47 protein-coding genes (2 of these 47 running past the window's edge) are annotated in these 57671 nt (G+C 73.1%); 35 read left to right on the top strand and 12 right to left on the bottom strand.

Translation table 11 applies throughout. The features are described 5' to 3' along the window. The 6 genes from QT196_RS06020 to QT196_RS05995 form a co-directional block, all read left to right on the top strand. Positions 1-901, top strand: partial view of an NAD(P)/FAD-dependent oxidoreductase gene (locus QT196_RS06020; protein ID WP_290354498.1) — the 3' portion only. 248 nt of this gene lie to the left of the window's left edge; the window shows 901 of its 1149 coding nt (coding positions 249-1149); the start codon falls outside the window, past its left edge; the stop codon is at positions 899-901. Positions 902-1068: 167 nt separating this feature from the next. Then, positions 1069-1833: a VOC family protein gene (locus tag QT196_RS06015; RefSeq protein WP_290354497.1), complete on the top strand. Its 765-nt coding sequence runs from the start codon at positions 1069-1071 to the stop codon at positions 1831-1833. Between the two features lie 177 nt (positions 1834-2010). Further along, a complete protein-coding gene (locus QT196_RS06010; RefSeq protein WP_168477958.1) occupies positions 2011-2430 on the top strand; it encodes an SH3 domain-containing protein in 420 nt (139 codons plus the stop codon). Positions 2431-2640: 210 nt separating this feature from the next. Next, positions 2641-3855: an acyl-CoA dehydrogenase family protein gene (locus QT196_RS06005; RefSeq protein ID WP_168477957.1), complete on the top strand. Its 1215-nt coding sequence runs from the start codon at positions 2641-2643 to the stop codon at positions 3853-3855. 19 nt (positions 3856-3874) lie between these two features. After that, positions 3875-4792, top strand: a complete 918-nt coding sequence (locus QT196_RS06000) for an oxygenase MpaB family protein (protein ID WP_168477956.1) — start codon at positions 3875-3877, stop codon at positions 4790-4792. Positions 4793-4826: 34 nt separating this feature from the next. Continuing rightward, a complete protein-coding gene (locus QT196_RS05995) occupies positions 4827-6992 on the top strand; it encodes a serine/threonine-protein kinase (protein WP_290356613.1) in 2166 nt (721 codons plus the stop codon). Here the strand turns inward: QT196_RS05995 and QT196_RS05990 are convergent. Then, the gene (locus QT196_RS05990; RefSeq protein WP_266736464.1) at positions 6979-8286 is read right to left on the bottom strand and encodes a glycoside hydrolase family 27 protein; all 1308 of its coding nucleotides are present in this window, start codon (positions 8284-8286) and stop codon (positions 6979-6981) included. The genes QT196_RS05995 and QT196_RS05990 overlap by 14 nt on opposite strands. 180 nt (positions 8287-8466) lie before the next feature. Between QT196_RS05990 and QT196_RS05985 the strand changes: the two genes are divergently transcribed. From QT196_RS05985 to QT196_RS05965, 5 genes are all read left to right on the top strand, one after another. Next, positions 8467-10032, top strand: coding sequence for an NAD(P)/FAD-dependent oxidoreductase (locus QT196_RS05985; protein ID WP_290354496.1), 1566 nt, complete (start codon positions 8467-8469; stop codon positions 10030-10032). A 98-nt stretch (positions 10033-10130) separates the two neighbouring features. After that, on the top strand, positions 10131-11234 hold the full coding sequence (locus tag QT196_RS05980) for a nitronate monooxygenase (RefSeq protein WP_168477953.1): 1104 nt from the start codon (positions 10131-10133) through the stop codon (positions 11232-11234). A gap of 19 nt (positions 11235-11253) precedes the next feature. Continuing rightward, positions 11254-12813: an acyl-CoA synthetase gene (locus QT196_RS05975; RefSeq protein ID WP_290354495.1), complete on the top strand. Its 1560-nt coding sequence runs from the start codon at positions 11254-11256 to the stop codon at positions 12811-12813. A 104-nt stretch (positions 12814-12917) separates the two neighbouring features. Next, entirely contained in the window at positions 12918-14471 is a 1554-nt protein-coding gene (locus tag QT196_RS05970; protein WP_290354494.1) for an acyl-CoA synthetase, read from the top strand. Positions 14472-14583: 112 nt separating this feature from the next. Next, positions 14584-15384, top strand: coding sequence for a VOC family protein (locus QT196_RS05965; protein ID WP_168477950.1), 801 nt, complete (start codon positions 14584-14586; stop codon positions 15382-15384). 91 nt (positions 15385-15475) lie between these two features. Here the strand turns inward: QT196_RS05965 and paaK are convergent, their stop codons facing one another. Then, the gene (gene paaK, locus QT196_RS05960; protein WP_168483590.1) at positions 15476-16792 is read right to left on the bottom strand and encodes a phenylacetate--CoA ligase PaaK; all 1317 of its coding nucleotides are present in this window, start codon (positions 16790-16792) and stop codon (positions 15476-15478) included. Positions 16793-16914: 122 nt separating this feature from the next. On the opposite strand from paaK, the gene QT196_RS05955 reads away from it, so the two are divergent. Both QT196_RS05955 and QT196_RS05950 read left to right on the top strand, forming a co-directional pair. Beyond that, a complete protein-coding gene (locus QT196_RS05955; RefSeq protein ID WP_290354493.1) occupies positions 16915-17613 on the top strand; it encodes an alpha/beta hydrolase in 699 nt (232 codons plus the stop codon). A 185-nt stretch (positions 17614-17798) separates the two neighbouring features. Then, the gene (locus QT196_RS05950) at positions 17799-18425 is read left to right on the top strand and encodes a chorismate mutase (RefSeq protein ID WP_168477948.1); all 627 of its coding nucleotides are present in this window, start codon (positions 17799-17801) and stop codon (positions 18423-18425) included. Between the two features lie 96 nt (positions 18426-18521). On the opposite strand, the gene QT196_RS05945 is transcribed toward QT196_RS05950, so the two are convergent. Beyond that, the gene (locus QT196_RS05945) at positions 18522-20150 is read right to left on the bottom strand and encodes an acyl-CoA synthetase (RefSeq protein WP_290354492.1); all 1629 of its coding nucleotides are present in this window, start codon (positions 20148-20150) and stop codon (positions 18522-18524) included. A 162-nt stretch (positions 20151-20312) separates the two neighbouring features. Between QT196_RS05945 and QT196_RS05940 the strand changes: the two genes are divergently transcribed. From QT196_RS05940 to QT196_RS05920, 5 genes are all read left to right on the top strand, one after another. Then, positions 20313-21113 (top strand): crotonase/enoyl-CoA hydratase family protein, encoded by an 801-nt coding sequence (locus QT196_RS05940; RefSeq protein ID WP_168477946.1) that lies wholly within the window; start codon positions 20313-20315, stop codon positions 21111-21113. A 15-nt stretch (positions 21114-21128) separates the two neighbouring features. Then, the gene (locus tag QT196_RS05935) at positions 21129-22103 is read left to right on the top strand and encodes an OB-fold nucleic acid binding domain-containing protein (protein ID WP_266736471.1); all 975 of its coding nucleotides are present in this window, start codon (positions 21129-21131) and stop codon (positions 22101-22103) included. Beyond that, a complete protein-coding gene (locus tag QT196_RS05930) occupies positions 22103-23185 on the top strand; it encodes a thiolase domain-containing protein (protein ID WP_290354491.1) in 1083 nt (360 codons plus the stop codon). Before QT196_RS05935 ends, QT196_RS05930 begins: the two co-directional genes overlap by 1 nt. Further along, positions 23185-24351: a thiolase domain-containing protein gene (locus QT196_RS05925; protein ID WP_168477943.1), complete on the top strand. Its 1167-nt coding sequence runs from the start codon at positions 23185-23187 to the stop codon at positions 24349-24351. Before QT196_RS05930 ends, QT196_RS05925 begins: the two co-directional genes overlap by 1 nt. 138 nt (positions 24352-24489) lie before the next feature. Beyond that, complete coding sequence (locus tag QT196_RS05920) at positions 24490-24729, top strand: DUF397 domain-containing protein (RefSeq protein ID WP_168477942.1); 240 nt, start codon at positions 24490-24492, stop codon at positions 24727-24729. A 57-nt stretch (positions 24730-24786) separates the two neighbouring features. Here the strand turns inward: QT196_RS05920 and QT196_RS05915 are convergent, their stop codons facing one another. Together QT196_RS05915 and QT196_RS05910 are read right to left on the bottom strand one after the other, a co-directional pair. Next, positions 24787-25527 carry a leucine-rich repeat domain-containing protein gene (locus QT196_RS05915; RefSeq protein ID WP_211117296.1) on the bottom strand — a complete coding sequence of 247 codons (741 nt, stop codon included), beginning with the start codon at positions 25525-25527 and terminating at the stop codon, positions 24787-24789. A 31-nt stretch (positions 25528-25558) separates the two neighbouring features. After that, on the bottom strand, positions 25559-26287 hold the full coding sequence (locus QT196_RS05910) for a maleylpyruvate isomerase family mycothiol-dependent enzyme (RefSeq protein ID WP_266736476.1): 729 nt from the start codon (positions 26285-26287) through the stop codon (positions 25559-25561). A gap of 236 nt (positions 26288-26523) precedes the next feature. On the opposite strand from QT196_RS05910, the gene QT196_RS05905 reads away from it, so the two are divergent. From QT196_RS05905 to QT196_RS05895, 3 genes are all read left to right on the top strand, one after another. Beyond that, positions 26524-27132 (top strand): CGNR zinc finger domain-containing protein, encoded by a 609-nt coding sequence (locus QT196_RS05905; RefSeq protein WP_168477941.1) that lies wholly within the window; start codon positions 26524-26526, stop codon positions 27130-27132. A gap of 9 nt (positions 27133-27141) precedes the next feature. Further along, positions 27142-27537 carry an ACT domain-containing protein gene (locus QT196_RS05900; RefSeq protein ID WP_168477940.1) on the top strand — a complete coding sequence of 132 codons (396 nt, stop codon included), beginning with the start codon at positions 27142-27144 and terminating at the stop codon, positions 27535-27537. Positions 27538-27635: 98 nt separating this feature from the next. Next, complete coding sequence (locus QT196_RS05895) at positions 27636-28136, top strand: hypothetical protein (RefSeq protein ID WP_168477939.1); 501 nt, start codon at positions 27636-27638, stop codon at positions 28134-28136. 86 nt (positions 28137-28222) lie between these two features. Here the strand turns inward: QT196_RS05895 and QT196_RS05890 are convergent, their stop codons facing one another. Both QT196_RS05890 and QT196_RS05885 read right to left on the bottom strand, forming a co-directional pair. Beyond that, on the bottom strand, positions 28223-30229 hold the full coding sequence (locus tag QT196_RS05890) for an N-acetylmuramoyl-L-alanine amidase (RefSeq protein WP_266738970.1): 2007 nt from the start codon (positions 30227-30229) through the stop codon (positions 28223-28225). Between the two features lie 336 nt (positions 30230-30565). Beyond that, entirely contained in the window at positions 30566-31699 is a 1134-nt protein-coding gene (locus QT196_RS05885; protein WP_168477937.1) for an aminoglycoside phosphotransferase family protein, read from the bottom strand. A gap of 285 nt (positions 31700-31984) precedes the next feature. Between QT196_RS05885 and QT196_RS05880 the strand changes: the two genes are divergently transcribed. Then, on the top strand, positions 31985-33514 hold the full coding sequence (locus tag QT196_RS05880; protein WP_290354490.1) for a hypothetical protein: 1530 nt from the start codon (positions 31985-31987) through the stop codon (positions 33512-33514). Positions 33515-33678: 164 nt separating this feature from the next. Here the strand turns inward: QT196_RS05880 and QT196_RS05875 are convergent, their stop codons facing one another. Beyond that, positions 33679-35145, bottom strand: coding sequence for a SpoIIE family protein phosphatase (locus QT196_RS05875; RefSeq protein ID WP_290354489.1), 1467 nt, complete (start codon positions 35143-35145; stop codon positions 33679-33681). A gap of 311 nt (positions 35146-35456) precedes the next feature. Between QT196_RS05875 and QT196_RS05870 the strand changes: the two genes are divergently transcribed. From QT196_RS05870 to QT196_RS05850, 5 genes are all read left to right on the top strand, one after another. Next, the gene (locus QT196_RS05870) at positions 35457-36872 is read left to right on the top strand and encodes a HEAT repeat domain-containing protein (protein ID WP_168477934.1); all 1416 of its coding nucleotides are present in this window, start codon (positions 35457-35459) and stop codon (positions 36870-36872) included. Positions 36873-37215: 343 nt separating this feature from the next. Further along, positions 37216-38343, top strand: coding sequence for a glycosyltransferase family 1 protein (locus QT196_RS05865; protein ID WP_290354488.1), 1128 nt, complete (start codon positions 37216-37218; stop codon positions 38341-38343). Continuing rightward, on the top strand, positions 38340-39569 hold the full coding sequence (locus QT196_RS05860; protein WP_168477933.1) for a glycosyltransferase: 1230 nt from the start codon (positions 38340-38342) through the stop codon (positions 39567-39569). Before QT196_RS05865 ends, QT196_RS05860 begins: the two co-directional genes overlap by 4 nt. After that, the gene (locus tag QT196_RS05855; protein ID WP_290354487.1) at positions 39566-40525 is read left to right on the top strand and encodes an SGNH/GDSL hydrolase family protein; all 960 of its coding nucleotides are present in this window, start codon (positions 39566-39568) and stop codon (positions 40523-40525) included. The genes QT196_RS05860 and QT196_RS05855 overlap by 4 nt, the downstream gene beginning before the upstream one ends. Beyond that, positions 40522-44136, top strand: a complete 3615-nt coding sequence (locus tag QT196_RS05850) for a hydantoinase B/oxoprolinase family protein (protein ID WP_290354486.1) — start codon at positions 40522-40524, stop codon at positions 44134-44136. The genes QT196_RS05855 and QT196_RS05850 overlap by 4 nt, the downstream gene beginning before the upstream one ends. Before the next feature lie 47 nt (positions 44137-44183). Here QT196_RS05850 and QT196_RS05845 read toward each other — a convergent pair whose 3' ends face one another. Then, positions 44184-45056, bottom strand: a complete 873-nt coding sequence (locus QT196_RS05845; protein WP_168477930.1) for a helix-turn-helix transcriptional regulator — start codon at positions 45054-45056, stop codon at positions 44184-44186. 156 nt (positions 45057-45212) lie between these two features. Between QT196_RS05845 and QT196_RS05840 the strand changes: the two genes are divergently transcribed. Beyond that, positions 45213-46613, top strand: coding sequence for an MFS transporter (locus QT196_RS05840; protein ID WP_248001044.1), 1401 nt, complete (start codon positions 45213-45215; stop codon positions 46611-46613). Between the two features lie 89 nt (positions 46614-46702). Here the strand turns inward: QT196_RS05840 and QT196_RS05835 are convergent, their stop codons facing one another. Genes QT196_RS05835 through QT196_RS05825 form a run of 3 tightly spaced genes read right to left on the bottom strand, consistent with a single transcriptional unit; the run spans position 46703 to position 48986 of the window. Beyond that, positions 46703-47569 carry a biotin-dependent carboxyltransferase family protein gene (locus tag QT196_RS05835; RefSeq protein ID WP_290354485.1) on the bottom strand — a complete coding sequence of 289 codons (867 nt, stop codon included), beginning with the start codon at positions 47567-47569 and terminating at the stop codon, positions 46703-46705. Beyond that, positions 47566-48189 (bottom strand): 5-oxoprolinase subunit PxpB, encoded by a 624-nt coding sequence (gene pxpB, locus QT196_RS05830; protein WP_168477929.1) that lies wholly within the window; start codon positions 48187-48189, stop codon positions 47566-47568. Before pxpB ends, QT196_RS05835 begins: the two co-directional genes overlap by 4 nt. Next, positions 48186-48986, bottom strand: a complete 801-nt coding sequence (locus tag QT196_RS05825) for a 5-oxoprolinase subunit PxpA (RefSeq protein WP_168477928.1) — start codon at positions 48984-48986, stop codon at positions 48186-48188. The genes pxpB and QT196_RS05825 overlap by 4 nt, the downstream gene beginning before the upstream one ends. A gap of 275 nt (positions 48987-49261) precedes the next feature. Between QT196_RS05825 and QT196_RS05820 the strand changes: the two genes are divergently transcribed. The 7 genes from QT196_RS05820 to QT196_RS05790 all read left to right on the top strand — a co-directional run. Next, positions 49262-50005: a GntR family transcriptional regulator gene (locus QT196_RS05820; RefSeq protein ID WP_168477927.1), complete on the top strand. Its 744-nt coding sequence runs from the start codon at positions 49262-49264 to the stop codon at positions 50003-50005. Between the two features lie 158 nt (positions 50006-50163). Then, positions 50164-50874 carry a DUF969 domain-containing protein gene (locus QT196_RS05815; RefSeq protein WP_085923936.1) on the top strand — a complete coding sequence of 237 codons (711 nt, stop codon included), beginning with the start codon at positions 50164-50166 and terminating at the stop codon, positions 50872-50874. Beyond that, a complete protein-coding gene (locus QT196_RS05810; protein ID WP_168477926.1) occupies positions 50871-51839 on the top strand; it encodes a DUF979 domain-containing protein in 969 nt (322 codons plus the stop codon). The genes QT196_RS05815 and QT196_RS05810 overlap by 4 nt, the downstream gene beginning before the upstream one ends. Before the next feature lie 95 nt (positions 51840-51934). Further along, the gene (gene pcp, locus QT196_RS05805; protein WP_290354484.1) at positions 51935-52579 is read left to right on the top strand and encodes a pyroglutamyl-peptidase I; all 645 of its coding nucleotides are present in this window, start codon (positions 51935-51937) and stop codon (positions 52577-52579) included. Positions 52580-52758: 179 nt separating this feature from the next. Continuing rightward, positions 52759-54282 (top strand): hypothetical protein, encoded by a 1524-nt coding sequence (locus QT196_RS05800; protein ID WP_208852895.1) that lies wholly within the window; start codon positions 52759-52761, stop codon positions 54280-54282. 136 nt (positions 54283-54418) lie between these two features. Next, complete coding sequence (locus tag QT196_RS05795) at positions 54419-55426, top strand: hypothetical protein (RefSeq protein ID WP_168477923.1); 1008 nt, start codon at positions 54419-54421, stop codon at positions 55424-55426. Between the two features lie 77 nt (positions 55427-55503). Further along, positions 55504-57671, top strand: the beginning of a protein-coding gene (locus tag QT196_RS05790; protein ID WP_290354483.1) for a hypothetical protein. The gene runs 2512 nt beyond the window's last position; the window shows 2168 of its 4680 coding nt (coding positions 1-2168); its start codon is at positions 55504-55506; the stop codon falls past the right edge of the window.

The raw sequence follows: 57671 nt of genomic DNA, 5'->3' as shown, positions 1-57671 counted from the left end.
CGACCACACCGCGACCGTGCTCCTCCCGGACGCCCCCGCCCCCGGTGGCCCCGACCGCACCGAGGTCGACCGGGCCGCACTGCGCCGTCTGCTGCTGGCCTCCCTCACCGCCGGAACCGTGCACTGGGGCAGCTATCTGCGCACCCTGCACCCGCTCGGCGACGGCCGCCACCGGGCCGAGTTCGATGACGGCCACACCGAGACCTTCGACCTGGTCATCGGCGCCGACGGAGCCTGGTCCCGGGTGCGGCCGATGCTCTCCGAGGACACCCCGCACTACTCCGGTGTCACCTTCGTCGAGACCGGGATCGAGGTCGCCGACGGCCGCCACCCGGACCTCGCCCGTCTCGTCGGCGGCGGCGGCATGCTGGCGCTGTCCGCCGGCAAGGGACTGCTCGCCCGGCGGCACGGCCGGGGTCACCTCCTGGTGTACGCCGGATTCCGCGGTTCCCAGGACTGGGCGTCGGCGGCCGGGGTGCGGATGACGGACACCGAGGCCGTGCGCGCCGTACTGCTCGACGGGTTCGCCGGGTGGGACGACCGGCTGCTGGCGCTCCTGCGGGACAGCGACGGCGGGTTCGTCAACCGGCCGCTCTTCGCGCTCCCGGTGCCGCACACCTGGACCCACACCCCGGGCCTGACCCTGCTCGGCGACGCCGCGCATCTGATGACACCGTTCGCCGGCGGGGGCGCCGGCCTCGCCATGCTCGACGGCTGCGAACTCGCCCAGGCACTGGCCGAGGGCGGCGACCCGGACGCGGTGGTACGCGCCTACGAATCCGCCCTGCTGCCCCGCGCCGCACAGGCCGCCGACCACGCCGCCCGCGCGCTGTCCGAGGTCTTCGCCCCCGATGCCCCGGACAGCGCGCTGCGCTTTCTGCGTACCGACCGCGAACGGTGACGGCGGCCGGACTGCCGCCCCCCGGCCGCAAGCCGCGGCGGCCCTCCGGTTGCGGCCCCGCCGTGCCCATCGGACGATCGGCAGCGTACGGAGACCGGATCCGCGGCGAACGGACATGAGTGCGGAACCGCCCGGCCGTCGCCCGGCGCGGAGGGACGGAACACACCGTGAAGATGACTGAGCCCACGCCCGGCGCGCCCTGCTGGGTGGAGCTGGGGACCTCGGACGTGGCTGCCGCCAAGGTGTACTACCGCCAGGTCTTCGGCTGGTGCGCCGAGACCGATCCGCGCCAGGAGGCGGGCGGCTACACCACGCTGAATCTGGGGCAGGACCCCGTCGCCGCGCTGACCCCGCTCTACGCCCCCGGTCAGCCGACCGCCTGGACCGTCTCGTTCGCGGTCCGGGACGCCGATGCGGTGTCCGCGGCGGTCACCGAGGCGGGCGGCCGGCTGCTGACGGGGCCGATGGACGTCTTCGACGCGGGCCGCTTCGCCGTACTGGCCGACCCGGAGGGCGCCGTCTTCTCGGTGTGGCAGGCCCGTTCGTTCGCCGGCGCCGCGGTGTTCAACGCGCCGGGCTCCCTCGGCTGGGTCGAGCTGGCCACCCGGGATTCCGAGGCCGCCAAGGCGTTCTACACGACGGTCTTCGGCTGGACCGTGGGCACCCACGAGGACTATCCGCAGTGGGGCGTCGACGGCGCCGACTTCGGTGGCCTGAGCGCGCTGGACGAGTTCTACCCGGAGGACATCAGGGCGCACTGGCTCCCGTACTTCGCGGTGGCCGACGTCGACGGGACGGCCGCCCGGGCCGCCGAGTCCGGCGGGATGCTGCTGGTGCCTCCGACGGAGGTCCCGCACGGGCCGAAGGTCGCGGTGATCCGCGATCCGCAGGGGGCCTCGTTCGGCATCCACCGCGTCGGTACCGAGGGCTGACGCCCGGTCGCCCCCGGCGTGTGCGCCGGGCGGCGACGGCCCGTGAGCCGGGCGCACCCGCACTGTCACACGATCGGCGGCCTGTTCGTCGTTGCACCACATTCCCCAGGTGGTTTGCGCGTAATGTCCACTTCCCACCAGTGGGTGGCATCGCGCGTCAAGAACAGGAGACCCCCTATGTCCACGACCGACATCCTCGTGGCCCGAGGCAGAAAGCTCGCCGCCGGCACCGGCGCACTGGCCACCGCCGTCGCCCTCGGCGCGACGCTGCTCGCCGCCGCCCCGGCGCAGGCGACGCCCGGCCCCCCGAAGCCCTTCGGCGTGGTCACCGCCAAGGCGGGCCTGAGCGAGCGTCAGTACCCCAGCACGGACTCGTCGGTACGGGGCTACCTCCGCCACCGCGCGCACGTCGGCCTGGTGTGCAAGGTGCGCACCCAGAGTGTGGGCGGCAACTCCGTCTGGTACCTGACCCGCGAGGAGCGGGCGACCTGGGTCTCGGCGAAGTACGTGACCAACAGCGGCCGCGTCAAGTACTGCAAGGACGTCCACCGCACCCGGGTGCAGCCGAAGCACACGGCGAAGCACCTCGTGGGCTGATGGAGTCCTGGGGAGGCCCGGTCCGGTGCCACAGCGGTACCGGACCGGGCCTTCGTGTGTGTGCGGCGGCGCGGCCCGCCGCCCGCCCGCGCCGCGCCCTTCCGTATTTCTGGAACAAGTTCTACTGTGCCCTCGATCCGGCAGCCGACGGCCCGTCAGCTTCGCGGGCCCCTCGGACCGGACGACCGGACCGGACGAACTGGAGGGGCCGTGCACCTCGAATACACCCGCGAGCAGCAGCAGTTGCGCGCCGAACTGCGCACGTACTTCGCCGCGCTGGTGCCGGACAACACCTACGGCCGGGACCCCGGGGGCACCAGAGGTGATCTCGCCGACCCCGCCGCCCAGAAGCGGTTCTACCGCGAGACGGTGCGCCGGCTGGGCGCCGACGGCTGGCTCGGCGTCGGCTGGCCCAAGGAGTTCGGCGGCCGCGGCCTGTCCCCGATGGAACAGTTCATCTTCTTCGACGAGGCCGCCCAGGCGGGGGTGCCGCTGCCGCTGATGGCGCTGAACACCGTCGGCCCGACGATCATGCAGTTCGGCACCGACGAGCAGAAGGCCTACTTCCTGCCCAGGATCCTGTCCGGCGAGATCGACTTCGCCATCGGCTACAGCGAACCGGACGCCGGCACCGACCTGGCCGCCCTCAAGACCCGCGCCGTACGGGAGGGCGACGAGGAGACCGGCCACTACGTCGTCAACGGGCAGAAGATCTGGACGACCAACGGGGACACCGCGGAGTGGGTGTGGCTCGCGGTGCGCACCGATCCGGCCGCCCCGCCCCACAAGGGCATCACCATGCTCCTCGTCCCCACCAGCGACCCCGGCTACTCCTGCACCCTGATCAACACCCTCGCCTCACACGACACCACCGCCAGCTACTACGAGAACATCACCGTCCCCGCCTCCCGCCGCGTCGGCCAGGAGAACAAGGGCTGGCGGATCATCACCAACCAGCTCAACCACGAACGGGTCACCCTCGCCGCCCACGGCACCATGGCCATCCGCGCCCTGCACAACGTCCAGCGCTGGGCCGCCGACACCAAGCTCTCCGACGGCCGCCGGGTCATCGACCTCGGCTGGGTACGCGGCCGGCTGGCCCGTACCCACACCAGACTGGACGCCATGAAGCTGCTCAACTGGCAGATGGTCGACGCCCTCCAGCACGGCACGCTCACCCCGCAGGACGCCTCCGCCGTCAAGGTCTACGGCTCCGAGGCCAGACGGGACGCCTACGCCTGGCTGATGGAGGTCGTCGCCGCCGCGGGCCCCCTCAAGGAGCGCTCGGCCGGCGCCGTCCTGCACGGCGAACTCGAACGCGGCTACCGCTCCGCCGTCATCTTCACCTTCGGCGGCGGCAACAATGAGATCCAGCGCGAGATCATCTCGTGGATCGGCTTGGGAATGCCACGGGTACGGCGCTGAACCGGCAGCAGGAGGCGTGGTGCGCACAGACGACCCGGGGCTCTTCGGGCCCCGTTCCGTGACCTGGCAGCTGCATGCGGATCCGATGATGTGGATCGCGGGCATCCGGGCGCTGTACCTCCAGGCGCTGCATCCGCGGGCGGTGCGCGGGGTGTTCCAGAACTCCGCCGCGTTCCGGATGAGCGGGCAGGGGAGACGGGACGCCTGGGGGCGGCTGATGCGGACCGCGAACTTCGTCGGCACCCTCAGCTACGGCACCACCGACGCCGCCGAACAGGCCGGCGCCGCGGTCCGTGGCATCCACCGCCGGCTGTCGGCCACCGATCCGGACACCGGTGAGCGCTACGGCGTCGACGAACCGGACCTGCTGCTGTGGGTGCACTGCGCCGAGGTGGACTCCTACCTGGACGTACTGCGCCGCTCCGGCTACCCCGTCGGTGACGCCCAGGCCGACGCCTACCTCCGCGAGCAGCGCGAGAGCGCCCGGCTCGTCGGCCTCGACCCGGCCGGGGTGCCGGGCAGCCGGGCCGCGCTCGCCGCCTACTTCGCCCGCGTACGGCCCGAGTTGGCGCTGACCCCCGAGGCCCGCGAGGTGGACGGCTTCCTGCGCCGCCCACCGACCCCGGCCGCGCTCGTAGCGGCCCGCGCACTGCTCTGGCGGCAGGTGGCACAGCTCGCCTACGGCGCACTCCCGGCGTACGCGCACGAGCTCTACGGGCGTCCCGTGCGCCCGGCCGCCGTCAGCCGCCGGCTGCGCGCCACCGGCCGCCTCCTTCGCGCCATTCCGCCCACGGTCCGCTGGCAGCTCCCGCCCCGGCACATCCTGCGCGCCGTCGCGCGACTCGGCCCCGACAGCCGCCCAGCGCCCTACAAGCTCCGCCGATCCGCCGCCATACTGGACGGGCAGGAGGGCGCGCGGGGGGAGCTGCGCGGCTGACCGGGGGAAACGGGGACGGGGGCGTCGGTTCATGGTGGCGGAGAACAGACTGATTCAACGGCGGTACCGGCTGCTCGACATCATCGGGCGCGGCGGGATGGGGGAGGTGTGGCGCGCCCTCGACGAGTCGCTGGGCCGCCAGGTGGCGGTCAAATGCCTCAAGCCGCTGGGGCCGCGGCACGAACCCTCGTTCCTCCAGGTTCTGCGCGAACGTTTCCGCCGTGAGGCCCGGGTCGCGGCCGCGCTCCAGCACCGCGGGGTCACCGTCGTCCATGACTTCGGCGAGGACGACGGCACCCTCTTCATCGTGATGGAGCTGCTCAGCGGCCGGAACCTCAGCCAGCTGCTGGACGACAACCGCCGCCAGCCGCTGCCCGTACCGGACGTCATCGAGATCGCCGAACAGGTCACCACCGCGCTGGCCTACACCCATGAACAGGCCATCGTGCACCGCGATCTGAAGCCGGCGAACATCGTCCGGACCGCCGACGGCACGGTCAAGATCTGCGACTTCGGCATCGCCCGGCTCGGCCATGACATCGGCTTCACCGCCCGCCTCACCGGCACCGGTGTCGCCATGGGCAGCCCGCACTACATGTCGCCCGAACAGATCGGTGCGCACGGCGTCGACCACCGCAGCGATCTCTACTCGCTGGGCTGTGTGCTCTACGAGATCGCCACCGGCGTGCCGCCGTTCGACCTGGGGGACGCCTGGGCGGTGCTCGTCGGGCACCGCGACCAGGCGCCGAAGCCGCCCCGTACGCTCCGCCCCGACCTGCCCGAGGCCTACGAGCGGATCATGCTCGAACTCCTCGCCAAGGACCCCGACGACCGGCCCCGGGACGCCGACGAGCTGGGCAAACGCCTCACCGACGCCCGCCATCCGCACCCCGGCCGGGCCACCGTCGCCGCCGGTTTCGCGGATGTGACGGTGCCCGTCCCGCCGCTGCCCTTCTGGACCCAGGGGATGACGCTCGGCTCCCCGGTGGGTGCCACCCGGCGGCCGCAGCGGTATCCCGTCGACGGCACCGCCACGGTCCTCACCGGCACCTGGACCGGCGGCATCGCCCCTCAGGACAGCGGCGCGTCCCCGGCCGCCAACATCGCCAGCCCGGCACCGCCGGACGACCGCCGCGCCGCCCTCGCCGAGCTGGCCGGACGGCACACCGCCGCGCTGGACCTCGGCCGGCTGGGCCGCTGGGAGGAGGCCGGTGAGGCGCACCGCGCGCTCGCCGCGGCCCGTGAGCGGCTCCTCGGCGCCGACCACCCCGACACCCTCACCAGCCGCCTGGAATCCGGCCATGCGCTGGGCCGTCTCGGCCGGCACTTCGAGGCGCACCAGATCTACGCCGAGGTGCTGGCGGGCCGCGAACGCGCGCTGGGCCCGGACCATCCCGACGCGCTGAGCTGCCGCCACCACGTCGCCCGCAACCTCGGCCGGCTGGGACGGCTGGAGGACTGCCGGGCGATGGCCCAGGAGGTGGCCGCGGCCCGCGTCCGGGTGCTCGGCGCCCAGCACCCCGACACCCTCGCCACCTACTGCGAACTCGCCCACGTCCTCGGCAAGTTGAATATGTGGACCGAAGCGCTGCACACCTACCAGGAGATCGCGGCGGCGCGCGCCGCCACGCTCGGACCCGCCCACGAGGACACCCTCGCCGCCCGCTACGAGGTCGGCATCGGCCTGGGGCGGCTCGGCCGCGGCGCGGAGGCCCTGGCGCTCTACCGCGACCTGGTCGTGGACCGTACCCGCGCCCAGGGCGCCGACGACCCGGAGACACTGCGCGCCCGGCACGGTCTCGGTGTCAGCCTCGGACGGCAGAACCGCTGGCAGGAGGCGCTGGTGGAGGCCCGTGAGGTGGCCGCGGCCCGGTCCCGGGTGCTCGGCCCCGAGCACCCCGACACCCTGGTCAGCCGCCGGGAGACCGCGGTGGCGCTCGGCTGGCTCGGCCGCTGGAGCGAGGCGCTGGATGTCTACCGGCAGGTCGCCGACGCCCGCGAACGGGTGCTGGGCGCCGCCCATTTCGACGCGCTGGCCAGCCAGGGCGACCTGGCCCAGTGCCTGGAGCAACTGGGCCGCCGGGACGAGGCGGCCGCGTGCCGGCGCCGGGTCGCGGCGCTGCACCAGGAGCGCGCCGTCCGCCGCGCCCGGAAGCGGGACGGCACCTGGTCCGCCGGCCCCCGGGTCAGTTCGGGGTGACCCGGTAGAGCACGGTGCCGTGCGGCGGCACGTCCCGCGCCACGATGTTCTTCCCGCCGCGCGTACGGCGGCCGGTGACCAGGTCGTGCAGCCGGTAGGAGCCGGCCTCCGGCAGCCCGGCCGCGCGGGCCGTGACGGACAGGGTGCGTGGTGTGCCGCCGGAGTTGAACAGGGCGATCGCCCGGTCGCCGTTCTTCAGCGGCTTGGCCAGCACCGCGGAGTCGGCGTCCTGCGCGACGACCCGCCCCTGGACACCGAGCGCGTCCTGGTCGACGGCGATGACCCGCTCGTTCCCGAGCACCTTCCGCGCCGCCGCGGGCAGATCGGCCAGATCCGTACTGGAGATCAGCGGTGCGGCCATCATCGCCCACAGCGACAGCTGGCTCTGCATCTCCTGCCGGTTCAGGCCCGCCGCCCCGGCCAGCAGAAAGTCCGGATCGTTCCAGCGTCCGGGCCGCTGGAAGGCCGCCAGACGGGAGTTGTAGCGGAAGTTGTAGACGATGGAGGCCCACTTCGCGGCCGGAGTGCTCTTCTGGAGGGCGATGTCCCGGCCGCCCCGCCACAGATTGCCGACGTCGGACGACCATTGGATGACCCGGTGCCAGACGCTGTCCCCGTCGAACTGGAAATAGGCCGGTGCCGACACGGAGAACGTCATCGGGCGGCCGGTGTCGCGGAGCGCGCGGCTCAGCTGCCCGTACAGATCCCGGAAGGTCGCCTCCTTGCCGCGTCCCGGCGTGACCGGCACATTGCAGCCGTCCGCCTTGACGTAGTCCACCTTCCAGCGCGCGAACTGCTCCGCGTCCTGCTGGAAATGCCCGAGGCTGCCCGGGAACTTCTCGCAGGTCAGCGTGCCGACGTCGGTATAGATCCCGAACTTCAGCCCCATCTCGTGCAGCTGCTTCCCGAGGTGGGCCATGCCGTGCGGGAACTTCGCCGGGTCCGCCACCAGCCGGCCCCTGGTGTCGCGCTGTCTGCTCATCCAGCAGTCGTCGAGGGTGACGGTGCGGTAGCCCTTCCGGGCCAGCCCCGTACGGACCAGCGCCCGCGCGTTGTCAAGGACGACCTTCTCGTCGAGGTCGCACATGTAGTAGGACCAGTTGTTCCAGCCCATCGGGGGGCGCGGGGCCAGGTTCGGATAAGTACCCGAGGCGCGTGCGGCGCCGGGGGCGCGGGCCGGGTCGGGGGCGGCGGAGGCCGGGGCGGGGGCCGCGAGCAGCCCGGCGGAGCAGGCGGCGACGGCGGTCAGTCCGGCTAAGGAGCGGCCGATGCGGGGTACCGGCGGACGGGACACGGGTCACCTCACGGATGGGCGGTACGGCCCGCTGAGCGGACGGCGGGAGCGGTGCCGGGGCGGAGCACGGCCGGGACGCTAGGAGCAGCCCCCCGCCCGGTCAAGAAGCCGCACCGACCCGGGTGCAGGTTTCAGCCGCCTGCACCTGGCGACCGGGATCACCGCGTGCTACCAAGGGGCATGCCGGAACGGACTTCGTATGACGCGGTCATCGTCGGTGGCGGGCACAACGGACTGGTGGCCGCCGCCTATCTCGCACGCGCCGGGCGCAGCGTGCTGGTGCTGGAGCGGCTGGACCACACCGGTGGTGCGGCCGTGTCGACCCGGGCGTTCGCCGGGACCGACGCCCGGCTGTCCCGCTACTCCTACCTCGTCAGCCTGCTGCCGCCGAAGATCGTGCAGGACCTCGGGCTGCGGTTCGCGGTCCGCAAACGCACCGTCTCCTCCTACACCCCCGCCGTACGCGACGGTCGCCCCACCGGGCTCCTGGTCGGCGGCGGGGACACCCGGACCCGTACCGCGTTCGCCGAACTCACCGGCTCCGACCGCGAGTTCACCGCCTGGCAGGACTTCTACGGCCGCACCCGCCGGCTGGCCGAACGGGTCTTCCCGACCCTGACCGAACCGCTTCCCTCCCGCGACGCGCTGCGCGCCCGGATCGACGACGACGCCCTCTGGCACGCGCTGTTCGAACGCCCCCTGGGTGAGCTGGTCGAGGAGACCTTCACCGACGACCTGGTCCGCGGGGTGGTGCTCACCGACGCGCTGATCGGCACCTTCGCCACCGCGCACGACCCCTCGCTGCGCCAGAACCGCTGCTTCCTCTACCACGTCATCGGCGGCGGCACCGGCGACTGGGACGTCCCCATCGGCGGGATGGGCGCCCTCACCGACGCGCTGGCGGACGCCGCCCGCGGGGCCGGGGCGGAGATCGTCACCGATTGCGAGGTGACCGGTATCGCGACGGACGGCCGGACCGCGGAGGTGACCTGCGACCAGGGCACCGTCGGCGCCCGCCGGGTCCTGGTCAACGCCGCCCCGCGGGAGCTGGCCCGCCTCCTGGGCGAGGAGCCGCCGCCGCCCGCCGAGGGCGCCCAGCTCAAGGTCAATATGCTGCTCACCCGGCTGCCGCGGCTACGGGACGCCCGGGTGGACCCACGGGAGGCCTTCTCCGGCACCTTCCATATCGCCGAGGGGTACCGCCAGCTGGAGGACGCCTACCAGCAGGCCGCGTCCGGCGGGCTGCCCGCCGCCCCGCCCTCCGAGATCTACTGCCACTCGCTCACCGACCCCTCCATCCTCGGCGCCGACCTGGTCCGGCAGGGCTACCAGACGCTCACCCTGTTCGGTCTGCACGCCCCCGCGCGCCTGTTCACCGCCGACAACGACGCCACCCGCGACCGCCTCCTGGCGGCCACCCTCGCCGAACTCGACACCCACCTCGCAGAGCCGCTCGCCGACTGCCTGGCCCACGACGCCGACGGCCGCCCCTGCGTCGAGGCCAGATCCCCCCTCGACCTGGACCGCGAACTGGGCCTGCCCGGCGGCAACATCTTCCATCGCGACCTGGCGTTCCCGTACGCGGAGCCGGCGGACGACCCCGCCGGGGACACCGTCGCGGCCCGCTGGGGTGTGGCCACCAGTCGCCCCAACGTCCTCCTGTGCGGCGCGGGCGCGCCACGCGGCGGGGGCGTGAGCGGCATCCCGGGCCACAACGCGGCGATGGCGGTGCTGGAGGAGGGCTGAGTGGCCCGTTGAGAGCCAAGTCTGCTCGCCCTTCAAGTTTCTGACGCTGCATCAGAAAATCTCTTCCCTCGTACCGTCCGCTGCGGCATCCTTCGCCCATGCAGACGGAGCTGAGCAACACGCTGGGAGTCGAGCACGCCGTCTTCGGGTTCACGCCCTTTCCCGCGGTCGCCGCGGCGATCACCCGGGCCGGCGGGTTCGGGGTGCTCGGGGCGGTCCGCTACACCGCGCCGGACGAACTGGCGCGTGACCTCGACTGGATGCAGCAGCACACCGACGGACTGCCGTACGGGCTCGATGTGGTGATGCCCGCCAAGAAAGTGGCGGACGTCAGCGAGGCCGAGGTCGAAGCGATGATCCCCGAGGAGCACCGCCGCTTCGTCGCCGAACTGCTGGAGAAACACCAGGTACCGCGGCTCGCGGAAGGCGAGGCGTCCGGCTGGCGGATCACCGGCTGGATGGAGCAGGTCGCCCGCACCCAGCTCGATGTGGCCTTCGACTATCCGATCAAGCTGCTGGCCAACGCCCTCGGCTCGCCGCCCGCCGATGTCGTGCGGCGCGCCCACGAGCACGGCGTCCTGGTCGCCGCGCTGGCCGGCAGCCCCCGGCACGCCCTGCACCACAAGGCCGCCGGTATCGACATCGTCGTCGCGCAGGGCTACGAGGCGGGCGGGCACACCGGCGAGATCGCCACCATGGTGCTCACCCCGGAGGTCGTGGCCGCCGTCGACCCGCTGCCGGTACTCGCCGCGGGCGGTATCGGCACCGGGGAGCAGATCGCCGCCGGGCTCGCCCTCGGCGCACAGGGCGTCTGGCTGGGCTCCCTCTGGCTGACCACCGAGGAGGCCCAGCTGCACTCCCGGCGGCTGACCGCGAAACTGCTCGCCGCGGGCCCCGGGGACACCGTCCGCTCCCGCGCCCTGACCGGCAAACCCGCCCGCCAGCTGCGCACCGCATGGACCGACGCCTGGGACGACCCCAGCGGTCCCGGCCCCCTCCCCATGCCGCTCCAGGGACTGCTGGTCGCCGAGGCCAACTCCCGTATCCAGCGGCACGAGGTCGAGCCGCTGCTGGGCACCCCGGTCGGCCAGATCGTCGGCCGGATGAACAGCGAGCGCGGCGTACAGGCCGTCTTCGACGAGCTGACCCGCGGTTTCGAGCGGGCCATCGACCGGATCAACCGCATCGCCGGACGCGCGTGAACCCGAGGAGGACAGCGGAATGAGCAAGGACTCCCCACCGCCCAACGGCTTCTGGGCGCAGGCCGCCGCCGACCCGGACCGTACGGTCCTGATCGCCCCGGACGGCGAGGAGTGGACCGCGGGCCGGCTGCACGCCGCGAGCAACCAGCTGGTCCACGGGCTGCGCGCGGCGGGCCTGGAGCGCGGCGACGCCTTCGCCGCGGTCCTCCCCAACGGCGTCGAGTTCCTCACCGCCTACCTGGCCGCGTCCCAGGCCGGGTTCTATCTCGTCCCCGTCAACCACCACCTGGTCGGCCCGGAGATCGCCTGGATCGTGGCCGACTCCGGGGCGAAGGTGCTGATCGCGCACGAACGGTTCGCGCAGCCGGCCCGGCACGCCGCGGACGAGGCGAAGCTGCCCGCGTCCCAGCGCTATGCCGTGGGGGCGGTCGACGGCTTCCGGCCGTACGGCCAACTCCTCGACAGTCAGCCGGAGTCCGCGCCCGCCGACCGCACCCTGGGCTGGGTCATGAACTACACCTCGGGCACCACCGGGCGCCCGCGCGGGATCCGCCGCCCGCTGCCCGGCACCCCGCCCGAGGACTCCTACCTCGGCGGCTTCCTGGGCATCTTCGGCATCAAGCCGTTCGACGACAACGTCCATTTGGTCTGCTCGCCGCTCTACCACACGGCCGTGCTGCAATTCGCCGGTGCCTCACTGCACATCGGCCATCGCCTCGTCCTGATGGACAAGTGGACTCCGCAGCGCATGCTGGCCCTGATCGACACCCACCGCTGCACCCACACCCATATGGTGCCCACCCAGTTCCACCGGCTGCTCGCGCTCCCGGTGGAGACCCGGGCGGCGTACGACGTCAGCTCGATGCGGCATGCCATCCATGGCGCCGCGCCCTGCCCCGATCACGTCAAACGCGCGATGATCGAGTGGTGGGGCGGCTGCGTCGAGGAGTACTACGCGGCGAGTGAGGGCGGCGGTGCCTTCGCGACCGCCGAGGACTGGCTGAAGAAGCCCGGGACGGTCGGCAAGGCCTGGCCGATCAGCGAACTGGCCGTCTTCGACGATGACGGCAACCGGCTGCCCCCGGGCGAACTCGGCACCGTCTACCTGAAGATGACCACCGGCGGCTTCCGCTACCACAAGGACGAGGGCAAGACCCGGCAGAACCGGATCGGGGACTTCTTCACCGTCGGCGACCTCGGCTACCTCGACGAGGACGGGTATCTCTTCCTCCGCGACCGCAAGATCGACATGATCATCTCGGGCGGGGTGAACATCTACCCCGCCGAGATCGAATCCGCCCTGCTCAGCCACCCCGCGGTCGCCGACGCGGCCGCCTTCGGCATCCCGCACGACGACTGGGGCGAGGAGGTCAAAGCCGTCGTGGAGCCCGCCGAGGGCCACCCGCCGTCGCCTGAACTGGCCGCGGAGATCCTGGACCACTGTGCACGGCAGCTGGCCGGCTACAAGCGGCCCAAGTCCCTCGACTTCATCGCCGTCATGCCGCGCGACCCCAACGGCAAGCTCTACAAGCGCCGGCTGCGTGACCCCTATTGGGAGGGCCGGGAGCGCGCCCTGTAACCAGGCGCCCCGCGCGCCCGCACCGCGGTCGGCCCCCTCGCCGGCCGCGGTCGCCGTCCGCCCGGTGCCTTGACCCGGAAGGGGGCGCGGCCCAGGATCGCGCCATGACGCAAGCGCGGAGCAATACGGTCGACGGAGTCCTGCGACGCAGCGCCCGCCGGGTGCCCGGACGGACCGCGGTGCGGTACGCGGACCGGTCCTGGACCTATCGCGAACTGGACGACGCGGTGACCGCCGCGGCCCGGATGCTGCTCGCGGACGGCCTGGAGCCCGGCGACCGGGTCGCCTCCTACGGACACAACTCCGACGCGTATCTGATCGGGTTTCTGGCCTGCGCCCGCGCCGGACTGGTGCACGTACCGGTCAACCACGGCCTGACCGGCGAGGATCTGCGCTACCTCCTGGAGCAGTCGGGCAGCGCGCTGGTGCTCACCGACGCCGCGCTGGCACACCGGCTGCCGGATTCCGTCCGCACCCTGCCCTTCCACGGGGCGCCCGGGGGGCTGCTGGAGCGGCTCGCGGCCCGGGAGGCGCCCGCGGGCACCGAGCCGGGGCCGACGGGCGACGGTGCCGCGGACTTGGTGGCCGAAGTGCCCGACGACGCCCTCGTCCAGCTCCTCTACACCTCGGGAACCACCGCGCTGCCCAAGGGCGCGATGATGACGCACCGCGCCCTGGTGCACGAGTACACCAGCGCCGTCGTCGCCCTCGACCTGAAGGAGACGGACCGGCCGGTGCACTCGCTGCCGCTCTACCACTCCGCGCAGCTGCATGTGTTCCTGCTGCCGTATCTGGCGGTCGGCGCGGAGAACACCATCCTGGACGGGCCCGACCCGGGACGGATCTTCGACCTGGTGGAAGCGGGCCTGGCGGACAGCCTGTTCGCGCCGCCGACCGTGTGGATCGCGCTGGCGAACCACCCCGACTTCCCCGTCCGGGAGCTGAGCGGACTGCGCAAGGCCTACTACGGAGCCTCGATCATGCCGGTGCCGGTCCTGGAGCGGCTCCGCGCCCGGCTGCCCGGCCTCGCCTTCTACAACTGCTTCGGACAGAGCGAGATCGGGCCGCTGGCCACCGTGCTCGGCCCCGAAGAGCACGAGGGCCGGATGGACTCCTGCGGGCGCCCGGTGCTGTTCGTCGAGGCGCGGGTGGTGGACGAGACGGGCCAAGAGGTACCCGACGGCACCCGGGGCGAGGTCGTCTACCGGTCGCCCCAGCTGTGCACCGGCTACTGGGACAAGCCGGAGGAGACCGCCGAGGCGTTCCGGGACGGCTGGTTCCACTCCGGGGACCTCGCCGTCCGCGACGCGGAGGGCTATTTCACGGTGGTCGACCGGGTCAAGGACGTCATCAACTCCGGTGGCGTCCTGGTCGCCTCGCGCCAGGTGGAGGACGTGCTCTACGAGCATCCGCAGGTGGCCGAGGTCGCGGTCATCGGGCTGCCGGACGAGCGCTGGATCGAGGCGGTGACCGCGGTGGTCGTACGGCGTGCGGACGGCGGTGCCGCGGTGGGGGAGCGGGAGCTGATCGAGGCGGCCCGCGCCCGGCTGGCACCGTTCAAAGCACCCAAACGGGTGATGTTCGTGGACGCGCTGCCGCGCAACGCCAGCGGCAAGGTCCTCAAGCGGGAGCTGCGGGCCCGGTTCGGCGCGCCCTGAGCCGGGCCGGGTGCGGTGTGCGTGAAGGGCGGCTGTCAGTGCCCCCTGCCATGCTGAGAAACGACGCGCACACCGCCGTGCACGTCACGATCCGTGCAACGGAGGTCCTGCCATGCTGACCACCAACTTCGTCCCGGGAACCCCGAACTGGCTCGACCTGGGAGCCCCCGATATCGACGCCGCGGTCTCCTTCTACTCCGCGGTGTTCGGCTGGAGCTTCCAGTCGGCCGGCCCGGATGCCGGCGGGTACGGCTTCTTCCAGCTCGGCGGCAAGACGGTCGCTGCCATCGGCCCGCTGACGGAGGAGGGCGCCGGCTCCGCCTGGACCGTGTACTTCCAGACCCCCGACGCGGACGCCACCGTCAAGGCGGTGGAGCAGGCCGGCGGCGCGGTCCGGGTCCCGCCGATGGAGGTCTTCACCGCCGGCCGGCTGGCCGCCTTCACCGACCCGGCGGGCGCCGACTTCGCCGTATGGCAGCCGGGCGAGGTGCAGGGCCTGGAGCGGGTGATGGAGCCGAACACCCTCTGCTGGACGGAGCTGTACACCACCGACGCGGCCGCGGCGAAGGACTTCTACCGCTCCGTCTTCTCCTGGGACCACCAGGACATGCCGATGGGCGGCGACCTCATCTACTCCGTCGTGTCCGCCCCGGGCGGCGGCCAGGGCGACGACACCGGGCAGGGCGGCATCATGCAGCTGCCGGCGGAGAACCTGAAGGCCGGTTCGACCCCGGAGTGGCACCCGTATTTCGGTGTGACCGACTGTGACGCCACCTTCGCCGCTGCCACCGGCCAGGGCGCCACGGTCCTGATCCCGCCCACCGATGCCCCCGGCGTCGGCCGGCTGGCCATGGTCAAGGACCCGGCCGGGGCCCCGTTCGCGCTGATCAAGGGGGACCCGACGATGACCTGAGCGGGCCTGCCGGGGATGGTCGCGTCAGACGCCCAGCCGTCAGCCGTCAGGCGCCAGCCGCCAGGTGCCCAGCTGCCCAGCCGCCCAGCCGTCAGGCGGTGTCCCGCGGCCGGGCGTCGACAATGCGCTTGATCTTGCCGACCGAGCGCTCCAGGGTCTCCGGATCGACGATCTCGACCGCGACCGAGACCCCGATGCCCTCCTTGACGCTGTGCGCGATCAGCCCGACGGCTGCCGCCCGCTCTTCAGAGGTCGCCTCCGCCCGCGCCTCGGCACGCACCGTCAGCCGGTCCATCCGGCCCTCCCGGGTCAGCCTGAGCTGGAAGTGCGGGGCGATGCCGGGGGTGCGCAGCACGATCTCCTCGATCTGCGCCGGGAAGAGATTGACCCCCCGCAGAATGATCATGTCGTCACTGCGTCCGGTGACCTTCTCCATCCGGCGGAAGGCGGGGCGGGCGGTGCCGGGCAGCAGCCGGGTCAGATCCCGGGTGCGGTAACGGATGACCGGCATCGCCTCCTTGGTGAGCGAGGTGAACACCAGCTCGCCGTGCGCCCCGTCCGGCAGCACCTCGCCGGTGATCGGGTCGACCACCTCCGGATAGAAGTGGTCCTCCCAGATGTGCAGCCCGTCCTTGGTCTCCACACACTCCTGGGCGACGCCCGGGCCCATGACCTCCGACAGGCCGTATATGTCCACGGCGTCGATCGCGAACCGCTCCTCGATCTCGCGGCGCATCGCCTGCGTCCAGGGCTCGGCGCCGAAGACACCCACCCGGAGCGAGGTCGTACGGGGATCGATGCCCTGCCGCTCGAACTCGTCCAGCAGGGTGAGCATGTACGACGGTGTGACCATGATGATCTCGGGGCGGAAGTCCTGGATGATCTGCACCTGGCGGGCGGTCATTCCGCCGGACGCCGGGACGACCGTGCAGCCGAGCCGCTCCGCGCCGTAGTGCGCGCCCAGTCCGCCGGTGAACAGCCCGTATCCGTACGCGATATGGACGGTGTGCCCGGGCCGGCCGCCGGCCGCGTGGAGGGAACGGGCGACCACATCCGCCCAGTGCGACAGATCGCGCTCGGTGTAGCCGACGACCGTCGGGCGGCCGGTGGTGCCGCTGGAGGCATGGATACGGCGCACCTCCGCCTTGGGGACGGCGAACATCCCGAAGGGGTACTGGGCGCGCAGATCGTCCTTGACGGTGAACGGGAAGAGGCCGAGATCGCCGAGCGAGCGGCAGTCCCGCGGATGCACCCCGGCCCGGTCGAAGGACTCCCGGTAGAACGGGACGTGGTCGTAGGCATGCTGCAACGAGGCGCGCAGCCGGGTCAGTTGCAGCGCGCGCAACGCGTCCCCGGAGAGCCGTTCCACCTCGTCGAAGGTCTCACTGCCCGTAGCCGCTTCCGGCATGGAGTTCACCGCCTCGATTTCCCTACCGATCATTCGGTAGCTGCATGCGGGTCCAAGTAATCAGCGCGCGGCGAACACGTCAAGGGGCGTGCCGCAGCCGGCTCACGGGTAGCGTCCCGCGCATGAGTAACGTCCAGAAAGTGCAGGTCGGTGAGGTCCAGCTGGCATACCGGGTGTGGGGAGAGGAGGATGCGCCCCCGGCCGTGCTGCTGCATTGCCTCGGCGAGGACGGCGAGGACTGGCGCGGAGTGGTCGGCCGGCTCGCCGGCACCCACCGGGTCTTCGCCCTCGACCAGCGCGGCCACGGCCACAGCGACTGGCCGGGCGAGTACGGCTTCGCACGATGGCGGGACGATGTCATCGGCTTCCTCCAAGCGCTCGGTCTGGAACGGGTGGCCCTCATCGGGCACTCGCTCGGCGCGCTGGCCGCCCTGCTGGTTGCCGCGGAGCGCCCGGATCTGGTGGACCGGCTGATCCTGGAAGAGGTGCCCCCGCCGCTGCCCGCCGACCCGCCGCAGGAGGTGCCGGAGCAGCCGGCCGGCCCGCAGCCGTTCGACTGGCAGGCCCAAGCCGTGGTGGTGGCGGAGCGCAATGCGCCCGACCCCGCGTGGTGGGACGCGCTGCCAAAGGTCACCGCACCGACCCTGGTCATCGGCGGTGGCGGGTCCAGCCATATCCCGCAGAACCACCTCGCCGGCCTGGCCGAGCGGATCCCCGATGCCCGTCTGGTGACGATCGAGGGCGCCGGCCATCTCGTCCACGAGGAGCGTCCCGGAGAGTTCCTCGCCGCGGTCAACTCCTTCCTTACGCCGCGCCCGTAGCCGTGCCGTAGGGCCCTGCGGCCCGTGGTCAGCTGTCCGGTTCCCGGTTCCCGGTGCCCTGACGCCACACTTCCGCCTGCTCTTCGGGCGGGCGGCGGTACTTTGACGGCAGGGCCCGGGCTCGTCGCCATATGCCCTCCCCGTCATCCCCCTCCCGGGGGCCTGAGGTTCGAGAGAGGCCGACCGTGCAGCTGACCACCTCGCTACGGAGCGCCCTGATCGCCGGCGCCGCCGCGACCGTCCTGTTCACCGGCGCCACGGGGGCCGTCGCGGCGCCGGTCACCCCGTCGGCCACGGCCACCGCACCGGCCCCCGCCACCGCGCTCTCCCCGTACGGGCAGCTCCGGCCGCTCGCCGTGCTGTCCGCGGAGCGGCTGGCCACCGCCGATCTGGTGGCCGCGGCGAAATGGGGCACCGGCGGTCCGGTCGACGACCCGGCCCGGGAGCAGGAGGTGCTGCGGGCGGTGGCGGAAGAGGCCCGGAAGCTGGGCGCCGATCCAGAGGTCACCGTGCGGTTCTTCCGGGACCAGATCGAGGCCAACAAGAGCGTGCAGCGTGGTCTGCACCGGGCATGGGACGAGGACCCGGGCCGGGCGCCGACCGAGCGGCCCGACCTCGGTCAGGTGCGGAAGGAGATCAACCGCATCAACCACGAGCTGGTGCAGGCCCTCGCCGACTCCCCGCAGGCCCGCTCGGCGCCGTACTGCGCGCCGCTGCTGACCGTGGCCGCTGTGCGGGTCCGTCACGAGCGGCATCTGGACGCGCTGCACACGACCGCACTGGCCCGCTCACTGCGGTCGGTCTGCGGCTGAGGCCGAGCGCCCAGGCCGGGCGCGGGCCGACGCGGCGCGGCGCGGCCCCGCCGGGCGCGGACCTGCCGGGTGTGGCACCCCGGGCGAACCCGCCCCTCAGCCCGCCCGTTCCCCCGCCGCCACCGCCTTCGCCCAGCGATAGTCCGCCTTCCCGCTGGGCGAACGCCGGATGTGGTCGGTGAAGACGACAGCGCGTGGGATTTTGTAGCCCGCCAGCCGCGTCCGGCAGTGCAGCTGTATGTCCGCCAGGGCCAACTCCGAGGCGTCCGGGCGGAGTTGTACCACGGCGGCGACCCGCTGACCCCACCGCTCGTCCTGCACGCCCGCCACCAGCGCGTCGTAGATGTCCGGATGTGCCTTCAGCGCCTGCTCGACCTCCTCCGGATAGATCTTCTCGCCACCGGAGTTGATGCACTGCGAGCCCCGGCCGAGGACGGTGACGATGCCCCCGTCATCGACGGTGGCCATATCGCCCAGCAGTACCCAGCGGTCACCGCGCGCCTCGAAGAAGGTCTCGGCGGTCTTCACGGGGTCGTTGTAGTAGCCCAGCGGTACATGACCGCGCAGGGCGATCCGGCCCACCTCGCCGACCGGGACCGGCTCGTACGTCGCCGGATCCACCACCGCCGTACGGGAGTTGACCTGGAGCCGGAAGCCCTTGTCCGGGCCGGAGTCCGCGGTGGCGGTGCCGTTGAAGCCGGATTCGGAGGAGCCGAAGTTGTTGAGCAGCATGACGTGCGGGACCAGCGCGCTGAACTGGGCACGTACCGTCTCGGAGAGGATCGCGCCGGAGCTGCTGACGCTGAACAGCGAGGAGCAGTCGGTGCCCTTGAGCGGCCCGGCGAGCGCATCGACGAGCGGGCGCAGCATCGCATCGCCGACCAGGGAGACGCTGGTGACCCGCTCCCGTTCGATGGTCCGCAGTACCTCCTCGGGCACGTACTTGCGGTGGACGACGACCTTCTGGCCGAAGTGGAAGGCGATGAACGCGGTGAGGGTGGAGGTGCCGTGCATCAGCGGGGGAGTGGGGAAGAAGGCCAGGCCGTCGCCCCCGGCCGCGACCCGCTCGGCCAGCTCCTGCGGCCGCTTGACCGGTTCGCCGGTCGGCGCCCCGCCGCCCATCCCGGAGAAGAAGATGTCCTCGTGGCGCCACATCACGCCCTTGGGCAGGCCGGTGGTCCCGCCGGTGTAGATGATGATCCGGTCGTCGGCGGAGCGCGGGCCGAAGCCGCGGGCGGGGGAAGCGGCGGCCACGGCGTCCGCGAGCGCGACGGGTGCGATCCGTGGTGCGGGGGCGCCGGCCGGCGGGGTGCCGACCCGGACGAGATGCCGTAACCCGGGGGCCTGGGGGAGGGCGGCGGCCACCCGCGCGGTGAACTCCGCGTCGAAGACCAGCGCCGCCAGGTCGGCGTCCCGGTAGAGGTAGGCCAACTCCTCTTCCACGTAGCGGTAGTTGACGTTGACCGGGACGGCGCGGATCTTCAGGCAGGCGTAGGCGGCCTGGAGATATTCGATGCCGTTGTAGAGGTGCAGCCCGACGTGCCGGCCGGGGCCGATGCCGTGATCGGCGAGGTGGTGGGCCAGGCGGTTGGCCGCGCGGTCCAGCTCCGCGTACGTCAGCCGCCGCTCCGCACCGGTCCCGGGATGGTCGACGTACACCAGCGCCTCGCGGTCGGGGACCGTGTCGACGATCGACTCGAAGAGGTCGGCAAGGTTGTACTCCACGTCTCCTCCAGACCGGGCGGGTCGGCTTGCCGGTCATTAGAGCGCCGCCGGAAGGAGCAGGGAAGGGCCGCGTCCAAGAAATCTGACTACCTGTCAGAAAGGTCTTGAAGTCGGTGTGCGGCTACTGCAACCTGTTCTCGTCGTGAGACGGGAGGACGGAACATGGGTGGTACGGAACATCTGTCGGTGGAGCGCGTCGGCGCGACCCTGGTGCTCACCCTCAACCGGCCGGAGGCGAAGAACGCGCTCTCGCTGCCGATGCTGGTGGGCCTGTACGACGGCTGGCTCGCCGCCGACGAGGACGACGAGATCCGCTCCCTCGTCCTCACCGGCGCCGGCGGCACCTTCTGCGCCGGTATGGACCTCAAGGCCCTCGCGGGCGACGGGATGGCCGGTGAGCAGTACCGCGACCGGCTGCGCGCCGACCCGGATCTGCACTGGAAGGCGATGCTGCGGCACCACCGCCCCCGCAAGCCGGTGATCGCCGCCGTCGAGGGGTACTGCGTCGCGGGCGGCACGGAGATCCTCCAGGGCACCGACATCCGGGTCGCCGGGGAGAGCGCCACGTTCGGGCTCTTCGAGGTCCGCCGCGGACTGTTCCCGATCGGCGGCTCCACCGTCCGCCTCGCCCGCCAGATCCCCCGCACCCACGCCCTGGAGATGCTGCTCACCGGGCGGCCCTACTCCGCGCCCGAGGCCGAACGCATCGGTCTGATCGGCCATGTCGTGCCCGACGGGACCGCCCGGGACAAGGCCCTGGAGATCGCCGAACTCATCAACGCCTGCGGCCCGCTGGCCGTCGAAGCCGTCAAGGCCTCCGTTTACGAGACCGCCGGGATGACCGAGACCGACGGGCTGGCGGCCGAACTCGCCCGTGGCTGGCCGGTCTTCGACACCGCCGACGCCAAAGAGGGCTCCCGGGCCTTCGCGGAGAAGCGCCCGCCCGTCTACCGGCGGGCCTGACGCAAGGAGTCCCGTATGTCCGAGGTCCTCACGGCGCCCCTCGTCGTGGAATTCCCCTTCACCCGCTCGCTCGGCCCCGTCCAGAGCGCCTTTCTCACCGGGCTGCGCGAGCGCACCGTCCTCGGTGTCACGGCGAGCGACGGCCGGGTGGTCGTACCGCCCACCGAGTACGACCCGGTCACCGCCGAGGAGATCCGCGACCTGGTCGAGGTGGGCGGTGCCGGCACCGTCACCACCTGGGCCTGGAACCCCTCCCCGCGCCGCGGCCAGCCGCTCGCCACCCCCTTCGCCTGGGTCCTGGTCCGGCTCGACGGCGCCGACACCGCGCTGCTGCACGCCCTGGACGCACCCGGCCCCGACGCCGTACGCACCGGAATGCGGGTCCGGATCCGCTGGGCCGCGCAGCGCACCGGCGCCATCACCGATATCGCCTGCTTCGAGCCGGACGACGGCCCCGGCGGCGGCGAGGGCGAAGCGCGCCCGCACGGCGACGCCCAACCCGTCCCGCACGACGGGGAGTTCGCCGACCCCGTCACCGGCATCACCGCCCCCGCCCGGCTCGACTACACCTACGCGCCCGGCCGCGCCCAGTCCCGCTACCTCCGGGCGCTCGCGGACCGCAAGACCATCGGCGAACGCTGCCCCTCCTGCCGCAAGGTCTATGTGCCGCCCCGCGGCGCCTGCCCCACCTGCGGCGTCGCCACCGCCACCCAGGTCGAGGTCGGCCCGCGCGGCACCGTCACCACCTTCTGCATCGTCAACATCAAGGCCAAGAACCTCGATATCGAGGTGCCCTACGTCTACGCCCATATCGCCCTGGACGGCGCCGACCTGGCCCTGCACGCCCGGATCGGCGGCATCCCGTACGACCGGGTCCGCATGGGGCTGCGGGTGGAACCCGTATGGGCCGAGGACGGCCGCTTCCCCGACCACTACCGCCCCACCGGCGAACCCGATGCCGACTACGACAGCTACAAGGAGCTGGTGTGATGCGCGAGGTCGCCATCGTCGCCTTCGGGCAGAGCGTGCACGTCCGCGACAGCGCGGAGACCTCCGAGGTCGAGATGCTGATGCCGGTGCTCCACGACGTGCTGGCGCAAACCGGCCTGGCGGCCCGGGACATCGGCTTCACCTGCTCCGGCTCCTCCGACTACCTCGCCGGCCGCGCCTTCTCCTTCACCATGGCCCTGGACGGCGTCGGCGCCTGGCCGCCGATCTCGGAATCCCATGTCGAGATGGACGGCGCCTGGGCACTGTACGAGGCCTGGGTGAAGCTCCTCACCGGCGAGGCGGAGACCGCACTGGTCTACGCGTACGGCAAGTCCTCGCCCGGCGACGTCCGCGAGGTCCTCACCCGCCAGCTCGACCCCTACTACGTGGCGCCGCTGTGGCCCGACTCGGTCGCCCTCGCCGCGCTCCAGGCCCAGGCCCTGATCGACGCGGGACTGACCGACGAGCGGGCACTGGCCGGTATCGCGGCCCGCAGCCGCACGGCCGCCGAGTCCAATCCGCACGCCCAGCTGCGCGGCGCCGTGCCCGCCGGCGAGCACCTCGTCGCCCCGCTGCGTACCGGCGACTGCCCACCCATCGGCGACGGCGCGGCCGCCGTCGTCCTCGCCGCCGGGGACACCGCCCGCCGGCTGACCGACCGCCCCGCCTGGATACGCGGCCTCGACCACCGCATCGAGGCCCACGCCCTGGGCGTCCGCGACCTCACCGACTCACCGTCCACCCGGCTCGCCGCCGAGCGCGCCGGAGCCTTCGAACTCCCCCATGGCCTTGAGGGCATGGGAGGTGCCCCCATCGTGGACACCGCCGAGTTGCACGCCCCCTTCACCTCCCAGGAAGTCGTGCTGCGCCGCGCCCTGAAGCTCGACGCGCCGGACAGCACCGTCCGTATCAACCCCTCCGGCGGCGCGCTGGCCACCAACCCGGTGATGGCCGCCGGACTGATCCGCCTGGGCGAGGCCGCCGCCCGCATCCACCGGGGAGAGTCCGACCGCGCACTCGCCCATGCGACCTCGGGGCCGTGCCTGCAACAGAACCTGGTCGCCGTCCTGGAGGGTGAGTGATGAGCAAAGAGCCCGTGGCCGTCGTCGGCATCGGCCAGACCCGGCATGTCGCCGCCCGCCGGGATGTCTCCCTCGCCGGACTCGTCCGCGAGGCCGCCCGGCGCGCCCTGGACGACGCCCAGTTGACCTGGGCGGACATCGACGCGGTGGTGATCGGCAAGGCCCCCGACTTCTTCGAGGGCGTGATGATGCCCGAGCTGTACCTCGCCGACGCCCTGGGCGCCGTCGGCAAACCGATGCTGCGGGTGCACACCGCCGGCTCGGTCGGCGGCTCCACCGCCCTGGTCGCCACCAACCTCGTCGCCGCCCGGGTCCACCGCACCGTCCTCACCCTCGCCTTCGAGAAACAGTCCGAGTCCAACGCCATGTGGGGCCTCTCTCTGCCGATCCCCTTCCAGCAGCCGCTGCTCGCCGGCGCCGGCGGCTTCTTCGCCCCGCACGTCCGCGCGTACATGCGGCGCACCGGCGCCCCCGACACCATCGGTTCCCTCGTCGCCTACAAGGACCGCCGCAACGCGCTCAAGAACCCCTACGCGCACCTCCACGAGAAGGACCTCACCCTCGAAAAGGTCCAGGCGTCCCCGATGCTCTGGGACCCGATCCGCTACTCCGAGACCTGTCCGTCCTCCGACGGGGCCTGCGCCATGATCCTCACCGACCGCACCGGGGCCGCCCGCGCCCCGCACCCGGCGGCCTGGGTGCACGGCGGGGCGATGCGCAGCGAGCCCACCCTCTTCGCCGGCAAGGACTTCGTCTCGCCGCAGGCCGGCAAGGACTGCGCCGCCGATGTCTACCGGCAGGCCGGAATCACCGACCCGCGCCGGCAGATCGACGCGGTGGAGATGTACGTCCCCTTCAGCTGGTACGAGCCGATGTGGCTGGAGAACCTGGGCTTTGCCGAGGAGGGCGAGGGCTGGAAACTCACCGAGTCCGGCGTCACCGAACTCGACGGCGCGCTCCCCGTCAACCCCTCCGGCGGGGTGCTGTCCACCAACCCGATCGGCGCCTCCGGCATGATCCGCTTCGCGGAGGCCGCCCTCCAGGTACGGGGCACGGCCGGTGAACACCAAGTCGACGGCGCCCGCACGGCGTTGGGACACGCCTACGGCGGTGGCTCGCAGTTCTTCGCGATGTGGCTGGTGGGCGCCGACACGCCGGGCGGCTGACCGCCGCCGGGGGCGGGCGCGCCCGGCCGGTGCGCCCGCCCGCGGATCACCACTCCACCGCCTCGCCACGTCCCCTGTCCGTGCCCGGACACAGTGGTTAGGCTGACCGCGGACGACGAACCGGGAGGTGCGGGACACGTGACCGACAGCATCACGGAGCAGCGGCTCGTGGGCGGGCCCAGGCCCGATCTCGACCTGAAGCAGGCCGAGTGGCAGTCGACCACCCAGGGCGTGGGCGGCGTCCAGATCGCCTTCGTCGAGGGCTATATCGCGATGCGCAACCGCCGCAGCCCCGAGATCCCGGCGGTGATCTTCACCCCCGCCGAGTGGCGCGCCTTCGTCCTCGACGCGCGCGAGGGCGAGTTCGACCTCACGTAGGGCGTGTCGCCCGGAGCACAGGACACGCCCAGGCGACGGGCACGGGAGCGCCCGCGGTCAGGTGAGCACCACGCACCCGCGCTCCCGGAGCGCCCGGACCGGCTCCGCCCCGTCCGCCACGGTGTTCCAGCGCAGATCGAGCTTCTCCAGCGACGGCAGCCGGGCGATCCAGGGCGGCAGCTCCGCGATCCGGTTGCCGCGCAGATCGATCCGGCGCAGCAGCGGCAGCGTGCGCAGCGCCTCGGGGGCGTGGGCGAGCGCGTTGTCCCGTAGCTCCAGCACCCGCAGTTCGCGCAGCCCCGCGAGGCTGTCGGGCAGTGCCGTCAGCGTGTTGCCGCCCAGCCACAGCTCCCGGAGCCGGTCGAGCCGTCCCAACGACTCCGGGAGGTCGCCCAACTCCGCCTGCTGCGCACGGAGTTCGACCAGCCCGGCCATCTCCCCGAGGGTGTCCGGCAGCCGGCCGAGCGGATTCTCGCCGACGTTGAGATAGCCGAGCCGGTCCAGTCCGCCGAGGGTGTCCGGCAGTGCGGTGAGCCGGTTGTCGTGCAGATAGAGGAAACGGGTCAGCCCGGCCAGCTCGCCGATCTCGTCGGGGACCGAGGCCAGTGAGTTGTGGCCGAGGTCGAGGGTGTGCAGCGTACGCAGCCGGCCGAGCGCCGCCGGGACCTCGGTCAGGGCGTTGTCGGCCAGGATCAGCACCTCCCAGTCCGCGCGCCGCCAGACCTCGGGTGGTACGGCATCCAGGCCCGCCTTCCAGAGGTTCAGCACGGGCGGGCTGCCGGACTCGGGCAGGGGCATGAGATTCCTTCCGGGAGGTGGTGCCGGACCGCTACGGCCAGTCGAGCAGTTCGGGCAGCGGGGCCACCGTCCCCGACCGGCGGCAGTCGAGCGGTTGCTGCGGGCGGCGGCCGCTCAGCCAGGCCGCGAGGTCGCCGAGCGGGCCGCGCACGGTCACCGTCGGCGCGTCCCCGGAACCGTACCGCCGTGTCAGCGTGTCGTCCGTCGCCGTCAGGACGAGGTGCAGGTCCTCGGGGACGCGGGGCGCCAAGTGGTCCAGCAGGTGCAGGCACAGCTCCCGTGGCCAGTCCCGCGGGCCGTAACCGATCCGTGCGTCCGCCGTGTGGATCTCCAACTCCCGCCACCAGGCAAGCAAAGCGGAGCGCAGATCGCCATCGCGATGCCGCACCGGCCGCGACCAGTCGGCCGGGCCGACCGCCGCCCAGGCCGCCGACGCCTCGGCCAGCGCGGCCCGTACGGCCTCCCGCAGCACCGCCGCCTCCCGCAGCGCACCGGCCTCGATCGCGGCGGCGCGCGCCGGGCGGCCCCCGTCATACGGCTCGATCAGCTCACCGCGCAGCGCATAACGGGCCTGCCGGGCCAGGGCCAGCCCGACGCCCTCGATGTGCGAGAGGACATGCGCACGGGACCAGCCGGGCAACTCGCTGGGCTCCCGCACCTCTTCATCGGTCAGGGCGGGCAGCAGGGCGCGCAGCCGCTCCTGACCCGCCTCGATCGCGGCCCGTATCTCCTCGGCCGGCCTGGTGTGCTCCGTCGTCATCGCCACAGCAGCTCCTTCGTCCTGGCATACGGCTCGGGGGCCTGCGCCCGCCCGGTGCCGGGGAGCCGTGCGGTGCACCGACCCGCGGGTCCCGCCGGTACGCCGGGCGCCGTCGGCGGGCCGCATGCGGGCAGCTCACCCGCCAAGGTCCGGAGATCACCCAGCAGTTGACGCATGCCGACCACACCGCCCCCCTCAGCCAGCTAATGGTTGTCGGCGACGTTACCATTAGCCACATGACCGCAACCCAGCTCGCCCTCGACCTCGCCGTCACCATCCGCCACGACGGGCACGGCGGCGTCGCCGATGACCTGGCCGACCCCGAAGGGCTCGCGGTCTGGGTGCACGAGCGGGCCGCGCTGCTGGACTGCGACGGGCAGCCGGTCGCCGTGGACGAGGCGCTGCACACCGCCGTACGGGAGCTGCGGGCCGCGGTGCGATCGCTGTTCGCCCGCGCCGTCCGGCCGGGCCCGCCCAGCTCCGCCGACGCCCACCGGCTCCTCCCGGAAGCGGAGGCGATCCACCGGCTGAACACCGCCGCGGCCCTGGTCCCCACGGTGCCCCGGCTCAGCTGGGAGCCGGACGCCCGGCCCACGCTGCGGCTGCGCCCGGCCGGCACCCCGCCGGCCGCTGACCGGCTCGTCGCCGCGCTGGCCCGCGCCGCGCTCACCTTCCTCGACGGACCGGACCGCGCCAAGCTCCGGGCCTGCCCCGCCCCGCGCTGTGTGCGCTACTTCGTCAAGGACCACGCCCGCCAGGAGTGGTGCGCCCCCTCCTGCGGCAACCGCGCCCGGGTCGCCCGCCACCACGAGCGGCGCCGGGAAGGCCGGGACGGGGCCCCGTAAGCTGGCGACATGACGGGTGAACGCGATCTCCGGGCCCTGCTGAGCGGGATGCGTCCCGAGCGCAACGAGGGCCGTTACGTCTTCGCCAGCGTCCCCGGCGCGGCCCCCGAGGGGCTGACACCGGTGGTCACCGTCTCCGAACCCGAAGGCCGCACCCTCGTCATCCACCAGGAAGAGGCCGACCGCGCGGGCTTGGCGTACGACTATGTCGCCGCCTGGATCACCCTGCGGGTGCACTCCGCGCTGGACGCCGTCGGACTCACCGCCGCCGTCGCCACCGCGCTCGCCCAGGCCGGCCTCAGCTGCAATGTCGTCGCGGGCTTCCACCACGATCACCTCTTCGTGCCGTATGCCGCCGCCGATGAGGCGCTGCGCCGGCTGCGCGCCCTGGCCGACCAGGCCTGAGACCACCGGCCACGGAGCGGGCGGCGGCGCCGCGCACGGGGTGTCGCCGACCCCGACGTCCGCGCGGCGCGCCCGGCCGGGCCACGTACGATGGCGGCATGTCCTTCCTCCGCCGCCGCAGCGCAGCCACGCCCGCCGGGCCTGACTTCGACGTCCTCGCCATGGACCCCGGGGACTGGCCGGGCAACCTCGGAGCCGGGCTGCTGCCCGCGCCCGACGGGAGCTGCCAGGGTGTCTTCCTCCGCTACGACCTGTTCGGCGGCCGCGGCCCCTCGATGATCATCGGCAATCTGCCGGAAGGCTCCCCGGCCCGGGACCTGGAGGACGACCAGGTGCCCTTCGAGGTGGCCCAGCTGCTCGCCGCGCTCGGCAACGACGAACCGGTGACGGTCGTCGAGAGCGAGGACACCCCCGTGATGCACGACGACAACCTGCTGATCGTCAAGCGCATCAAGTGCTCCGAGAGCCGGATCTCCTGCGCCCAGTTCGACCGCAGCGACGGTGTGCTGGTCACCATCGCCAGCTGGGACCGGCCGATCACCGACGACCTCTACGCGCTGCTCAAGCCACTGCCGGCGGAGCTCTTCCAGCAGGGCTGAGCCCCGGCGCAGCCCCGGAGCGGACAGTGTCGCGCCCGGGGGACGGTTCCCCGTCCACCGGGCGCGACGCGCTCACCCCACAGGGGCTACGAACCCGAGCCCCGCACCTCCACGTCGGCCGCCCGCACATAGCCGACCCGGTGCCCGAGCTGGATCTCGTAGTAGACGTCCTCGCCGCGCACGACCGTGTGCTTGGTGACATCGAAGGTCGGGGAGTAGAAGTAGTCGCCCCGCATCCGGCCCCCGACGGCGTACTTCTGGCCTGCCGCGAGCTTGTACGGCAGTGGGGAAACCGCCTGGTAGGGCACGCCGGCCGGGTAGGCCTCCTTCTCCGGGTACGCGCGGCCGTAGACCGGGATCTCCTGCCGCCCGTCCTTCGGCGTGGCGATCAGCCCCTTGGCGTGCACCGCCACCGGCTCGTCCTGCGGATTGTGGAACCACGCCTTCTGCCCGAGGTACCAGATCGCCGTCCAGTCGCCGGACCGGCCGGCCACCGCGAACCGCTGCCCCGTAGTGGCGCGGGCACCCGTGTCATTCACCCCGGTCGTCGAGTCCTTGCCGTCCGGGTGCAGCCCGATGTCCTTGACCAGCGGCGCGTCCTCGTCCGGCGCGCTGTACAGCCGGACCGCCGTGGAGCCGTGCGGGGCACAGGTGTCACCGGCCTTCACACAGCCTGTGTACTCCGGCTCGTTCTCGTCGTAGTCGGGGCGGATGGTGATCAGCCCGCCCCGCGCGCCCGCGGTGGCCTTGAACGGCTTGCCCAGCAGGGTGAAGTAGTGCGCCCAGTCCCAGTACGGGCCGGGGTCGGTGTGCATCCCCGGGATGGTGGCCGTCGTCGTGCCGGGCACATTGTCGTGCCCCAGGATGTGCTGCCGGTCGAGCGGCACGTCGTACTTGCGGCTCAGATACTTCACCAGCCGGGCCGAGGCGCGGTACATCGCCTCCGTGTACCAGGCGTCCGGCGCGGCCAGGAAGCCTTCGTGCTCGATGCCGACGGAGTGCGAGTTGATGTACCAGTTGCCCGCATGCCAGGCGACGTCCTTGGTGGGCACATGCTGGGCGATCAGACCGTCCGCGGAACGGATCGTGTAGTTCCAGGACACATACGCCGGGTCCTTGATCAGCTTGAGCGTGGTCTCCCAGGACCCCTCGGTGTCATGGATGACGATGGCGCTGACCCGCTGGTCCGCGGGGCGGTCCGCCTTGTCGTGGTTGCCGTAGTCGCCGTCACCGAACTCCTCGTACGGCGCCGGCACGGACTCGCAGGCGACACTCCGCGGGCACTCCGGCCGGCGGGCGGCGGACGCCGTCGACGCCTTGGTGGCCGACGCGCTGAGACGTTTCTGCTGCCCGGCGTCAGGAGCCAGCCCCGGCGCGGCGGCCAGCGCGACCCGCTGCCCCGCGTCGGTGGTGCGGGCCTGGCCCTGGCGCAGCACCGCGTACACCTCGTCCGCGAAAGCCCTTCCGCTGTACGCGCTGTCCTGGCCGCCGTAGCGCGCCACCGCCGCATACCACCGGGCCGGGTCGCGGCCGGCGGCCGTGCCCAGCTTGCGCTGCTCCGCGGCGAGCAGCGCCGCACCGCCGAGTACATTCGCCGCGGGGTCGGTGCGCAGCTTCTCGGCCGGAATGCCGGTCAGCCGGGCGGCGGTCGGCAACGTACGCAATCGGGCCGGGAGTTCGGCAGGCAGCGCCGCTCGCTGCGCCGCACCGGTTGGCACCCTCTTACGGGCCCGCGCCCCGTCGCCGCGCGCGTCCTCGGCACCCTCGCTGAACTCGGGCGTGCGCGTCAGGGCCGTACGGGCGTCGGTCAGATGCATCGGCCCGTAGCCCCCCGAGACGCTGGGCGCGCCGCCGTGACCGTCCCAGCGGGACTCCAGATACGAGACACCGAGCAGCACACTGCGCGGCACATGGAAACGGTCGGCGGCCTCGGTGAAGGCCCGTTGCAGTGTGTCCGTCCGGGGCTGTCCGGCCTGGGCGGACGGCGCTCCCGCGAGCGGCAGCAGCAGCACCGCGGCCGCGACGGCGGTGGCTGATCTCCGCAGGGCGGGGCGGGGGACTCTCTTCTCGTCTTCCGGGGCGGATCCTTGCAAAGCAACCTCCTCGAGCCGGCCCGAGCCGGGGCGGTGTGACGGTGGGTGCGCAAACGGCCGCACGGGCGGGACCCGAGACTAGAGCCCCCTGTCGGCTTAGAGCTATACGTTTGCCGACGGTCCGTCAATCACCCTGCCGGTTCGGGATTCCGCATGTCAGGGCCTCTCCAGAGGAGCCTTCCCGGACCGGTGCCGGGCCTGCGGAGCGTCAGTGGAATGGACCAATGAACCGGCCCCGCGGGCAGCAGAAGAGAAGCGCCGGTGGGCGGGCCGGCCTACATGGGTGAGCGGCGCACCCCGTGCCCGGGCGCGCCGCTCACAGTCCCCCCTCGGCGGTCAGCGGGTGCCGACCGCCGCCCTCACCGCACGACGCGCCATCTGGCAGTCGTCGTGCAGTCGGCGCAGGAGCAGCCGCTGCTCCTCGCCCGCCGCGGGCACGCCGGGGTGTCCCGGCCCCGGTGCCCCCGTCGGCGTGGGCTCGCGCATGGTCCGCTGGACCGCGGTCTCATAGCGCCGGATCTCGCGGGTGAGCACCAGCATCAGATTCACCAGGAAGGCGTCCCGCGAGGCCGCTCCGGCGTTCTGGGCGAGCTGGCTGATGTGGCGGCGGGCCACTGGCGCGTCACCGAGCACCGACCACAGCGTCGCCAGGTCGTAGCCCGGCAGATACCAGCCCGCGTTGTCCCAGTCCAGCAGCACCGGGCCGGCGGGGGACAGCAGCACGTTGTTCAGCAGCGCATCGCCGTGACAGAACTGGCCCTGGGTGTGCGACAGGCCGTGCATCAGCTTCTGAAGATCACCCAGGTCCCGGTCGGTGAGCAGCCCCAGGTCGTGGTAGCGGCTGATCCGGCCCGCGTAGTCCAGCGGGGTGTCGAACAGCCCGGCCGGCGGACGCCAGAGGTTGATCCGGCAGATCGCGCCGAGCGCGGACCGGACGTCCGCGCGGGGCGGGGCCTCGGACGGGTGCCGGGTCAGGGCCGCGACCCGGCCGGGCATCCGCTCCATGATGAGCGTGCAGTTGTCGGGGTCGGCCGCCACCAGCCGCGGCACCCGAACCGGCGGACGATGCCGGACGAATGCGCGGTATGCGCTTATTTCCTGCCGGAACCTGTCCGCCCAGGCCGGCGAATGGTCCAGTAAACACTTCGCGACCGCGGTCATCCGGCCCGTCGTCCCCACGAGGAGGACGGATCTGCCGCTGCGCCGCAGCACCTGCACCGGATTGAACTCCGGGCAGATCCGGTGCACCGAGGCGACGGCGGCGCGCAACTGGGCGCCCTGGGGGCCGGACAAGTCGAGCCTTCCGCTGAGCGGTTGGGCGCCTGTCCCCTGCGCCCGCCGGGTACGGCCGCCGGGGAGACCGGGGACCGCCCCCGCGGAAGGCGTGGGGTCGAGATACGGCCCCCCTCCGGTGGGGTGCGGGCGGTGCGGCCGGGTGGGGACGGTCACGGCGGACGATGCTGCATACATGGGTGAGACAGATCCCTTCGTGCGCCGGCGAGTTGCGTGCGCTCCCCGGCCCGGTGGTGGGAACCCGTGAACGGGCCCCGTGCAGGAGGCCGATCCAGGGTCCCTGTGAAGGGCGCGCACCCTGGGGAATGCGGTCCCGCCACCAGGCCGGGGGCGGCATGTCTACAGAACACGTGGCTGCGGGTGGCAGACCATCTGGCGCAGGGTGGCGAACCCTGGCGAATGGACCCAGTGCATGTCAGCGGCCGTTACTGTCAACTCAGTCGAGGAACCTGGGGGCTTGACGTGGACAGGCAGCCGAACACCCGTCTCGCGGACCTTTTCGGCCTGGCCGGCTGGTCCAAGGGAGAGCTGGCGAGACTGGTCAACCGGCAGGCGGCGGCCATGGGCCATCCGCAGCTGGCGACCGACACCTCACGAGTGCGGCGCTGGATCGACATGGGGGAGACCCCGCGTGATCCGGTGCCCAAGGTTCTGGCTTCCCTGTTCACCGAGCGCCTCGGCCGTGTCGTAACCATCGAGGACCTCGGGTTCGCAAGAACCGGTCGCTCGGGGAAGCGGCAGGCCATGGACGGTCTGCCGTGGGCTCCCGAACGGACCGCCGCGGTCCTCACGGAATTCACGGGAATGGACCTCATGCTCAACCGACGCGGCTTGGTGGGTGCGGGCGCTGCGCTCGCCGCGGGTTCCGCGCTCACCGGCGCCATGCACGACTGGCTGCACACCGATCCGACACCGGCCGGCGCCCCACGCCACGACGCCCCGTTCGCTTCCGACTCCTTCGACGAACTCGACCAGATCGGCCTCGACCGCTACGAGGCGGCCCCCGTGGGGTCGCAGGAGATCGACGCGCTGGAGCGCTCGGTCGAGGTGTTCCGCGCCTGGGACGCGGCCCGCGGTGGCGGGCTGCAGCGCAAGGCCGTGGTGGGCCAGCTCAACGAGGTCGGCGGCATGCTCGCCTACCGCCACCCCGAGCATCTCCAGCGCAGGCTGTGGGGGGTGGCCGCCAATCTGGCGGTGCTGGCCGGCTGGATGTCCCACGACGTGGGCCTGGAGCCCACCGCCCAGAAGTACTTCATCATCGCCGCCCATGCGGCCCGCGAGGGCGGCGACCGGCCCCGCGCCGGTGAGGCGCTCTCCCGTGCCGCCCGCCAGATGGTCCATCTGGGCCGTCCGGACGACGCGCTGGATCTGATGAAGCTGGCCAAGTCCGGCTCCGGCGCGGAAACCCTGCCGCGCACCCGCGCCATGCTGCACACCATCGAGGCCTGGGCCCAGGCGTCCAAGGGGCACGGCCAGGCGATGCGCCGCACTTTGGGCGAGGCGGAGGAGTTGTTCGTCTCCGACAAGGGCGATGTGCCGCCGCCGAGCTGGATGCAGATGTTCGACGAGGCGGATCTGCACGGTATGCAGGCGCTGGCGTTCCGTACCCTCGCCGACCACGATCCGTCGGTCGCCAGGGTCGCCCAGCATCACGCCAAGCGGGCGCTGACGCTGCGGGAGAACGGCCGCCAGCGGTCGCAGATCTTCGACTACCTCTCGATGGCGTCGGCCTGCTTCATCGGCAACGACCCCGAACAGGCCGACCGTTACGCGCGGCTGGCGCTGGTGTCCATCGGGGAGAACTCCTCGCACCGGACCTGGGACCGGCTCCGTGAGATGTTCCGGCTCACGGGGCAGTACGCGAACTACGCCAAGATCCAGGACCTGCGCGAGGAGATCCAGCATGTCCTGCCGAAGGCGAAGCCGAAGACCAAGGGGTCGGGCCTGGGCCCCGGTATCGGAGCGGGGCTGGGAAAGAACCTCTCGGTCTGAGACGGGCGGTGACGCGGGGGGTGACGGTGCGTCACCTGTAGTCCCGGGTGGCGACACCTCCTCCGCGCCCCTGCCGCCTCAGCCGTCCACCGACGCTCCGCCGACCGACGTCACCAAGTGGTCGTCCAAGGCGCCGGTCCACCCTCCGCCTGCCCCGTGGTGTGTCAGCCGCCCATCCGGGCGATCAGCACACAGGCGTCGTCCTCGCGCTCGGCCGTGCCGAACTCCTCGACGACGATGCGGACGCAGTCCTGGGCACTGCGCGTCCCGGCGAACCGCGGCGCCAGGGCGAGGAGCCGCTCGGCACCCTCATGGGTGGCATCCGCGCCCTGCGCACGGCGCGGGACGAGGCCGTCGGTGTGCAGGACGAGGAGGTCGCCGGGCTCCAGTTGCTCGGTGTGCTGGGTGTAGGTCGCACCCGAAGTCGCGCCGAGAAGTACGCCCTCGGGCGGGTCCAGCGCGCGCCCCGTGCCGCCGCGGAACAGCAGCGGCGCGGGGTGTCCCGCCTGGGCCCACTCCAGCGTTCGCGCGGCGGGGTCGAACCGGCCGCACACCGCGCTGCCCAGCGCCGGCTGGGCGGCGGTGTCCAGCAGTTGGTTGACGAAGCCCATCAGGGGTCCCGGCCGGTGTCCGGCGACCGCCATACCGCGCAGGGCGCCGAGCACCATCGCCATTCCGGACGTGGCGGTGACGCCGTGCCCGGTGAGGTCGCCGACGCTCATCAGGGTGGTGCCGTCCGGGAGTTGCAGTGCGTCGTACCAGTCCCCGCCGATCAGGTCGCGGGTGCCGGACGGCAGATAGCGCCCGGCGAGGTCGAGGGCCACCGGGCCGCCGTGCGGGAACCTCAGGGAGCCGCGCCACGGCGGCAGCACGGCCTCCTGAAGCTCGACCGCAAGCCGGTGCTCGGTCTGCGCGATCTGCCGCTCGCGGTGCAGCGAGTCACGGGTCTCGCGTACCGCCTGCTGGCTGCGGCGCAGCTCGCTGACGTCCCGCAGCACGGCCCACATGCAGGCGGTACTGCCGTCGGCGTCGAGCACCGGCTCGCCCACCATGTGCACCGTGCGCAGCGTCTCGTCCGGGCGCACGATGCGGAATTCGCCGTCGATCGGCCGGCCGTCCACCAGACAGTCCGTGACCATCGTGGCCAGCCCGTCCTGGTCCTCGGGGTGTACCAGGGACGGCAGCTCGTCGAGGGTGAGCGGGCCGTCGGACGGGGCCCGGCCGAACATCGCGAACAGTTCGTCGGACCAGCTGACCTCGTCGGTGAGCAGATTCCACTCGGCGCTGCCCACCCGGCGCAGCAGCGCGCCGCGCTCATGGGGCTCGGGCCCGGGCTCCGGCGGGGCGGCCGGCGGCTCGGCCTCCACCAGGTCGTCCGCACTCTCGGCGGGCAGGCCCTCTCTCAGCTGGTCGAGATGGCCCCCGAGGTCGTCGAGGTGGTGCACCGCGAGATCGCACAGGGCCCGCTGCCAGCGCAGCTGCGGGTCGGTGGCGAGGCTGGTGTCCACCGTGGACTCCCGGACGGCGTCGAGGCCACCGCGCAGGCGGCGGGCCTGCGTGATGAGTGCCTCGACCGTTTCGCGCTCGGGGGGCCGGTCGGCTGAGTGATCCGCGAAGAGAGGGGACGGCATGACGTACTCCGTGATCAGGCGGCGCCGGGCTGAAGGGCCGGTAACGACTGTTGCACAGGCGGCGACAGTCCGTAAGGGATTTGGCACTACCCGATACGGTGGTGCATCTGGCATATGCCGTCGGCCTTCCGGGGGCAACCCCGGGGCGAATCGGCGGAATAACAGCTTCCACGCTAGGCTTCGGCCGCCGTACGCAGGCGTTCCCGTCGATCCATGAGGGGAACGACGCATACGGCCCGCGGTCACCGGCAAGAATGCCGGTCAGCGGAAATCCCGTTGCCAGCCAGTCCCCCGCACCGGATGCTGACCTCATGTTCGATCCAGACATAGCGCCCAGTGGCACCCTGCTCGGCCTCCTTCAGCGAGGCCGCGGCGACGGGACCCTGCATGCCCTCGCGGCGCCGCGGGCCGAGGCGCTCGCGGCACTCAACGACAGCGTGCTGCGCGACCCCCGGCGTGACTGGCAGGTCGAGAACCGCTCGCTCTACTACGCACGCCTCTACATGCAGCTCGACGGCGGGCTCGAGCAGATCGAACGCCACCTCTTCCACCCGGACGACCTGGTCGACACCGGCGAGGAGCGCACCGGTCTGGCCCTCGCCGTCCTCGGCCACCTCGCCGCGTACGGCAGGGACGCCGCCCGTCTGCTGCTGCGCAGCTATGCCGCGGCCGGCAGCAACTGGCGGTGGGCCCTGGACGAGCTTGCGCTGCGTGACGACGACGCCGGGCTGATGACCCTCGCGCCCGCCGTTCTCGCCCGCTTCCCCGGGACCGAGCAGGGCGAGGCCGACCTGGCCGCCGCCGTGCGCGACGCCTTCGAGCCCCGGCCCTGGCGGCTGTGGGCCGACGACCCCCGTTACGCCGAGCGGCTGGCCGCCGCCGGGGAACAGGGCTCCTTCGACCGCTGGCAGCGACAGCTTCAGCCCAGCGGGCCGCGCCCCGGCTGGAGCGTGACCGAGGTCCTGGCGTGGGCCCAGCAGGACCTGGACCCGGCGCCCACGGAACACCGGCAGTACGCCGCCGCCCGCTGCCTGGGCGCCGTCGCCGGCCCCCAGGACCGCCCCGAGCTGCTGCGCGCCGCGCGCAGCGCCCCCGACGCGGCGCGCGCCGCCGTACTCCACCACCTCGCCGAACGCGGCGACCCCGAGACCCTCGACCTGATCGAGGCCGCGGTGGCCGACCCCTTCTCCTCCGAGCAGCTGGCCTCCGCTGCGCTCGCCGCCTTCACGCGGATGCGCAGCGTGGCCGCGGTCGCGCGGGCCCGCATCTGGGCGCCGCGCACGGACCGGCTGGGCGCGGCCGCCGCCGGGGTGCTCGCCCGTCGTGGCGCACGGCACGACGCCGAGCTGGTACTGGCCGCGCTGCGCCGGACCGTACGCGAAGAGGGGCCGGACGCGGACGGCCTCTGGGAACTGGTCGACGGCACCGGCCGTCTCGGCGTCGCCTGCGCCGCCCCCGTCCTCCGCCACATCTACCGCGAAACCTCCTCCTCCCACCTCCGCGGCCGGGCCGCCGGGGCACTCGCCGCCACCGACCCCGGTTTCGCGGCCGGCTTCGCCGTCGAATGCCTCTGGGACTGCGAGGAAACCACCCGAGAACTGGCCGCTCGGCACGCCGCCACCGGTGACGACCGCGTCGTCGAACAACTCAGGCGGCTCGCCGCCGACCCGGCCGAGGAGGACGAGGTCCAAACGGCCGTCCGTAGCCGAATCGGCCCTGAGGCCTAGGCTTTTCCCCACGTTTTCGGCTTTCCCGCCGTGGGGGACCTCGCCGTTGCGCCTGCGGCGGGCTGGGTGGTTGTCGGGTGCGGTGACGGGCCTCCGGGGCCTGGTGTGTGGACGTAAAGCGAAGCAGTCCACACACCAGGCCCCTCCGGCCCGTCACCGCACCCCGACAGCCCCGCGCAGCGGACCCCGCCCGCCGCCAGGCGCAACGGCGGGGGCACCGCGGCAGCGGGCCACACGCGCCGAGCAACCCCCACGGCGGGTCCGCCAAAAACGTGGGCCACAATTTTCCGACAGGAAAGATCCCTTTGGCTCCCTCCACGCACCGTGCGCCGACAACAGCCGTATGCGTGTCGTCCTCGTCACCGAATCCTTCCCGCCTGATGTCAACGGCGTCTCCCACTGCGCCCTGCAAACCGCCCGGCACCTGGTCCGGCGCGGTCATGATCCGCTCGTCATCGCGCCGCTCGGTGGCGCCTCGGCGGCCACCGATACGGACGAGAGTCCCTGCCCCGTCGTCCGGGTGCCCTCGATGCCGCTGCCCGGTTATCCGCAGGTGCGGATCGCGCTTCCCGGGCGCCGGCTGTCCGCGGCGCTCGACGGGCACCGCCCCGATCTGGTGCATCTCGCCAGTCCCTTCGTCCTCGGCGCCCGCGGGATGGCGGCCGCCGCCCGTCGGCAGGTGCCCGCGATCGCCGTCTACCAGACCGATCTGGGCCGCTACGCCCGTACCTACCTCGGCGGGGGCGCGGCCACGGCCTGGCGGCGTATCCGGGCGGTGCATGCCGCCGCCGACCGCACGCTGGCGCCGTCCAGTGCGGCGCTGCTGGATCTGACCGAGCACGGGGTGCCGCGGGTCCACCTCTGGCCGCGTGGTGTCGACGCCGAGCGGTTCCACCCGGGGCGGCGTGACGCGGTGCTGCGCAGCTCGCTGACCGCGGGGCGGGAGCTGCTGGTGGGGTACGTGGGGCGGCTTGCGCCGGAGAAGGACGTCCGGCTGCTGGCGGAGACCTCGCGGCTGCCGGGGGTCCGCACTGTTGTCATCGGCGACGGCCCGAGCGCCGCCGGGCTGCGTACCGCGCTGCCGGAGGTCCGCTTCCTCGGCCGCCGTACCGGGGACGAACTCGCGCGGCTTTATGCGTCGTTGGATGTTTTCGTGCATACCGGGCCGTATGAGACCTTCTGCCAGACCGTGCAGGAGGCGATGGCCTCGGGCGTGCCGGTGGTGGCGCCACGGGCGGGCGGTCCGCTGGACCTGGTGGACCACGGCCGTACGGGGCTGCTGGTGACGCCCGGTGACGGCGGCGCGTTCCGGGACGCGGTGCGCTTGCTCGCGGGCAGTGCCGAGCTGCGGGCCCGGTTCGGCGCCGCGGGCCGCCGCGCCGTCGAGGACCGCTCCTGGGAGGCGGTCGGCGATCAGCTGCTGGGGCACTACGAGGCCGTGCTCAGCGACCGGCCGGCGGTGGCGGCATGAGCGCGCGACGCACCACCGGGGCGGGGCTGCGGATCGTCCGGATCGCCAACTTCGTGACTCCGGCCTCCGGCGGGCTGCGCACCGCGCTGCGCGAACTCGGTGCGGGGTACCGGGCCGCGGGGCACGAGCCGGTGCTGATCGTGCCTGGACCGCCGGGAGCGAACGGGGCGGTCGGCGTCCGCGATGAGCTCACCGCGCAGGGCCGGGTGATCACCGTGCCGGGACCGGAGCTGCCGGGCAGCGGTGGCTACCGCATGCTGACCGACCGCCGCCGGCTGGAGCGGCTGCTGCACTCGCTGGCCCCCGACCGGCTGGAGGTCTCCGACCGTACGACGCTGCGCTGGACGGGGGAGTGGGCGCGCCGGGCGCGGGTGCCCGCGGTGATGGTCTCCCACGAGAGCGTGGACGGGGTGCTGCGCACCTGGGGCGTGCCGCAGCCGCTCGCGCGCGGCGCCGCGGACCGGCTCAACCGCCGTACGGCGCATGCCTACAGCCGGGTCGTGTGCACCACCGAGTGGGCGGCGGCGGAGTTCGTCCGGGCCGGTGCGCGCAACGTGGTGCGGGCGCCGCTCGGGGTCGATCTCGCGGCCTGGCACCCGGACTGCCGCAGCGCCGAGCTGCGGCGGCAGTGCGCGGGCCGGGCGGAGGTCCTGTTGCTGCTCTGCTCCCGGCTGTCGCAGGAGAAGCGGCCTGGCCGGGCCCTGGACGCGCTGGCGGAGCTGCGGCGGCGCGGGGTCGACGCGGCGCTGGTGGTCGCCGGTGACGGGCCGCTGCGGGCGCGCCTGGAGGCCCGGGGGCGGGCCGAGCGGCTGCCCGTGGCGTTCCTCGGGCATCTCGCCGACCGTTCCCGGCTCGCCGCGCTCCAGGCCGGCGCCGACGTCTTGCTGGCGCCCGGCCCGGCGGAGACCTTCGGACTGGCGGCCCTGGAGGCGCTCGCCTGTGGCACCCCGGTGGTCGCCAGTGCGGCCTCCGCGCTGGCGAGCCTGGTCGGCAGCGTCGGGGACACGGCGCTGGACGACGGGCCGTCCTTCGCCGACGCGGTCCAGCGGGTGCTGGCCCGGCCCGAGCCCGCCCGGCGCGCCGCCGCCCGCCGGCGTGCCGAGGGCTACGGCTGGCAGCCCGCCGTCGATGCCTTCCTGGCGGCACACGACGCGCCCGCACCGGTCGGCAGGGCGCTCGCCGCCGCGGCCGTACCGCACCCGGCGCGGCCGTTGGGCGGGTGGTGACGATGGCCTCCGAGGGGGTGGTGATTCCGGCGCAGGCTCCGGGCGGTGGGCGTTCCCCGGCCCCGGGCTGTTTCGTCGCGCTCGGTGATTCGCTGACCGAGGGGCTCGGCGACCCGGTACCGGGCGGTGGCTGGCGCGGCTGGGCCGTTCTGCTGGCCGAGGCGCTGGGCGAGCGGCCCGGGAGCGTCCCGCTGGTGAATCTGGCGCGGAGCGGGGCGCAGGCCGCCGATGTCGCCGAACGGCAGCTGCCCGCGGCCCGGGCGCTCCGGCCGCGTTTCGCCTCACTGCTCGTCGGGGCGAACGACACCCTGCGCGCCGCCTTCGCCATCGAGCGGGTGGCGGCCGCGCTGGACCGGGCGCACGGCGCGCTGAGCGCCGACGGGGCCGTGGTGCTGACGGCCTGTCTGCCCGATCCGGGCCGGATGCTGGGGCTGCCCGCGCCGCTGGCCCGCCCGCTGGGGCGCCGGATGCGCGCCGTGAACACCGTCGTCCACGCGGTGGCCGCCCGCTACGAGGGTGTGCATCTGCACCTCGCCGAGTACCCGTGGGTCGCCGAACGCGCCTCCTGGAGCGTGGACCGGCTGCACCCCAGCGAGCGCGGCCACCGGCTGCTGGCCCGCGGCTTCCATACGGCGCTCGCCACCGTCGGCCTGCCCGTCGGACCGCCGCCCGCGCTCACCCTCGACGGGCCCGCGCCGACCCGTGCCGGAGCCGCGCTGTGGATGGCGACCCGGGGCACCCGCTGGGTCGCCGACCGGTGCACGGATCTGCTGCCCGGGCTGCTCGGGCTGGCGGTCCAGGAGTGCCGGCACGGCCTGGCCGGCTCCGGGCGTCTGCTGGACGCCGCGGCCGAGCACGCCACCCGCTCCGCACTCGCCGCGCTGACCCGGCCGAACGGCGCGGGCACCGGCAAAGACACCGGGACGGCGAGGGGCGCTGCGACAATGGCGGGGTGACCGGACGCTGGGAGTTCTGGATCGACCGCGGTGGCACGTTCACGGACGTCGTCGGCAGGCGGCCGGACGGGCGGCTGGCCACCACCAAGCTGCTCTCGCACCATCCGGAGCGCTATCGGGACGCCGCGGTGGCCGGCATCCGGCTGATGCTGGGCCTCGGCCCGGACGAACCGGTGCCCGCCGACCGGGTGTCGGTCGTCAAGATGGGCACCACCGTCGCCACCAACGCCCTGCTGGAACGTAAGGGCGAACCGACGGTGCTGCTGATCACCGAAGGCTTCCGGGACGCGCTGCGGATCGCCTACCAGAACCGGCCGCGGATCTTCGACCGGCGGATCGTGCTGCCCGAGGCGCTCTACGACCGGGTGATCGAGGTACCGGAGCGGATCGGCGCCCAGGGCGGCCTGGTCCGGCCGCTGGACGTGGACGAGGTCCGCCGGGCGCTGGTCCGGGCCCGCGCGGACGGTCTGCGCAGCGCCGCCGTCGTCCTGCTGCACGGCTACCGCCACGCCGAGCACGAGCGGACGGTCGCCGAGCTGGCCCGGCGCGCCGGTTTCGCCCAGGTCAGCTGCTCGCACGAGGTCAGCCCGCTGATGAAGCTGGTGCCGCGCGGCGACACCACCGTCGTCGACGCCTATCTCTCGCCGATCCTGGGCCGCTATGTCGACGAGATCGCCGCCCAGCTCCCCGGTATCCGGCTGATGTTCATGCAGTCCAACGGGGGGCTGCGGCAGGCCGTGCACTTCCGCGGCAAGGACGCGGTGCTGTCCGGGCCTGCGGGCGGTGTGGTCGGCATGGTCCGTACGTCCGCCGACGCGGGCGACGGCTACGACCGGGTGATCGGCTTCGACATGGGCGGCACCTCCACCGATGTGTCGCACTACGCCGGTGAGTTCGAGCGGGTCTTCGGCAACGAGGTCGCGGGCGTACGGATGCGCGCGCCCATGATGAACATCCACACCGTCGCGGCCGGCGGCGGCTCCGTGCTGCACTTCGACGGCCGCCGCTACCGGGTCGGCCCCGACTCGGCCGGCGCGGACCCGGGGCCGGCCTGCTACCGGCGCGGCGGCCCGCTCACCGTCACCGACGCCCATGTCATGCTCGGCCGTATCCAGCCCGCGCACTTCCCGGCGGTGTTCGGGCCGGACGGTGACCAGCCGCTGGACGCCGAGGTGGTCCGTACCCGCTTCGCGGAACTGGCCGCGCGGGCCGCCGCCGAGGCCGGGGACGACCGCGGACCCGAGGAGGTCGCGGCCGGCTTCCTGGACATCGCGGTGCTCAACATGGCCAACGCCGTCAAGAAGATCTCCGTGCAGCGCGGCCGCGACATCACCCGCTACGCGCTCACCAGCTTCGGCGGCGCCGGCGGCCAGCACGCCTGCGCGGTCGCCGACGCCCTGGGCATCGACACGGTGCTCGTCCCGCCGCTGGCCGGGGTGCTCTCCGCGTACGGCATCGGGGTCGCCGACGCCACCGCGATGCGCGAGCAGGCCGTCGAGGCGGAGTTCACCGACCCCGGGGCCGTCGGCCGGGTCCAGGAGGTGTGCGACACCCTCGCCGCGCAGACCCGGCGCGAACTCCTCGACGACGGGGTGCCGGACGCCTCCGTCACCACCCGCGCCCGGGCGCTGATCCGCTACGCCGGGACCGACTCCACCATCGGCGTCCCGCTGGCCGACGCCGACACCATGGCCGCGGAGTTCGTCCGGGCGCACCGCGAGCGCTACGCCTTCACCATGGACAAGCCCCTGGTGGCCGAGGCGGTGTCGGTCGAGGCGCTGGGAGCGGCCGGCGGCGCCGGCGGCTATGAGACACAACCCGGCGGCAGGGAAGGGGATTTGACGCCTGCCGCGACGATCCGGATGTACACCGGCGGCCGCTGGCAGGCCACCGGCCTCTACCGGCGCACCGACCTGCGCCCCGGTGACACCCTCACCGGCCCGGCCGTCATCGCCGAGGAGGACGCGACCACGGTCCTCGACCCGGACTGGCAGGCCGCCATGGGCGAGCGCGGACATCTCACGCTGACCCGGACCCGGCCGCGCACCGGCCGGGCGGCGGTCGGCACGGCGGCCGACCCGGTGATGCTGGAGGTCTTCAACAGCCTCTTCATGGCGATCGCCGAGCAGATGGGCGTCCGCCTGGAGAACACCGCACACTCCGTCAACATCAAGGAACGCCTCGACTTCTCCTGTGCGCTCTTCGACGCCGACGGCAATCTGATCGCCAACGCCCCGCACATTCCCGTGCACCTGGGCTCGATGGGGGAGTCCATCAAGGAGGTGCTGCGGCGCCGCGGCGACGAGATGCGGCCCGGCGACGTGTATGCGATCAACGATCCGTACCACGGGGGCACCCATCTCCCCGACGTCACCGTCGTCACTCCCGTCTTCGACGCCGACGGGGACACACTGCTGTTCCTGGTGGCCTCCCGCGGCCACCACGCCGAGATCGGCGGCATCACCCCGGGCTCGATGCCGGCCTTCAGCAGCACCATCCAGGAGGAGGGCATCCTCTTCGACAACTGGCTGCTGGTGCGCGACGGGGAACTGCGCGAGCGCGCGACCCGCGACCTGCTCGCCGCCGGCCCGTACCCCTCCCGCGCACCGGACGCCAACCTCGCCGATCTCCGCGCCCAGATCGCCGCCAACGAGAAGGGCATCCAGGAACTCCGGCGGATGACCGAGCAGTTCGGCCTGGCCGTCGTACGGGCCTACATGGGGCACGTCCAGGACAACGCCGAGGAATCGGTCCGGCGGATCATCGCCGGGCTGTCGGACGGCAGCTACCGTTACGAGACCGACAGCGGGGCCGAGATCCATGTGGCGCTGACCGTCGACCGCGCGGCCCGCAGCGCCGTACTGGACTTCGCCGGCACCTCACCCCAGCAGCCCGGCAACGCCAACGCCCCCAGCTCGGTGGTGATGGCGGCCGTGCTGTACGTCTTCCGCACCCTGGTCGCCGACGACATCCCGCTCAACAGCGGCTGCCTCAAGCCCGTGGAGGTCCGCATCCCGGAGGGCTCGATGCTCGCCCCCGTCTTCCCGGCGGCCACCGTCGCGGGCAATGTGGAGACCTCCCAGGCAGTCACCGGCGCCCTCTACGCCGCGCTCGGCATCCAGGCCGAGGGCTCGGGCACCATGAACAACCTCACCTTCGGCAATGACCGGGTGCAGTATTACGAGACCGTCGCCAGCGGTGCGGGCGCCGGCGACGGCTTCGACGGCGCGGATGCCGTCCAGACCCATATGACCAACTCCCGGCTGACGGACCCCGAAGTACTGGAGTGGCGCTACCCCGTCCGCGTCGACAGCTTCGCCATCCGCTCCGGCAGCGGCGGCAGGGGCCGCTGGCACGGCGGCTGCGGCGTCGAGCGCCGGCTCCGCTTCCTGGAGCCGATGACCATCGCCGTACTCACCAACCACCGCCGGATCGCCCCGTACGGCATGGCGGGCGGCGCCCCCGGCGCGCTCGGCGCCAACTCCATCGAGCGGGCGGACGGCGCACACGAGAACCTGGCGGGCTGTGACGCGGCGGACGTCGGCGTCGATGATGTGCTGGTGCTGCGCACCCCGGGGGGTGGGGGATACGGGACGCCGGACGGCGGCTGAGCGGGCGGTTGTCCGGCGATGTCGGACTCCGCGTTCGGCGCGCCCGGCTACCGCTCGGCTCCCTCGACGAGCGCTGCCTCCTCGGGGCTGGCCATGTCCAGCAGCAGCATCGCGTCGTGGTCCGCAGTGCCGGTGGGCGCCTGGTAGACGACGAGGCGCTGGCCGTCGGTGCGGAAGATCGCCATCACCTCGAAGGTGAGGGACATCGAGCCGACCTCCGGGTGCTGGAAGTGCTTTTGGCCGCCACCGCGCGCCCGGACCTCGTACCGCTCCCACAGCCGGGCGAACTCCGGACTCTTCACCACGAGTTCGCCGACGAGCTGGGCCAGCTCCGGCATGTCCGGGTCGGCCCCCGCAATCGCACGCAGGTGAGCCACGCTGTGCGCTGCCGTCTCCTCCCAGTCGCGGTACAGCCTGCGGCCCATGGGGTGCAGGAACATATAGCGGGTGATGTTGCGGCGCTCCCGCGGCCAGTCCGTGATGCCGGCGTGGAGGCGCAGGCCGGGCCGGTTTGCGGCCAGCAGATCGTTGGTGCGGCTGACGACGTACGCCGGTGAGGGGCGCAGCGTCTCCAGCAAGGCGCGAACCGGCTCCCGCACCGCACGCGCCGGGCCCGGGGACGGCGTCGGTGCCTGGCCTGCGGCGAGCGCCACCAGCTCGTGCAGCCGGTGCAGCGCGTCATCGGACAGCCGGAGCACTTCGCCGAGCGCGGCGACGACGGAGGGCGAGGGCCGGGTCTCGCGGCCGCGCTCCAGCCGTGTGTAGTAGTCGACGCTGACCCCGGCCAGCGTCGCCAGTTCCTCGCGGCGCAGCCCCGGAGTGCGGCGGATGCCTGTGCCGACGGGCAGGCCCACATCCTGCGGGCGGATCTGCCCGCGGCGGGCGCGGAGGAAGCGGCCCAGTTCCGTACCGTCGCTCATCCGGCCATTGTCGCAAAGAGCCAGGCGTGCAGGGGGGCCGTATCAGGGCCAGGAACAGCGCTCCCCCGCACGGCCCGGTCTGCCGGGGGCCGCACGTGCCGGGCAGGCTGTTTTCCGAATTCGCCAGGGACGGCACCGTGGGGAGCGCGGAGGACGATGAGCGTGATGCAGGCCGGGACAGGCACGGGAGCCGAGACGCGGAGGACGGGTACCCGACATGAAGGGGAGCGGCCGGGCGCTGCCGTCGCGGCGCTGATCGCCGCCGTGCTCGGCTTCTTCGTGATCACGCTGGACGTTTCCGGAGTCAATGTCGCGCTGCCCGCCGTGCGCGGTGAACTCGGCGGTTCCATGTCCGGGCTCCAGTGGATCGTTGACAGCTACACGCTGATGTTCGCGGCGCTGCTGCTCTCCGCCGGTGCGCTCTCGGACGCGGTGGGCGCGCGGCGTGCGTTCGGCTGGGGGCTCGGTGTGTTCACCCTCGCCTCGCTGGCCTGTGGGGCGGCGCCGACGCTGGGAGCGCTGACGGCGGCGCGCGTGGTGCAGGGGAGCGCGGCAGCGCTGATGGTGCCCGCCTCGCTGGCGCTGATCCGGCAGGCGTTCCCCGAGCCGGGTGTGCGGGCGCGTGCCGTCGCCCTGTGGACGGTCGGCGGCGCGGTGGCCGTCGCCGCGGGGCCCGTTCTGGGCGGGCTGCTCACCACGACGTGGAGCTGGCGCGCCGTGTTCTGTCTCAATCTGCCTGCCGGGCTCATCGGCTTCCTGGCCCTGCTGCGGGCGGCGCGCTCCCCACGCCGCCCTGCTGCGTTCGACCTGCCCGGGCAGCTGACGGCGGTACTGGCGCTGGCCGGACTGACCTTCGCCGTGATCGAGGGCGGGCACGGCGGGTTGACCGGCACTGTGCTCGTCGCGGCAGGGGTCGCGGTGGTGTCCGGGGCCGGTTTCGTGGTCGCTGAGGCACGGCGGCGCACGCCGATGCTGCCGCTGGAGCTGTTCCGGCAGCGCGGTGTCACCGTGCCGGTCATCGCGGGCTTCGCCCTCAACGCCGCTTTCTACGGCGAGGTGTTCGTCCTGAGTCTCTTCTTCCAGGAGCAGCGAGGGCAGACAGCCCTCTCGGCCGGGCTGATGTTCGTGCCGATGGCGGTGGTCACCGCCATCGGCAACTACCTCTCGCCGCGAGCGGTTTCCGGCTACGGCCCGCGGGCCGTGGTCGTCTCAGGACTGCTGACCTGTGCGCTGGGCTGCGGCGATCTGCTCGCCGTCGACACCGGCACGCCCTCATGGGTGACCGCCCTGCTGATGATCCCGCTGGGCATCGGCGGCGCCCTCGCCATGCCGGCGCTGACCTCCCTGATGCTCGACAGCATCGACGCCGAGCGGGCCGGCACGGCAGCGGCGCTGCTCAACACCAGCCGCCAGACGGGCGGAGCGCTCAGCATCGCCGTCTTCGGTGCGCTCCTCGCAGACGACTTCGCGTGGGGCATGGGGGAGAGCCTGTTGCTCGCCGCCTGCCTGTTGGTGGCCACAGCGCTGGGCGCGGCGGCGCTGCTGCCGCGACGGTGAGGACAGCGGCGGCGGACGTATGCGGTCACGCCTGCCGTCCCCGGGCATCTCCGGGCGGTCGGATTCCACCGGCCGTTGGGAACCCGGCCTCAGGGGCGCATGCGCAGGAACCGGACCGGCGTGCCCGGTACCGCCTGTGCCGCGGTCGCCAGGAAGCGTTCGGGCACCACACCGACGACCGGGTAGCCGCCGGTCGTGGGGTGGTCGTGGAGGAAGAGGACCGGCAGGCCGTTGGGTGGGACCTGGAGGGCGCCCAGGGGCATGCCCTCGCTGGGGAGTTCGCCGGTGCGGGCGCGCTCCAGGGGCGGGCCTTCGGTGCGCAGGCCGATGCGGTTGCTGGCGGGGGAGACCCGGAAGCGGCCGGTGGTGAGGGTGCGCAGACCGGCCTCGGTGAACCAGGCGTCGCGCGGGCCGGGCAGGAACGGCAGCAGGAGTTCCGGTGCCGGGCCGGGGTGCGGGACGGCGTCGGCGCGGGCCGGCGGGCCGTGCGGGGCCCCCAGTGGGAGGATCGCGCCGTCGCTGAGCGGGTCCGGGCCCAGGCCGGAGAGCAGATCGGCGGCGCGGCTGCCGAGGACCGGTTCGGTGTCGACGCCCCCGGCGAAGGCGAGGTACGAGCGCAGGCCGTGGGTGGCCGGTCCCGCGTCCAGGACGGCGCCCGCCGGCACCCGGAACGGGGCGCCCCAGGGGGCGGGGCGGCCGTCGACGGTCACCGGGCACGGGGCGCCCGTGACGGCGACGGTGGTGGCCGTACGCATCCGCAGGGCGCAGCCCGTGAGCGTGGTCTCCAGGGTGGCGGCGGATGCGGGGTTGCCCACCAGGCGGTTGGCGAGCCGGTGCGCGGGCGCGTCGAGGGCGCCGGCTCGCGGCACCCCCAGGTGAGCGTGGCCGGGCCTGCCGAGGTCCTGGACGGCGGTGAGCGCACCGGCCCGGACGACCGAGAAGGCGCGGTCGGTCATCGGGCGGTCTCCTGCGGGACGAAGCGGACGCGGGTGCCGGGCGAGAGCAGCGCCGCCGGTTCGCGGCGAGGGTCCCACAGCACGGTGTCGGTGGTGCCGATCAGCTGCCAGCCGCCGGGGGAGGAGCGCGGATAGACCCCGGTGTACGGGCCGGCGAGGGCGACCGAGCCGACCGGGACCTTGGTACGGGGGGTGTCCCGGCGCGGTACGTGCAGGGGCTCGGGCAGGCCGGTCAGATAGCCGAAGCCGGGCGCGAAACCGCAGAAGGCGACATGGAACTCCGTGGCGGAGTGCCGCCGTACGACCTCGTCGGGGGTGACGCCCCACAGGGTGGCGACATCGGCGAGGTCGGGGCCGTCGTAGCGGACCGGGATCTCCACCGTGGGCCGGTCTCCGGCGGTGAGCGGCGGAATGTCCCAGGTGGCCAGTTCGGCGAGGAGGCCCCGCGGGTCGGCGAGGCCGTCGAGGAGCACCGTACGGGCGGCCGGCACGATCTCGCGCAGCGGTGGCAGCGCGCCGGCCGCGGCCCGGCGCAGCAGTTCGGCGTGCAGCGCCTCGACCTCCTCGGCGCTGTCCAGCTCGATGAGCAGCCCGTGTTCACCGACCGGCAGCGGCCTCATACGAAGCTCCGCACGTGGACGCCGGCCGCCGTCAGCTCGGACCGGACGCGCCGGGCGAGGTCCGCGGCCCCCGGGGTGTCGCCGTGCAGACACAGCGAACGCGCCGGGACGGCCACCCGCCGGCCGTCGCGGGCGGTGACGGCCTGGTCGCGGGCCATGCCGAGGGCGCGCTTGACGACCTCGTCGGGGTCGTGGATCACCGCGCCCGCTTCGCGGCGCGGAACCAGGGTGCCCTCGGGGGTGTAGGCGCGGTCGGCGAACGCCTCGCCGACGACCGGGAGTTGGGCCCGTGCGGCGGCCTCGTGCAGCCGGGAGCCGGGCAGTCCGAGGACCGGCAGGCCGCCGCCGGCGGCATGGATGCCGTCCACGACGGCACGGGCCTGCTCCTCGTCGTGCACACAGCGGTTGTAGAGCGCGCCATGGGGTTTGACGTAGCCGACGCGGGCACCGGCGGCGCGCGCGAAGACCTCCAAGGCGCCGATCTGGTAGGTGATCTCGGCGGCCAGCTCGTCCGGCGGGACGTCCATAGCGCGGCGGCCGAAGCCGGCCAGATCGCGGTAGGAGACCTGGGCGCCGATGACCACACCGCGCTCGGCGGCCAGTTCGCACACCCGGCGCATCGTGGCCGGGTCTCCGGCGTGGAAGCCGCAGGCGACATTGGCGCTGGTGACGACGGAGAGCAGCGCCTCGTCATCGGTGAGCTGCCAGCGGCCGAAGCCTTCCCCGAGGTCCGCGTTGAGGTCGATGACGGGAGGAACGCCCACTCTCGCGGTGGCTCCCTCGCTGCGCTCGCTCATGCCGAAACCTCGCTTCGCTCGGCCCCGCATCCGCGTGGCGCGCACCTCTTGATGGTTCTCTCGCTGCGCTCGCTCACGTATATCCGTTCCAGAGGTGCTCGGGGCCGGCCGACGTCGGGGACAACGTAAGGGATTGTTCAACGATCCGACAAGAGGTGGATGCATACCGGTCGAAGGTGCGTTGTTTCGTCCCCTCATCTGGGATTGACTTTCGCTCCAGGACACCGGGACGGCCCGAACCCGCCGCCTGGTACAGCGCGAGAGCGGGGAGCGTCATGGCCGACGGAGCGGCGAAGAACGATCAGGGGCGGCTCACCGAGGTCGCGGGCCTGGAGCGGGACCGCCCCCTGCTGGGCCGCTCCAGTACGGCCGAGCGGGTCGCCGACATCCTGCGGGACCGGATCGCCGAGGGCTACTTCCCGCCCGGTGCCCGGCTCTCGGAGGAGAGCATCGGCGGCGCGCTGGGCGTCTCGCGCAACACTCTGCGGGAGGCGTTCCGGCTGCTGACCCATGAGCGGCTGCTGGTGCACGAACTCAACCGCGGGGTCTTCGTCCGGGTGGTGACGGTCGAGGACCTGGAGGACATCTACCGGGTACGCCTCCTCGTGGAGTGCGCGGCGGTACGGGGGCTGGGGCAGGGGCCGTACGACGCCGGGGTGACCGAAGCCGTGGCGGCGATCGAGGCCGCCGTACAGGCCGGTGAGACCGCCTCGGCGGACCGCGAGTGGCAGGCGCTCTCGACCGCCAACATCCGCTTTCACCAGGCCGTCGTGGCCCTGGCGGGCAGTCCGCGCACGGACGAGCTGATGCGGGGCGTGCTCGCGGAGCTCCGGCTGGTCTTCCACGTCATGGCCGACCCCCGGCGCTTCCATGCGCCCTATCTGACCCGTAATCGCCAGATCGCCGAGGCGCTCCAGGCGGGCGACGCCGCCGAGGCCGAACGGCTGCTGCGGTCCTACCTGGAGGACTCGCGCAGCCAGCTGTCGGGGGCGTATGCGCAGCGCATCGCGGAGGGGTGAGCGGCGGGGGAGCCGCCCCTGAGGTCCGCTCCGGGGGGCTCCGCAGATCCGTTGCCGCACAACCCTTGTCGGATCGTTGAACAATCGCCTAGCCTCCGCTGCAATCTGTTCAGCTCTTCACGGGCCCTGCGGGGTCCCCGTACGCGGAAGGCGGATCCATGATCGTGCTCCTCGGCGTGCTCGTGGTCGTGATCGGCTTCGCCACGAAGCGCAATCCCCTGCTGGTCGTAGGGGTGGCCGGCATCGCGACCGGCCTCCTCGGAGGGCTGTCACCGGGCAAGGTGCTCGCCGCGTTCGGCAACGGCTTCGCCGGCAGCCGGGCCGTGACCATCTTCGCGATCACCCTCCCGGTCATCGGCCTCTTGGAGCGCTACGGCCTCCAGGAGCAGGCCCGCAACCTCATCGCCCGGTTCGCCAAACTCACCACGGGCCGCTTCCTCGCCCTCTACCTCGGGCTGCGGCAGATCGGCGCGGCGGTCGGCCTGACCAACGTCTTCGGCCACGCCCAGACCGTCCGCCCGCTCGCCGTCCCGATGGCCGAGGGCGCGGCCGAGCGCAAATACGGCCAACTCCCGCACCGGACACGGGAGAAAGTCCGGTCGTTCTCCGCCAGCGCGGACAACGTCGGCCTCTTCTTCGGGGAGGACGTCTTCCTCGCCGTCGGCTCGATCCTGCTGATCACCGGCTTCGTCAACACCACCTACGGCACCCACCTCGAACCGCTTCAGCTCGCCCTGTGGGCGATCCCCACCGCGGTGTGCGCCTTCGTGGTCCACGGCTGGCGACTGCTGCGCCTGGACCGCCAGTTGGAACGCGAACTGCTCACCGCCCACGTGCACGACACCGCCGTAGTGGAGGCCGCCAAGTGATCAAGGCAGAGTGGTTCTACTGGCTGGTGGGCCTCAGCTTCCTGGTGATGGCCGCCCAGATGGTCGCGGACCGCAGCAACCCCAAGCGCTTCGGCACCGGCGCCTTCTGGGGCCTGATCGGCGCCGGCTTCATCTACAGCAGCTGGGTCGTCACCAAGCAGGCACCCGCCGAGCCCCTGGGTGTCGCGGTGCTGCTCATGGCCTGTCTGGCCGGTTTCGGGTTCACCGGACGCGGCACCCCGCGCACCACCACCACCGAGCAGCGTGTCGCGAGCGCCGCCAAGCTCGGCAACCGGCTGTTCATCCCGGCGCTCACCATCCCGGTCGTCGCCATGGCCTGCGCCATCGGCGTCAAGCACCTGTCCTTCGGGGGCGAGCCGGTCCTCGAAGAGGGCAGCGAGACCATCCTGGGCCTCGGCATCGGAGCCGTCGTCGCCCTCGCCGTCGGCATGATCATCCTCCGGGAGAAGCGGATCTCGGTGCCCGTGCAGTCCGGCCGTTCCATGTTGGAGGCGATGGGCTGGGCCATGCTGCTGCCGCAGATGCTGGCCACACTGGGAGCCATCTTTCAGGTCTCCGGTGTCGGCGACCAGGTCGGCAAGCTCACCACCGCCGTCCTGCCCAAGGACTCGCTCTACATCGCGGTCGTCGTCTACTGCGTGGGCATGTTCGCCTTCACCATGATCATGGGCAACGCCTTCGCGGCCTTCCCCGTGATGACCGCGGCCGTCGGCTGGCCCGTCCTGGTCGGCCACTTCGACGGCAACGCTCCCGCCGTACTGGCCATCGGCATGCTCGCCGGATTCTGCGGCACCCTCGTGACGCCCATGGCCGCCAACTTCAATATCGTCCCGGCGGCGCTGCTGGAGTTGAAGGACCAGTACGGGCCCATCAAGGCGCAGCTGCCCACCGCGGGTGTACTGCTCGGCTGCAACATCGTGATCATGGCGCTGTTCGCCTTCTGAGCAGGCCCCAGGGGTGCCGCCGCGCCGCCGGGCGGTACCCCTGGCACCTGGTCCGCCCCGTCCCCCGCTCCGCCCGTCGCACCAAGGATGACCGTATGACCCGGGTACTGCTGACCGGATTCGCCCCGTTCGAGGGTGAATCGCTCAACCCCTCCTGGCAGGCCGTCCGCGCCGCAGCGGCCGAACCGCCCGCCGGGATCGAGGCGTCCGCCATCGAACTGCCCTGCGTCTACGGAGCCTCGATCGCGGTGCTGCGTGCCGCGATCGAGGAGGTCCGCCCCGAGATAGTGGTGTGCGTCGGCCAGGCGGGCGGCCGGCCCGACATCACCGTCGAACGCCTCGCCGTCAACGTCGACGACGCCCGGATCCCGGATGCCTCGGGCGCCGAACCGATCGACGAGGCGATCGTGCCCGGCGGCCCCGCCGCGTACTTCTCCACCCTGCCGATCAAGGCCTGTGTGGAGGCCGTCCGCGCCGCCGGACTCCCCGCCTCCGTCTCCAACACCGCGGGCACCTTCGTCTGCAACCACGTCTTCTACGGCCTCGCCCACCTCATCGCCACCGAACTGCCCGGGGTACGCGGCGGATTCGTGCACGTCCCCTACGCACCGGAGCAGGTCGTCGACCGCTCCCAGCCGTCGCTCCCGTCCGAGGCCGTCACCCGGGCCCTGCACGAGATCGCCCTCACCGCCGCGCGCACCCGCACCGACATCCGCGTCGCCGGCGGGGCCACCCACTGAGACCGGGACCGGCGCCCACCGGACCTGGCGGCCGGCTCGCGCGGGGCACGCCGTAGACTGTCGCGTCGGTCCGTGAGCGGTCCACGAGCGGTCCGTCAACGGATTCACCTGCGGTTCCACCCATGAACGGATCCGCGCCGTTTCGTCCGTTGTCAGTGCGAGCGCCTACTCTGTGCGACGTGACTTTTTCCGCCCCGGGGACTGCTGCGCCCCAGCTCAACGGCCCTCACCGGCCTGCGCCGGGCCCGGCCGCCGACGAAGGCCTGGCCCGTCGGCTGCGCGCCCTGGCATGCACCGCGCCGCTGCACGACCTCGATGTGCGCAAGGCCAACCTCGCGGGCGAGTACGGCATCTACGCGATGGCGGAGGTGGCGCTCGCCGTCATCGACCTCGTCACCCTCAACATGGACTTCGACACCGGCGCCGACCACGAGGAAATAGTGGCGAAGGTGCTCCCCCGGGTCGCCGCCCAGGCCCCCCGCCGTCCTGCGGGTGAGCATGAGCGGGTCGCCCGCTGGGTGCTGGAGAACCTGATCAACGTCGGCAGCGTGGACCGCGGCTTCCGCGCCGTCTACGGCACCTTCACCACCGAGGGCGAGTACGTCCGCCGCGACTACGACTTCAAGCTCATCGAAGAGGTCCCCGGCGGCGGTGGCAGCGTCTACCTCCGGGCCACCGACGAAGCGGTCAACGTCCTGGTCGGCGCGCTCGACACGGACGTCACCAGCGCCCAGATCGCCGCCGAGGTCAAGCTGGAGGTGCTGATCAACCGCGGCCGGCTGGCCGACGCCCAGCTCGCCGCCGAACAGGCCCGCTACCGCACCGTGCAGTATGCGGAGACACTCCGCAGGACCCTGGACGCCACCCGCCGCAACGTCCGCGCCGTGGACTGGCTGGAGACCGTCCCCGACATGATCACCGAGGCGCTGGACCACGTCGCGGACCGCTACCGCCACGAGAACGCCATCCTGACGAACATCCGCAAGGCCCGCGACGAGACCGAGGAGCCCGAGCACAAGCGGCGGGCCGCCGAGCTCGTCGACATCGTCAAGGACTGCATCCGCCGCCACACCCAGCTCCAGTCCCGGCTGCTGGAGGCCGGGCCGCTGTTCCGCGCCGAACAGGACCGGCAGGCCTTCGCCACCCCCGTCGCCCGCGCCGGACTCGACCTCTACGGCCAGTTGGTCGCCCCGCTGCTGCCGCTCCCCGCCGAACAGGCCATCCGTGTCACCGACGCCTTCTTCGCCAAGGGCACGGGGCTGCGTACCCCGTCGGCCGCGCGCATAGGGGACCTGGTCGAGATGCTGCTCACCCCGCCCATGGAGCGGGAGCACCTCGGCGCCGAGATGCCCGAGCCCGACCTGGTGGCCACCCCCGACGACAGCCGCTTCAGCGAGGCCCAGCTCGACGCCGCGATGGCGCTGCTCGACCTGCCCGCCGACGCACCTCGCAGGCTCTCCGGCCTGCTCGCCGAGGCGCGCCGCAGCGACCCCGAACTCCCCTACCTCGTCGCCCTGCTGGCCGTACACGCCGCCAGCCCGCCCGTCGGCACGGCCTACCGCCAGGGCGAACAACAGCTGCTGTTCGCCGTCGACGACGGCACGGAGCTGATAGACCCCGAGTTCGGCGGCGCCGACCTCATCGTCGGCACGGCGCTGCTGGACTCCGCCGGAATGGCCGCGGACCGCTCGGAGGTGGCCTGATGCCCCACGCCCAGGATGAGCGGCCGGCGAGCGGCGGGGCGCGGCCGGTCCGGCAGGGCCGTGGCGCGCCCGGCGGCCGTCCGCCTTCGCACCGGCCCGAGATGTTCCCGACCGTCCCTCGCAAGGAGCTTGTTCCGTGACCCAGTACGACGAGACGCCGCAGCCGGACCCGGCGTCCGGGGCCGGTGAGCCGGGCTGGGGTGCGCCCACGGCCGACGCCGATACGGGCACGGCGGGACCCTCCCCCAAGCCCTCGGCCGCGTTCCCGTTCCCGGCTTCGGCCGAGCGGGGGGACCGCCAGGAGCAGCCGGGCTCCCACCCCCTGACCCCCGCCGATGCCGCCGACGCCGCCCGGCTGGTCTCCTTCGGCCTCCAGCCCAAGCTGCTGCCCGCCCGCGACGCCGAATACAGCGAACTCCTGCGCCGCTACCGGGACGACCCCGCCTTCGCCCGGCTCGCCGACGCCGTCGCCACCGGCCTCGGCCTGGTCGTCCTGGAGGTGTCCACCCGCGCCGGGATGGCCGTCACCGCCGACGAGGACTCCGTCTTCGCCGTACGGATGGGCGACTACGCCCGCCGCGCCTCCGCCGACTCCGCCGACCGCTTCCTGCACGGCCTGGCCCATCTGGCCGTCGCCGCGCTGGCCTTCCCGCGCCCCGAGGACCTCGCCGACGACGGCTACATCGGCCGGATCACGGTCAACGGCGTCGACGCCTTCGTCCGGCAGGCCTGCCGCCGGCTGGAGGAGCGCGCCGAGCAGGAGGGCGAGAACACCGACCCGGCCACCGACGCCCCCGGCCTGGAGTCCGCCTGGCGCATCTACGCCCGGCGCAGTGCGACCGGCGCCACCAAGGACGCCCGCCGGCTCGCCGGTTCGACCACCGGCATCATCGCCAAGGCCGTCACCTTCCTCGTCGACTCCGGCTTCCTCCAGCGCACCGGTGACGACGCCGGGGGCGCCTACCGCACCACCGCCCGCTATCAGCTCCAGGTCCGCGACATGGCCGGCAGCGCCGCCATGGCCGAACTCCTGGAGCTGGGCATCGTCCCCGTCACCGACGGCAGCGCCGCCCTGCTGCCGGGCGAGGACACCGACGACCTCGCCCTGGTCGCGGACGCCGGACTGCCGTTCCATTCGGGCTGACGGGGCCCCTCGACCGCCGACCATCCGGTGGCCGCCCCCGCCGGCACCCCTTCCCGACACGACAACGAGAGTCCGCCATGTACGAGCTGTCCCGGGTCCGCCTCTACTCCATCGGGCCCGCCGGTGCGCGCTATGCCAACACCGTCATGGACCTGCGTGGAGTCGGTGCGCCCGTACCCCAACCGGCCCCGGCCCAGGCGGACTTCTTCGAGGACGAACCGGTCGGCCCGCCGCGCCGCCCGGCGCCCGCGGGGGTGCTCTTCCTGGAGAACGGCGGCGGCAAGTCCGTCCTGCTCAAGCTGATCTTCTCGGTGATGCTGCCCGGCCACCGCAACACCCTCGGCGGCGCCAGCTCCGGTGTGCTGCGCAAGTTCCTGCTCGCCGACGACTGCGGCCATGTCGCCCTGGAGTGGCAGCACGTCCTCACCGGCGAGAGCGTGGTCGTCGGCAAGGTCAGTGAGTGGCGCGGGCGGCAGGTCTCCAACGACCCCCGGAAGTTCGCCGAGGCCTGGTACAGCTTCCGGCCCGGCCCCGGTATGAGCCTGGACTCGCTCCCGGTCGCCGAGGCCACCGTCGTCCGCCCGCGTCAGGAGAGCGGCGAGGGCGGCTCCGGTGCCCAGGGCCGCCGCCGTACGATGAAGGGCTTCCGCGACATCCTCACCGAGGCGGGGAAGAACTACCCCAATCTGGACGTCGTCTGGGAAGAGATCCACGAGCGCTGGAACGAACACCTCGGCGAGCTGGGCCTGGACCCGGAGCTCTTCCGCTACCAGCGGGAGATGAACGCCGACGAGGGTGAGGCGGCCGGCCTCTTCGCGGTCAAGAACGATTCGGACTTCACCGACCTGCTGCTGCGCGCCGTCACGGACACCCGCGACACCGACGGCCTCGCCGATCTGGTGCACGGCTTCGCCCACAAGCTCGGCCGGCGCGCCGAACTCACCGCCGAACGGGACTTCACGGCCGGGTCGCTCGATCTGCTGTCGCGTATCGCCGACGCGGCCGAGCAGCGCGAACGCGCCCGTGAGGTGCATGCCGGGGCCGAACGCCGCACCCGTGGCCTCGCCCAGCGGCTGCACGCCCGGGGCACCGAGGAGCGCGGCCGGGCCGCCGAACTCGCCGAGCAGGTCGCCGCCGCCGCGCACCGCGTCACCGACGCCGAGCGGGTACGCGAGCGCCGTTCCCTGGTCTCCGCCGAACTCGCCTACCGGCACGCCTCGCTGGCGCTGGCCGCCGCGGAGAAGGGCGCCGCCGCCCAGCGCCGCGAGCTGAACGACGCCCGTACGCTGCACAGTGCCTGGCAGGCCGCCGAGACCGCGCTGCGGCACCGCGCCGCCGCGGACCGCTCCGCGCGGGTCGCCGCCGCCATCCGCGAGGCCGAGCGGGACGCCGCGCCCGCGCTCGCCGCCCGTGCCACGGCCGCCGCCGACCTGGTCCGCGCCCTGCACACGGCGGCCGAGGCCGGTGAGCGGATCGCCAATGAGGAGGAGGAACGCTCCGCCGCCCTCCAGGAGACCGGTGAGTCGGCGCACCGTGACGCCACCACCGCCGCCACCCACGCCCAGCGTGCCCGCAGTGAGTCCGAGCACCTCAAGCAGCGGCTCTCCGAGGTTGCCGAGGAGACCGCCGAGGCGGTCCGGGCCGGCTGGCTGGACGACAGTGCCCCCGACGCCGACCCGGCCCGCGCCGCGCTCGCCGCCGCGGATGCCGAGAAGACCGCCGTCGAGGCCTGGGACTCGGCCCGCGAAACCGCCCGGCAGGCCACCGACCGCGCCCGTACGGCCACCGCCCGGCACTCCACCGCCGAGCTGGCGGCGGCCCGCGCCGAGGACGCCGCCGAGGCCGCCGAGCGCGCCTACGAGGCCGAGCGCCGGGCCGCCGAGTCCATCGGCGCGGAGCAACGGCTCGCCGACCTCCTCGGCCTCCCGCAGTCCGAGGCCAAGTCCGTGCCCGGTCCCCGTACGGCCACGTCCGGTGCGGACCCGGGCGCCGCGCGCCGTCCCACCGCGGGCCCGCTGACCGCCGAGGAGCTGGACCGCAACGCCGACGAGCTGCGCGAGCTGCTGGAGGAGGGCGTCGCCGGCGCCGAACGGCAGCTGTTCGATCTGCGGACGGCCGCCGCCGACGACGCGCGGATCCTGGGCGCGCTGGGCGACGGCGGTCTGCTGCCCCCGGGGCCCGATGTGCTGGCCGCCGTGGAGTATCTCGGCGAGCACGGCGTTCCCGCGCTGCCGGGCTGGCGCTA

Source organism: Streptomyces sp. P9-2B-2 (assembly GCF_030406865.1).
In the GTDB taxonomy this organism is placed as follows: Bacteria; Actinomycetota; Actinomycetes; order Streptomycetales; family Streptomycetaceae; genus Streptomyces; species Streptomyces platensis.
This window is presented reverse-complemented; position numbering and strand designations above follow the sequence as displayed.

Bases quoted from the DNA above. Each gene is read 5' to 3' on its own strand.
- QT196_RS06010 (WP_168477958.1), top strand. From the start codon at position 2,011: ATGTCCACGACCGACATCCTCGTGGCCCGAGGCAGAAAGCTCGCCGCC.
- QT196_RS05985 (WP_290354496.1), top strand. From the start codon at position 8,467: ATGCCGGAACGGACTTCGTATGACGCGGTCATCGTCGGTGGCGGGCAC.
- QT196_RS05980 (WP_168477953.1), top strand. From the start codon at position 10,131: ATGCAGACGGAGCTGAGCAACACGCTGGGAGTCGAGCACGCCGTCTTC.
- QT196_RS05975 (WP_290354495.1), top strand. From the start codon at position 11,254: ATGAGCAAGGACTCCCCACCGCCCAACGGCTTCTGGGCGCAGGCCGCC.
- QT196_RS05970 (WP_290354494.1), top strand. From the start codon at position 12,918: ATGACGCAAGCGCGGAGCAATACGGTCGACGGAGTCCTGCGACGCAGC.
- QT196_RS05965 (WP_168477950.1), top strand. From the start codon at position 14,584: ATGCTGACCACCAACTTCGTCCCGGGAACCCCGAACTGGCTCGACCTG.
- paaK (WP_168483590.1), bottom strand. From the start codon at position 16,792: ATGCCGGAAGCGGCTACGGGCAGTGAGACCTTCGACGAGGTGGAACGG.
- QT196_RS05955 (WP_290354493.1), top strand. From the start codon at position 16,915: ATGAGTAACGTCCAGAAAGTGCAGGTCGGTGAGGTCCAGCTGGCATAC.
- QT196_RS05940 (WP_168477946.1), top strand. From the start codon at position 20,313: ATGGGTGGTACGGAACATCTGTCGGTGGAGCGCGTCGGCGCGACCCTG.
- QT196_RS05935 (WP_266736471.1), top strand. From the start codon at position 21,129: ATGTCCGAGGTCCTCACGGCGCCCCTCGTCGTGGAATTCCCCTTCACC.
- QT196_RS05930 (WP_290354491.1), top strand. From the start codon at position 22,103: ATGCGCGAGGTCGCCATCGTCGCCTTCGGGCAGAGCGTGCACGTCCGC.
- QT196_RS05925 (WP_168477943.1), top strand. From the start codon at position 23,185: ATGAGCAAAGAGCCCGTGGCCGTCGTCGGCATCGGCCAGACCCGGCAT.
- QT196_RS05915 (WP_211117296.1), bottom strand. From the start codon at position 25,527: ATGCCCCTGCCCGAGTCCGGCAGCCCGCCCGTGCTGAACCTCTGGAAG.
- QT196_RS05910 (WP_266736476.1), bottom strand. From the start codon at position 26,287: ATGACGACGGAGCACACCAGGCCGGCCGAGGAGATACGGGCCGCGATC.
- QT196_RS05905 (WP_168477941.1), top strand. From the start codon at position 26,524: ATGACCGCAACCCAGCTCGCCCTCGACCTCGCCGTCACCATCCGCCAC.
- QT196_RS05900 (WP_168477940.1), top strand. From the start codon at position 27,142: ATGACGGGTGAACGCGATCTCCGGGCCCTGCTGAGCGGGATGCGTCCC.
- QT196_RS05895 (WP_168477939.1), top strand. From the start codon at position 27,636: ATGTCCTTCCTCCGCCGCCGCAGCGCAGCCACGCCCGCCGGGCCTGAC.
- QT196_RS05885 (WP_168477937.1), bottom strand. From the start codon at position 31,699: ATGTATGCAGCATCGTCCGCCGTGACCGTCCCCACCCGGCCGCACCGC.
- QT196_RS05875 (WP_290354489.1), bottom strand. From the start codon at position 35,145: ATGCCGTCCCCTCTCTTCGCGGATCACTCAGCCGACCGGCCCCCCGAG.
- QT196_RS05870 (WP_168477934.1), top strand. From the start codon at position 35,457: ATGTTCGATCCAGACATAGCGCCCAGTGGCACCCTGCTCGGCCTCCTT.
- QT196_RS05865 (WP_290354488.1), top strand. From the start codon at position 37,216: ATGCGTGTCGTCCTCGTCACCGAATCCTTCCCGCCTGATGTCAACGGC.
- QT196_RS05860 (WP_168477933.1), top strand. From the start codon at position 38,340: ATGAGCGCGCGACGCACCACCGGGGCGGGGCTGCGGATCGTCCGGATC.
- QT196_RS05845 (WP_168477930.1), bottom strand. From the start codon at position 45,056: ATGAGCGACGGTACGGAACTGGGCCGCTTCCTCCGCGCCCGCCGCGGG.
- QT196_RS05840 (WP_248001044.1), top strand. From the start codon at position 45,213: ATGAGCGTGATGCAGGCCGGGACAGGCACGGGAGCCGAGACGCGGAGG.
- QT196_RS05835 (WP_290354485.1), bottom strand. From the start codon at position 47,569: ATGACCGACCGCGCCTTCTCGGTCGTCCGGGCCGGTGCGCTCACCGCC.
- pxpB (WP_168477929.1), bottom strand. From the start codon at position 48,189: ATGAGGCCGCTGCCGGTCGGTGAACACGGGCTGCTCATCGAGCTGGAC.
- QT196_RS05825 (WP_168477928.1), bottom strand. From the start codon at position 48,986: ATGAGCGAGCGCAGCGAGGGAGCCACCGCGAGAGTGGGCGTTCCTCCC.
- QT196_RS05820 (WP_168477927.1), top strand. From the start codon at position 49,262: ATGGCCGACGGAGCGGCGAAGAACGATCAGGGGCGGCTCACCGAGGTC.
- QT196_RS05815 (WP_085923936.1), top strand. From the start codon at position 50,164: ATGATCGTGCTCCTCGGCGTGCTCGTGGTCGTGATCGGCTTCGCCACG.
- pcp (WP_290354484.1), top strand. From the start codon at position 51,935: ATGACCCGGGTACTGCTGACCGGATTCGCCCCGTTCGAGGGTGAATCG.